The organism is Azospirillum sp. OGB3 (assembly GCF_014192915.1).
GTDB lineage: Bacteria > Pseudomonadota > Alphaproteobacteria > Azospirillales > Azospirillaceae > Azospirillum.
In genome coordinates, this window is the sequence record NZ_JACHYN010000003.1 from 1 (window position 1) to 57,552 (window position 57,552).

Consider the following 57,552-nt stretch of genomic DNA (forward strand, 5'->3'; position numbering starts at 1 on the left):
ACGCAATTCCTCTGACCACAGCCCCAGCAGGTCCTCGACCGCGACACCGGACATGGCGACCTCCCAAAGCCTGTTCAACAGACGGAGGGCTGTCCCATCGCAACTGTAATGCTAGGGAAGGGGGCAACGTCACGCCCTCACCAGAACACCGGCCGGTCGCGGAACGCCTTCCACAGCCCCGGCAGCGCCTTGCGGCGCTTGTCGGCCTGTTTGGCGAGCCAGCGGGCGGTTGCTTCGGCGGCGGGCCGCTGCTCCGGCCGGTCCGCCGACGGGCCGCGCAGAAGATCGCCGGCCACCGCGGCGTCGTGCTCGGCGTCCAGCGCTGACAACAGGGCGTCGAGCGCGGCGATGAAGGGCACCGTCGCGGTCTCGGCGTAGAGGCCGCGGAAGAACTCCGCCGTGTGGCGCAGCTTGCGCAGGCGGCGGCGCAACCGGTCGCGCGTCGCGGCGTCGGCGCCGTCCAGGTCGCGGCCCGCCTTCAGCACCCCCGCCTTCAACACCTTGGCGTGCTGGGCGGCCAGCCAGGGGCCGGACAGCTCGGCCATCGGGCTGTCGAGCTGGGCGCGGACCTCCGGAGCGGCGCCGGACTGCCACGCCCCGTCCTCCAGCCAGGCGCCGAGCGCCAGGATCAGCCCGGTGCAGCGCGGCGACTGGATCGCCTCCACCGCGGCCAGCGCGGGCGCCCGCCGGGCCTCCCGCACCGCGGCGGTCAGCGCGGCGATTGCGTCGGCGGGGGCCTTCCCCGTCGCCGCGAAGGGCGCGATCCCATGGGACAGCAGCACGTCCCAATCGCGCGCCGGGCCGAGCTGGCGGGAGAACCAGCGGATGTCGTTTCCGGCGCGGCAGGCGCCCGGCACCCCGGCCAGAGGGCGGAACAGGCGGATGGCGGTGCGCAGGCGGCGCAGCGCGACGCGCATCTGGTGCAGCCCCTCCACGTCGCCGCCGGCCAGCGCGCAGGCCTCGTTGGCGAGCAGCAGGCGCAACCCGTGCCGCACGATGTGGCGATAGGCCTCGGCCACCGTGGTGACCGGGGTCAGGCCCAGCGGCTCCGGCAGGACGGGGGCGGGCAGGCGCCCGGTGACGAGGCGGTCGCCGATCTCCGCCTTGCTTTCGGTCCCGATGCGAACCGGCACGCGGCGCTGGAGCGCCAGCGCGAGGTCGAACAGCCGGCCGATGCGGCCCGACTTCAGCTCAAGCTCCACTTCGCTGATGCGGGCGCAGGCGTTCCCGGCGGTGATCTGGCCCTCGTCCACCGCCACCTCGATGGAGGTCAGGGCGTCCGGGCGGACGAGCAGGGTGGTGCGCCGGAACTCCGTCGTGAACTGCGGAACCAGCGCCGCCCGCGCGTCCTCCGGCACCAGGGCGGCGACACCCTCGGCGTCGAGGGGTGTCATGTCGGGGGCGGCCGTGGGGATGGCCCAGTCCCATTTCTTGCGGATGGCCACCGCGGCCGAATCGCCGGGGGTGGCGGCGTTGATCGTCTTCAGCGTCTGCACGAAGCGGTCGCCGTCCTGGCGCACCCGCAGGGCGACGCCCCCCAGGAACAGGCGGCGGTCCGGCGTGTCGTAATAGACGGTGCGCAGGTCGCGGACGGCCGGCGCGCCCTCCGCCTTTTCCTTCAGGGCGGGCAGATCCGCAACGCGGGACAGATCGCGCGGGTCGAGATGGAGCTTCATCTCCACCTCGCGCACGGCGGACACCGCCGTGGGTGCACCCGGAGGCGCATTGTTCTGGGGCGCGGAAGACACGGGGGCGACTCCTGCTCGGTTCCGGGCCTGCTCGGTTCGGAGTTGAAATACCCCATTTGGGAAAAGGGCGTTAAGAGAGTTTCCGCGGCAGGATGAAATCGGCCAGCCGTCCCGCCCCGCTGTCCAGGTCGGCCCAGCGGGCCGCTTCGAACAGAAGGACGGCGCAGGCGCCGGTGGGGAACTTCTCCGCCAGCGCCGCGCGGTCCCGTTCCGCGCCGCTGCCGGTCAGGTCGCGGGCGAGGTCGTGGAGGTCCGGGTTGTGGGCGACCAGCATCAGCGACGACACGGACTCGGGCGCGTCGCGCAACCGTTCCAGAAGAACCCCGGCGCCGCACAGGTAAAGGCCGCGCTCGCGCTCGACGGGGATGTCCGGCGCATCCATCACCTCCAGCAGGCGGTCGGCGGTGTCCGCCGCACGCCGGGCGGTGGAGGACAGCACCAGCCCGATGCGCGCGCCGCGCTCTTTCAGTTCGTGCCCGACCAGCCGGGCCGCCTTCTTTCCCCGCGGCGCCAGCGGGCGGTCGTGATCGTCCAGGGAAGGATCGTCCCACGCGGACTTGCCGTGGCGCATGAGATACAGAGTCTTCATCGAGGCTGTCCCTTCCTGTCCGGATCGCGGCCCGGCGGGATGCGCTGGGGGTGCGACTGTTTTCGCAGCGGTATTATCGTGACGGCAGTATTATGCTGTCTGACCCAAAACCGTAACGTAGTTGGGGTAGGTTGCTTGGCCCGTCGACCGCGGCGGGTCGGTCCGGACCGACCGGACTGTAGCGGCACCACCCATCACGCAAAAGCCCGAGGCTGCTGTGACCGAACTTCAGGACTTGGAAGCGACCTGCATCGAAGCGGACGCACCGGAACGCTTCATCAACCGCGAACTGTCGTGGCTGGCCTTCAACCAGCGCGTCCTGGATGAGGCGTCCAACCCGAATCACCCGCTGCTGGAGCGGTTGAGGTTCCTGTCGATCTCATCCAGCAACCTCGATGAATTCTACATGGTCCGCGTTGCCGGCCTGAAGGGGCAGGTGGCCGCGGGGGTGAAGACCCCCAGCGCCGAGAACCTGACCCCGGCCCAGCAGCTCACCGCCGTGAACCAGCGCATCGTCGAGCTGATGAACGCGCAGCAGACCATGTGGCGCAGCCTGAAGCAGGACCTGCGCGAGGCCGGCATCATGGTGGTCGGCTCCGAGGACCTGACCGAGGGGGAGAAGGACTGGCTGGAGGCCAAGTTCCTCGACGACATCTTCCCCATCCTGACGCCCATCGCCGTGGACCCGGCACACCCCTTCCCCTTCCTGCCCAACCTGGGCTTCTCGTTGGCGCTGCAACTGCATGAGCCGGTGAAGGGACGGCATCTCGACGCGCTGGTCCCGCTGCCGGCGCAGCTCGACCGCTTCATCCGCCTGCCGGGGTCGGAGATCCGCTTCATCCAGCTGGAAAAGCTGGTGATGCTGTTCATCGACCGCCTGTTCCCGCCGTTCCAGGTCAAGGCGCACGGCGTCTTCCGCGTCCTGCGCGACAGCGAGATGGAGATCGAGGAGGAGGCGGAGGATCTGGTCCGCACCTTCGAAAGCGCGCTGAAGCGCCGCCGCCGCGGCAGCGTCATCCGGCTGGCCACCGACGCCGGCATGGCCGCCGACCTGCGCGAGTTCCTGCGCCACGAGCTGCGCGTGTCGAACGACGACGTGTTCATCCTGGACGGGCTGATCGGCTTGTCGGACACCCGCCAGCTCATCGTCGACGAGCGGCCCGATCTGGTCTTCCGCCCCTTCAACGCCCGCTTCCCGGAGCGCATCCGCGACTTCGGCGGCGACTGCTTCGCGGCCATCCGCGACAAGGACATCGTTGTCCACCACCCGTACGAGAGCTTCGACGTGGTGGTGCAGTTCATCCGGCAGGCGGCGCGCGACCCGCAGGTGGTCGCCATCAAGCAGACGCTCTACCGCACCAGCAAGGACAGCCCGATCGTCGCCGCGCTGATCGAGGCGGCGGAGGCCGGCAAGTCGGTGACCGCCCTGGTCGAGCTGAAGGCCCGCTTCGACGAGGAGGCCAACATCCGCTGGGCGCGCGACCTGGAGCGCGCGGGCGCCCAGGTCGTCTACGGCTTCGTCGACCTGAAGACGCACGCCAAGGTGTCGCTGGTGGTGCGGCGCGAGAACAAGGCGCTGCGCAGCTACGTGCATTTCGGGACGGGCAACTACCACCCGATCACCGCGAAGGTCTACACCGACCTGTCCTTCTTCACCTGCGACCCGGCGCTCTGCCACGACGCGGCGGTGATGTTCAACTACATGACCGGCTACGCCACGCCGAAGCTGCTGGAGAAGATCGCCATCGCCCCGATCACGCTGCGCCAGAAGCTGGGCCAGCTGATCGACGCGGAGGTCGCCAACGCCGCCGCCGGCAAGCCCGCCCACATCTGGGTGAAGTTGAACTCGCTGGTCGATTCGGAGATCATCGACCGGCTTTACAAGGCGTCGCAGAAGGGCGTGCAGATCGACATGGTGATCCGCGGCATCTGCTGCCTGCGTCCCGGCGTCAAGGGCCTGTCGGAGAACATCCGGGTGCGCAGCATCGTCGGGCGCTTCCTGGAGCACGGGCGCGTCATCTGCTTCGCCAACGGCCACGCGCTGCCCAGCCCGCAGGCCAAGGTCTACATCTCCTCCGCCGACTGGATGACGCGCAACCTGGACCGCCGCATCGAGACGCTGGTGCCCATCGAGAACCCGACGGTGCACGAGCAGGTGCTGGACCAGATCATGGTCGCCAACCTGAAGGACGAGGCGAACACCTGGAAACTCGGCCCCGATGGCGTTTATCATCGCGTGGAGGCTGGTCCGGACGCGTTCAGCGCCCATAACTATTTCATGACGAACCCCAGCCTGTCGGGCCGCGGCAGCGCGCTCAGCAGCAAAAAGACGCCGCCGCGGTTGAAGCTGCGTACGGTCATCTGATTGAGGACATCGGTTGCTTATGACGCCGGCGCAGGAACATACGGTCGCTACCAAGGCTGTCGAAAAGGGCGAGCGGATCGCCGTGATCGACATCGGGTCCAACTCGATCCGGCTTGTCGTCTATGACGCTCTGAAGCGGTCGCCCCTGCCGGTCTTCAACGAGAAGGTCCTGTGCGGGCTCGGCCGCGGGGTGGAGAAGACCGGCTGCCTGAACCCCGACGGCGTGATCCAGGGCCTGGAAGCGCTGGAACGCTTCGCCCTTCTGGTCGCGGGCATGCGCGTCGGGCGGCTGGACGTCATCGCCACGGCGGCGGTGCGCGACGCCACGGACGGCGCGGCCTTCATCCAACGGGTGAAGGACCGCACCGGTCTCGATGTCAGCGTCATCAGCGGCGAGGAGGAGGCGCGGCTGTCCGCCATGGGCGTGCTGTCCGGCACCCCCGCCGCCGACGGGCTGGTCGGCGACCTCGGCGGCGGCAGCCTGGAACTGGTACGGCTGGAGCGCGGCGTGATCGGCGAGCATCTGACGATGCCGCTGGGGCCGTTGCGCCTGATGGAGCTGAACCCCGCCAAGCCGAACGGGCTGGTCCGCGCCATCGACCAGCATCTGGAGAAGCTGGACTGGCTGGCCCAGATGCGCGGCAAGCCCTTCTTCCCGGTGGGCGGCGGCTGGCGGGCCCTGGCCAAACTGCACATGGAGCATGTGAAGCACCCGCTGCACATCATCCATCACTACACGGTGCCCTTCGCCGAGGCGCGGGACTTCGCCGCGTTGATCGCCAAGCAGAGCCGGTCCTCGCTGGAGAAGATGTCCGGCTCGCGCCGGCGGATCGACACGCTGCCCTACGCGGCGCTGGTGTTCGAGCGGCTGCTTCGGATGGTCCAGCCGTCCAGCGTGGTGTTCTCGGCCTTCGGGTTGCGGGAAGGGCATCTGTACGCGCTGCTCGATCCCGAGGCGCAGCGGCAGGACCCGCTGATCGCCGCGGTGGAGGATTGGGCGCAGCGCTTCGTCCGCATCGGCGATCCGGCCCTTCTGGTGTCCTGGACCGGCAACCTCTTCGCCGGGGAGGACGACGCGGCCCTGCGGCTGCGGCAAGCCGCCTGCCTGCTCAGCGACGTGGGCTGGGCCGAGCATCCCGATTACCGGGCGGAGCACGCCTGCCTGCGCATCCTGCGCTATCCCTTCCCCGGCATCGACCATGACGAGCGGGCCTTCCTGGCGCTGGCCGTCTACGCCCGTTACGCCGGTTCCATCGACGGTCCGGGCACGCCCAACGCGGTCACCGCGGGGCCGCGGTCGCTGCTCAGCGACGCCCAGGCGCGCAAGGCGCTGGTTCTGGGGCTGGCGCTGCGGCTGGCCCACACGCTGACCGGTGGGGCCACCGCGTTGCTGCAGCGCACGGCTCTGAAGGTGTCAGGGGAGCGGCTGGTGCTGACCCTGCCGGACGATTTCAGCGTGCCGGCCGGCGAGACGGTGCAGCGGCGCCTGGACGCGCTGGCGAAGGCGCTGAACCGCAAGGGCGAGATCGTGCCGCCGGCCCGGCCGCAGGCGGCGGAGTAGGAACGCAGGGCGGCGGAGGAGCGGCCGCCCTCACGCCACCTTGGCGTGGGCGATGGCTTCGCGGACGCTGACGCCCTTGCGCAGGATGTTGTCCACGGCGCGGCCCTGCACCATCGTGATGCCGACCTTCTGGGCGTAGACGAGGCTCGACACGCTGTCGCAGCGCGCCAGGATGAACTTGCAGCGGTCCTGCTCCTGGATGCGCTCGATGAAATACTTCTCGAAGGTCGGGTCCATCTCCAGCATGTCGTTGGACCAGAAGATCTTCGCGTAATCGGCGTTCAAATATTCCAGGTCGAAGTTCGTCACCCAGAAGGGGTTCAGCCCGTCCACCGCGATCTGGTAACGGCGGTCCTGGGCGAATTCGACCACCTCGTTGAACAGGGACAGATTCTCGATCAGGTCGCCCTTGGAGATCTCAAGCACCACCTGCCCGCGGAAATCGACGGGAAGCCGCTCGTCGAACTTCACGAAGCCGGTGGAGATGACCGTGGACAGGTTGATGTTGATGCCGATGCGCCGGCCCCGCATGAAGCTGAGCCCGTGGTTCAGCGCCCGCAGCACCGACTGGTCGAGGTTGGCGGTGAAGTAGTTGAACAGCCACTTGTTGGCCGTGATGTCGTAGTCCGGGCAGAGCCGCTCCTGAAGCAGCTTGATGGAGATGTAGAGTTCGAAATAGGCCATGTCCTCGTCGGCGTTGCGGCCGATGTTGGCGATGGCCTGATTGAACAGGAAGGGCGACAGGTCGAACATCTGCATGGAGCGTTCGAGCTTGGCCATCTCCTCCAGCGTGATCGGGGGCTTCGTCTCGTTGGAGTGGTCGCCGGTCTCGTTGGCCTGCAATTCCTCGATGAAACGGATGACGTTGATGAAGTTCAACGCCAGTTCCATGATCGAGTAGAGCGAGAATTCCTTGTAGGGGTTCGCCCCGGTCAGGGTCGTCTTGGCCAGGAAGATCTGCTCCACCTTCTGGCAGACGTCGGTGACGCCGGTCAGCTTCAGCCCCTTGTAGAGGATGATGACATCGCCGTTGGAAATGTTGAAGGACTGGAGATAAGAGGCCTTGCTCGCCAACTCCTGGATGATCGTGCGGACGATCATCTGGCTCGACGGGTCCTTGTCCCGCAGCAGCGACAGATGCATGTGGATCAGCCGCATGCCCTGCAATTCGGACTTCGCGGAGCGGAGGAGATTCAGCAGCTTGTCATTGTCGAATTCGGGCTTCTGGTCCTTCGCGGCGGCAACGGCAGCCTGCTTCTCCGTGGTGGAGAGGCGGACGCGGTCGCGTCCCATGGGTGGTTTGCCGCCGAACCTGCTCATACGCGAAATCCCCCGGGTGTGCGCATAGGGCTTGTGCGCACCTTAAAGGCGAGAATTCCCCCGCGAACCACACCACGCCGCCACACGGCATGGATACGGAGCCCGTGACTTATTAGCCCTTAGTTTTTTTAACAATGCCTTAAAGCGCTGTTAATTGCGATGAATTGTTTCATAATTTTGGCTAAACGTCGCGAAGCTCCCCGAACCTGTAACGTCCCGGGCCGACTCTTGCGCCATTCTGGAACGATTCTGGATAGGGCCGATTACGACCCCTCTCCAGTGCCGGCCGGAACGATGCGGACACGGCGGTCGAGCACCGCCAAACCGATGCGACCATGCTTCAGCGCCAGCGCGTCCTCGCCGAACAATTCCCGGCGCCAACCCTGCATCGCAGGCACGTGGGCCTCGTCGTCCGCGGCGATGGCCTCCAGATCGGCGGCCGACGCGATCAACTTGGACGCCACGTTGTTCTCTTCGCACTTCATCTTCAGAAGCACGCGCAGAAGCTCAACGATCGGTTGCAATCCGGGCGGCGGCTCCTCGCGCGGCTCGACGCGCGGCAGCTCGGACTCCGGCAGGTCCAGCCCCTTCTGGACGCAGGCCAGCACCTCGGCGCCCTGGCGGCCTTCGGCGAAGCCGCGGCCCATGCCGCGCGTGCGGGCGAGGTCGTCCACGCTGGTCGGGGCGTGGGCGGCGATCTCCAGCAGCGCCTCGTCGCGCAGCACGCGCGAGCGGGGCAGGTCGCGGCGCTGCGCCTCGCGCTCCCGCCACGCCGCCAGCTCCTTCAGCACGGCCATGAAGCGCGGCTTGTTGGTCCGCACCTTCAGCCGCAGCCAGGAGCTGTCCGGGTCCACCTGATAGGTGGCCGGATCGGTCAGGACGGCCATCTCCTCTTCCAGCCAATGGGCGCGGCCGGAGCGGACGAGGCGGCGCTTCAGCTTCTCGTAGGCCGGGCGGAGGTGGATCACGTCGGACAGGGCGTAGGTCAGCTGCCGCTCGGTCAGCGGGCGCTGCGACCAGTCGGTGAAGCGGCTGGACTTGTCGATGCGCGCCCCGGCCAGCTTGGTGACCAGCGTCTCGTACCCCACGCTCTCGCCGAAGCCGCAGACCATCGCCGCGACCTGGGTGTCGAACAGCGGGTGGGGGATCTGGCCGGACAGGTGCCAGAAGATCTCCACGTCCTGCCGGGCGGCGTGGAACACCTTGAGGATGGCCGGGTCCACCATCACGCGGAACAGCGGCGCAAGGTCGATGCCTTCGGCCAGCGGGTCGATGGCGACCGCGCCGTTCGGCCCGCCGACCTGCACGAGGCAGAGCTGCGGCCAATAGGTCTTCTCGCGCAGGAATTCGGTGTCGACGGTGATGTACTCCGCCCCGGCCAGCGAGCGGCAGAAGGCGTCAAGGTCTTCGGTGGTCGTGATCAGTGTCATAGCCGCTTCATACACGAGCGCGCGACCGCGCGAAAGCTCGCCCTTCGGCAACTCTCCCAGCGTGCAGCGGACGCGGATGGCGACTTGACATTCCCGCGCTGTCGGTGTGGTGTGTCGGGCCGCCTTTCCGCGCAGGATTCCGACCTTTTCCAAGGTGTTTCGACCCATGCACCCCTACCGCACGCACACCTGCGGCCAGCTTCGCGAAGAGAACGCCGGTCAGATTGTCCGCCTGTCGGGCTGGATCAACCGCAAGCGCGACCATGGACAGCTGCTGTTCATCGACCTGCGCGACCATTACGGCCTGACGCAGTGCGTGGTCGACACCTCCAACCCGGCCTTCCAGGCGGCGGAACGGCTGAAGCTGGAATCGGTCATCACCGTGACCGGCAAGGTCGTGAAGCGCACGGCGGAGACGATCAACGACCGCCTGCCGACCGGCCGCATCGAGGTGCAGATCGCCGAGCTGTCGGTGCAGGGCGAGGCGGAGCAGATCCCGCTGCAGGTCAACCAGGACACCGACGCCGGCGAGGACGTGCGCCTGCGCTACCGCTTCCTCGACCTGCGCCGCGAGCGCATCCACGAGAACATCCTGCTGCGCTCGCGCGTCATCGCGTCGGCGCGCCGCCGCATGATCGACCAGGGCTTCACCGAGTTCCAGACGCCGATCCTGACCGCCTCCTCGCCGGAGGGCGCGCGCGACTATCTGGTGCCGAGCCGCAACCATCCGGGCAAGTTCTACGCGCTGCCCCAGGCGCCGCAGCAGTTCAAGCAGCTGCTGATGGTCGCCGGGTTCGACCGCTACTTCCAGATCGCCCCCTGCTTCCGCGACGAGGACGCCCGCGCCGACCGCAGCCCGGGCGAGTTCTACCAGCTCGACTTCGAGATGTCCTTCGTCACCCAGGAGGACGTGTTCGCCGCCATCGAGCCGGTGCTGCACGGCATCTTCGACGAGTTCGGCGGCTTCCGCCGCGAGACGCCGCCGGCCATCGACAAGCCGCCCTTCCGCCGCATCTCCTTCGCGGAGTCGATGCTGAAGTACGGCAACGACAAGCCGGACCTGCGCAACCCGCTGGAAATCACCGACGTCACCGCCGTCTTCAAGCGCGACGACGTGGAATTCCGCGCCTTCAAGCAGACGCTGGAGAAGGGCGGCGTGGTCCGCGCCATTCGCGCCCCGAAGGTGTCCGACAAGCCGCGCAGCTTCTTCGACAAGCTGAACGACTGGGCGCGCGGCCTCGGCGCCCCGGGACTCGGCTACATCATCTTCGAGGCGGCGGGCGGCAAGGGCCCGATCGCCAAGTTCGTGCCGGAGGCCGCCCAGGCGGAGCTGCGCACGGCGGCGGGCGTGGAGGACGGCGACGCGGTCTTCTTCGTCTGCGACCAGCCCGGCCCGGCGGCCAAGCTGGCCGGCTTCGCTCGCACGAAGATCGGCGAGGAGCTGGACCTGATCGAGAAGAACGCCTTCCGCTTCTGCTGGATCGTCGACTTCCCGATGTACGAGCTGGATGAGGAGACCAACAAGGTCATCTTCAGCCACAACCCTTTCTCCATGCCGCAGGGCGGCCTGGAGGCGCTGAACACGATGAACCCGCTGGACATCAAGGCGTACCAGTACGACATCGTCTGCAACGGCGTGGAGCTGTCGTCGGGCGCCATCCGGAACCATCTGCCGGAGCTGATGTACAAGGCGTTCGAGATCGCCGGCTACCCGCCGGAGGAGCTGGAAGCCCGCTTCGGCGGCATGCTCAGCGCGTTCAAGCTGGGCGCCCCGCCGCACGGCGGCTCGGCCCCGGGCATCGACCGCATCGTGATGCTGCTGGCCGACGAGCCGAACATCCGCGAGGTCATCGCCTTCCCGCTGAACCAGCGCGCGGAAGACCTGCTGATGCAGGCCCCGGCCCCGGTGGATCAGGCGCGCCTGCGCGAACTGCACCTGAAGCTGGACCTGCCGAAGCCGAAGGTCGCCGCCGAGACGCCGAAGGCGGCCACCTGACGGTCCGGGGTCGTCCCTCCCTTCCCGCCCCGGCGGGGAGGGAAGGGCGCCAATAAGAAAGCCCCCCGACCGCGAGGCCGGGGGGCTTTCCTTTGCTTCGGATCGGACAGGCGTCAGGCCGCGACGTTGCCGGCGGGGGCCGATCCGACCATGCGGTAATAGTTGGAATCGACCAGGACGAGGCAGCTCAGCGTCTTCGCATCGCCTTCGTCCTCCGTGCTGACCACGCGGGCATGCGGGATGCCGAACAGGGTCACGGTCTCCCGCACGCGCCAGGACCGCCCGTTGGTCGCGCCAACGGTCTGGAACACCTGTCCCACCAAAACCTGCTTTTTGGCCATAGGAAAACCCTCATCCTGCTATCGGTGCGCGACACGAATCCGCGGCGGTGTGGCCGCGCACCATGCACAGTTTAGGCCAGTTTCCTCAGGATATGGCAAATTGAATTGTAACGATTTGCGCCAAAGGCTGTGACCTTTTCGCCCGGCCGTCAGCAACCCGACTTCGGCAGGGCTTCCACCTTCTCCAGGATGGCGTTCACGGTGAAATCGCCATAATCGATCTGCATGGACTCGGCGACGCCATTCTGCAGCAGGCGCAGGCTCATCTCATACTCGGGCTGGGCGGAATCGCTCTTCAGCGGGAAGAAGGCCATGCGAACCGGCCACGCCTTCTTGCCCTTCAGCAGCGGGTCGGCGCCGTCCTCCTTGATCGCCGCCGCGGCGCCGATGACCGTGGACACCTCGGTCGCCCCTTCGGAGTCGGCGCCGTCGAAGACGACCCGGTTGAAGAAGGTCTCGCCGGCGCTGGCATGGTCGAGCACCGCCAGGGTGTGGGCGGTCGGGAACATGGTGTTGGGCGGCAACTCCATGTCCTGGGGTTCCGGCTTGGAGAAGGCGGCGGAGCCGGTGCCGTCCTTGGCCAGCCGTGCGTCGCCGCGCACCTCCTCGTCCTCCTCCCCGTTGATCAGCTTGCGGACGTTGAAGCGGTAGCGCTGCCCGTCCTTGGCTTCCCACGTCGTGTAGTTGGTGGTCATCGCCATCTCGTCGCCCTCGGCGTAGACGAAGCGCAGCTGGAAGCGCTGCTCCGTCGTCCAGCCGTCGCAGGCGTCGGCCCATTCGAAGAGCATGCGGCCCCGCACGTCGCTGACCTTGGAACTGTTGCGGGCGGACAGCAGCGACATCTTGTAGACGGCGCGGTGCGGCAGGATGTTCGCCGCGGCACCGGCCGCCGCCCCGACTGCGTTGGCGGGTGCCGCCTGGGCTGGGCCGGCTGCGGGAAGGGCGGTCAGCGACACCAGGAACGCGCCGAAGGTCGCGCAAAGGGCGAGGCGGGCGGCGGAGCGGCGGTTCTGCAAAGCGACATCCACAGGTGATTGGCAGCGTCGGATGGATTATGGGTGTTTCGGCGTCGGAGCGGAAGGCCCGACCCCCCGAATAAACGGAAGGCTGAGGACAGATTCATGCGCAGCGACATCCCCGCATCACGGCCCGTCCTCCTGGTGACCCGGCGCCTGCCAGAGGCGGTTGAGGCCCGCGCCGCGCGTGATTTCGACGCCCGGCTGAACCCTCAGGACCGCGCTTTGTCCGGCGCCGACATCGCCGCCCTGGCGGCGGAGACCGGCGCCGAGGGCGTCCTCTGCACCGCCGGGGACCGGATGGACGCCGCCGCCGTCGCGGCCCTGCCCGAGGGCGTGCAGATCCTCGCCACCTTCTCGGTCGGCACCGACCACATCGACCTCGACGCGGCCAAGGCCCGCGGCCTGATCGTCACCAACACCCCCGACGTGCTGACCGATGCGACCGCCGACATTGCGCTTCTGCTGATGCTCGGCGCGGCGCGGCGCGCCTCGGAGGGTGAGCGGATGATCCGTGCCGGCGCCTGGACGGGATGGACGCCGACCCAGCTTCTCGGCACCCATCTGGGCGCAAAGCGGCTGGGCATCGTCGGCATGGGCCGAATCGGGCAGGCGGTGGCGCAGCGGGCGCGCGCCTTCGGCATGACCATCCATTACTCCAACCGGCGCCGCCTGCCTCCCGACCAGGAGGCCGGGGCGGTCTACCACGCCGATCCCGAGGCGATGCTGGCGGTGTGCGACGTGCTGTCGCTGCATTTCCCGGCGACCCCGGAGACTACCCATTGGCTGAACGCGGCGCGCATCGAGCGCCTGCCGCCGGGAGCCATCGTCGTCAACACCGCCCGCGGCTCCGTCGTCGATGACGAGGCCCTGATCGCCGCGCTGGCCTCCGGACGGCTGGCCGCCGCCGGGCTGGACGTCTTCGAGAACGAGCCGAACCTGCACTCCGGCTATCGCAGGCTGGAGAACGCCTTCCTGCTGCCCCACCTGGGCAGCGCTACGGTGGAAACCCGCAACGCCATGGGTTTCAGGGCGCTGGACAATCTTGACGCCGTGTTCGCCGGGGCGGTGCCGCAGGACCGCGTGGTGTGACGTCGTCTCACCCCGGCCTGTCGGGATCCGGGCAGGCATCCTGTTGTTCGAAAACCGTTCGAAACAGAAAATAAATCAAAAATAGATAAAATTTTCCGTAATCGGCCGCTCTCCAGGCAATTTCTGCCGGGAGGCGGCCATCCCCGGCAAAACCTGCCGGGACGAAAGGCCTGGTCTTCGCGAAATCCGCATATGGCACAAGGCTTGCTTTAAAATCGGTGCAGCCAGTGCCGATCATGCGGAGAAAGCCCATGAGCGCCGTCGTGACCACCCAGGATTCGGACGCCATCGCCGCCGAGCATCACGACGGGTTGCCTTTCGACCGCGGGACCCACGACCGGCTGCTGCGGATGCCGCCCTTGCGCGGCCCCCGCATCGCCCATCCTGTGGTGTCCGTGACCATCGAGGCCTCGGCCCTGGAGCGCCAACTCGCCGAAGCCCGAGCGACCATCGCCGAACAGCGTGACCGGATCGCCTATCTGGAAAGCCTGTCCATGACGGACGAGCTGACCGGCCTGCTGAACCGCCGCGGCTTCTTCAGCCATTTCCGGCGCGAGATCGCCGCCGCACGGCGGCAACGCGCCAAGGCGAACGGCAAGGGAGGCGGCGTTCTGGTCATCATCGACCTGGACGGCTTCAAGCGGATCAACGACACCCATGGGCACATGGCCGGTGACGCCTATCTGCGGCAGGTCGCCCGTCTGCTCGTCGGATCGGTCCGCCAGGAGGATGTGGTGGCCCGTCTGGGCGGCGACGAGTTCGCTCTGCTGCTGACCAACACCGATGCGGCTTGTGGGGACCTCCGCGCCCGGCAGATCGCGGCGGCGGCGGGCCGGCGTTGCGTGCGCTGGAACAACGCCGAACTGCCGATCCGTTTCTCCTTCGGGGTGCAGCCTTACGGTGCCGACGACCGGGAGGAGGAGGTGATCCGCCTCGCCGACACCCGGATGTACAGCAACAAGGCCGGGCGCCGCCCGCGCCCTGGGAAGCGCAAGGCCGAAGGCCCGTCCGTTCCGCGTGCGGCGAACCCGCGGGCCACCGCTTGAACCCGGCGCCACCGCCGAACAGCGTGATCGGGCAGCCTGTCGCACCCCCCAGACCGCGCTTGACCGGACGGTTGCTCCCACCGCAGCATCGGCACCCTTCCGTCGCAATGGTGCCCATCCTGAACACGTTTTTGGATCGTCCGAATTCTTCCTCATCGCCGCCCATGGCCGGCCGATCACCCAATTGGGCCGTCGAGGGGATACAGCCGCACGGCGCCCTGCTGGCGTTGCACGGCGATGGCGAGACGATCCTGGCCTGCAGCGCAAACACCGCGGCCTTCCTCGGTCTGGCTCCGGAACGGCTGTTGGGTCGTGGCGTCGGGGTGCTCGAACTTCCAGAGATCGCGGACCTGCTGGCCAGGCTGCGCGCTCTGCCGCCGGAGTTGCGGACGCTGGGTTTGCACGCGTTTGTGACGCCGCCGGGAAGCGGGCCGCTGCCGGCGTTCCTGCACGAGCATGACGGGCGGGCGATCATCGAGGTTGAGAGGTCGCCCGCCGGGGCGGAGCATTGGCCGGCCACAGCGCCGGCGGCCGGCTTCCTGCCGGGCATCGCCGCCTTGCGCGGTGCCGCGGGGCTGGAGGCCATGGCGGCCCACACCGCCCGGGCCATCCGCCGTCTCACCGGGATGGACCGCGTCATCGTCTGCCGGTTCGACGAATCCGGCAACGGGGAGGTGGTGGCGCGGGACGAGGCTCCGGATTGGGGGCACGCCGTCCCGGAACTCCGGCCCGGCGCTGCCCTGCCGGCCAGCGCCTTCGACCGCGGACCGGACGGCAGCCCGCACCTGCGGGTGGTTCTCGATTACGCGGCGGAACCGGTTCCCCTCCTGCACGCCGATCCGTCGCTTCCGGTGCCCGAACTGGCCCACGCGCATCTGCGCAGCCCGCCTCCGGCCCGCCGGGACTTCCTGCGGCGAATGGGAGCCGGGGCGGCCCTGACCGTGCCGATCGTCCAGAGAGGCAGACCGTGGGGGGTGATCTCCGGCCACCGCCGCCTGCCCCAGGGGGTGCCGCCGTCCGTTCGGATGCTGGCCGCCATGGCGGCCGACGCGCTCGGCCTGATGCTGGACTCCGCCGAACGCGCCGTCGAGCGCGAGCGCCGGGCCGCCCGCGCCGCGCGGCAGGCGGAGGCGAACCGCGCCAAGTCCGATTTCCTGACCGGGATGAGCCACGAGCTTCGCACCCCGCTCAACGTCATCATCGGCTATTCGGATTTTCTGCTGCATCCGGGGACCGGTCCGCTGACCGACCGTCAGCGCGACTGCATCGGCAACATCCGCGCCTCCGGCACGCACCTCCTTGAACTCATCAACGACGTGCTGGACCTGTCGAAAATCGAAGCCGGCCACCTCGACCTGAACGACGAGGACGTGGACGTCGCGGTCGTCGTGGGCGAGGTCTACGCCCTTCAGGAGTTGACGCTGGCGTCGGCCGGGCTGACCTTCGACGCGCGGTTCCCCCGTCCGCTGCCGCGCCTGCGCGCGGACCGGCGGCAGTTGCGGCAAATCCTGCTGAACCTGTTGTCCAACGCCGTCAAGTTCACTCCGCCCGGCGGGCGCGTCACCATTGACGTCGCGCGCACGGAGGGTGGCGCAGGGCTGTGCGTCGCCGTGACCGACACCGGGATCGGCATTTCGGAGGAGCATCGTCTCACCGTCCTGGAACCCTTCCGGCAGGTGCCGGGAGAGCGCATCCGCAGCGGCGCCGGAACCGGGTTGGGCTTGCCCATCGTGCGTTCCCTGGTCGAGGCCCATGGGGGGCGGCTGGCCCTGTCCAGCGCGCCGGGGCAGGGCACGCGGATCGAGCTGCATTTCCCACCCGAGCGGGTGATCGCATGATGGAAGTTGTGGAATTTGCAAGACTTCTCGGGAGTCGGCCGGTCGCGGCGAACATTGCTAACGACAATTTAACCGTCGCGGCGGGACAGTGAACGGGATATACCGGTCTTTCCGGGTGTGGTCGCTGCAAGCCGGAGCGCGGGTGGCACGACGCTCGCGGAACCGAACAGCCCCAAGAAGGCGCCGATGGACGACCGAACCGTGAAGCGTGTCCTGATCGTCGAGGACAACGAGCTGAACATGAAGCTCTTCCACGATCTGCTGGAAGCGCACGGCTACGCGACGCTTCAGACCCGCAACGGGATGGACGCCCTGTCCATCGCACGGGAGCACCGGCCGGACCTGATCCTGATGGACATCCAATTGCCCGAAGTGTCGGGACTGGAGGTCACGCGGTGGATCAAGGACGATCCGGAACTGGCGAGCATTCCGATCATCGCGGTGACCGCCTTCGCGATGAAGGGGGACGAGGAGAAGATCCGCGAGGGCGGCTGCGAGGACTACATCGCCAAGCCGATCTCGGTGACGAAGTTCCTGCAAGCCGTTCAAAAGTTCCTTCGTTAACCTTTTACGGGATCGGTCGCACGTTCCATGTCCGCTCGCGTCCTCGTCGTCGACGATGTTCTTCCGAACGTGAAGCTGCTCGCGGCGAAGCTGACGCGCGAGTATTTCAATGTCATCACCGCCAGCAACGGTCCCGAGGCGCTGGAGGTGGTCCGCCGTGAATCGCCGGACATCGTTCTGCTCGATGTCATGATGCCCGGCATGGACGGGTTCGAGGTGTGCGAGAGGATCCGCTCCGACCCCGCGACCATGCACATCCCGGTGGTGATGGTCACCGCCCTGTCCGACGGCGCCGACCGCGTGCGCGGGCTGGAGGCCGGGGCCGACGACTTCCTGACCAAGCCGGTCAACGACATCGCCCTGTTCGCGCGCGTGCGCTCGCTCGTCCGCCTGAAGATGATGATGGACGAATGGCGGCTGCGCGAGACCACCTCAGGCCAGTTCGGCGTTTTGGAGCCGACCGGCACGCTGCGCAGCGAATCCTTCGAGGGCGCCCGCATCCTGGTGCTGGAGGACTCGCTGCTCGATCTGGCCAAGATTGCCGAAACGCTGCAGCGCGACCATGGCCATGTCATGTCCGCCGGAACCTGCGCCACCGCGCTGGAGCGTGCGCTGGGCGACGATCTGGACCTCGTGGTGATCAGCCTGACGCTGATGAACGAGGACGGTCTGCGACTGTGTTCCCAGCTCCGCTCGCACGAGCGCACGCGGCAGGTGCCGATCCTCCTGATGGTGGACGAGGGCGATCTGAACCGCGTCGCCAAGGGTCTGGAACTGGGCGCCAACGATTACGTCGTCAAGCCGATCGATCGGAACGAGTTGCTGGCCCGCGCCCGCACCCAGATCCGGCGCAAGCGCTATCAGGAGCGGCTGCGCGCGAACTACGAGCAGAGCCTGTCCATGGCCCTGACCGACAGCCTGACGGGCGTTTTCAACCGCCGCTACATCAATGCCCACCTGCCGCGGCTGCTGGAGCGGGCGATCGACAACCACAAGCCGGTGGCGATCCTGCTGTTCGACATCGACCATTTCAAGGTCGTCAACGACAGCTACGGCCACACCGTGGGCGACGAGGTGCTGAAGGAAGTCTCCAGCCGCGCCAGCCGCAACCTGCGCACCTTCGATCTGGTGGCGCGGCTCGGCGGCGAGGAGTTCGTGGTGATCCTGCCGGACACCGACGCCGAGGCGGCGCTGACGGTGGCGGAGCGGCTGCGCACCCGCATCGCCGACACGCTGTTCAAGGTGACCGCCGACGTGGGCGAGATCCCGGTCACGGTGTCCATCGGCGTCGCCGTCGGCGGCCGGCTCGGCGACACCGCCGAAGGGCTGATCCGCCGGGCCGACGAGGCGCTTTACGAGGCCAAGCGCGCCGGGCGCAACCGCAGCATCGCCGACCCCCGCGCCGACGCCCTGCTGGCCCCCTGACGGCCTCCTGGAAGACCAAGGCGTCCCGGAGGGCCATGGCGTTCCGGAAGACCGAAGCGACGCTTGGGAAGGCCGGAGCCATCAGATATCCGGACAAGCAAAAGGCCGCCAAAAGGCGGCCTTTCTGATTCCGGCGTTCCGGGGAAACCTTACTTGATTTTGGCTTCCTTGAACTCGACGTGCTTGCGCGCCACCGGGTCGTACTTGCGGAACGACAGCTTCTCGGTGGTCTTCTTCGGGTTCTTCTTCTTCACGTAGAAGAAGCCGGTGTCAGCCGTGCTCACCAGCTTGATGAGGACGGTGTTCTGCTTCGCCATGATCTCAATCCCGACTAAAAATCCGTGACCCGCCAGCCCGGCGGGGCGGCGTCGTAGCGGGGGAAGATACCTGCTGGAGCCGCGATGTCAAGGGCTAGTAGAGGCGCCAACCCCGCCCTGCAAGGGGTTCAGCGCTCCGCCACCGTGTTGGTGGAGGACAGGGCGACCGCGCGCTGGTAGAGCGCCGGTTCGGCGAGGAGGCGCAGCGCCACCTTCAGGTCCAGTTCCGGTTCATGCTCCTTCCAGGGGCAGGCCTCGCGCAGGCGGGCCAGCGCCTCCTCGTCGTCGGCGGCGCGGGCGCGCCAGCCGGCGAACTGGGTCATCGGGCGCGCCCGGCCGTCGCGCAGATCGGACAGCAACGCGACGGGATCGTCCTGGCCGGTGCGGCTGGTGCAGACCGTCGGCTGCACGCCCTGGCGGTGCAGGGTGTAACCGGCGGGCGTGTAGATGCGGCTCCAGGTCAGGAACAGTTCGCCGTCGTTGGGCAGGCGGGTCACCGTCTGGACGCTGCCCTTGCCGTAGGAGGAGGCGCCGACCACCACCGCGCGGCCCGAGTCCTGGAGCGCCGCCGCCACCACCTCGGCGGAGGAGGCGGAGCGCCCGTCAACCAGAACCACCAGCGGCAAGCCTTCGGCGATGTCGTCGGGACCGGCCTCGAAGCGCTGGCGGCTGTCGGGGTGTCGGCCCTCGGTCGTGATGATCTTGCCCTGGGCGATGAAAAGGTCGGCCACGGCGACCGCCTGGTCGAGCAGGCCGCCGGGGTTGCCGCGCAGGTCGAGCACGAAGCCGCGCAGGCCCTTGCCCATGCTCTGCCGCGTGGCGAGGACGGCGTCGCGCAGGTTGGAGGCGGTGGCGGCGTTGAAGCGGTCCACCTTCAGCACGCCGACCTGATCGGCCACGCTGGCGTTCACCGTGTTCGGGACCACGCGCTCCCGCCGGATGGGGGCGCGGCGCGGCGGGTTGTTGTCGCGCGCCACCGTCAGCAGGACCATGGTCCCGGTCGGGCCGCGCAGGCGGTCGCGCATGTCCGACTCGCTCAGCCGTGCGGTCAGGTCGCCGTCGATGGCGAGGAGCTGGTCGCCGCTGCGGATGCCGGCGCGGTCGGCCGGGCTGCGCGGCAGCACGTTGCGGATCAGGGTGCGGCCGCTCGCCGTCTCCAGCGACAGGCCGATGCCGCCGTAGCCTTCGCGTTGGGCGCGCTCGCTGGTGGCGCGCTGGGTGCCGGTGTAGCGGGAATAGCCGTCGAGATCCGCCATCACGGAGTCGAGGACCACCTGATAGACCCGCTCCGGTACCGCCTGATAAAGGGTGGGGGAATAGAGACGGGCGCGCTCCACCGCCTTGGTGGTCAGGGCGGCCCAGGCGGCGGCGTCGGACAGGGACGGGGCCGCGTACTCCCCGATCAGGCTTCCGGAGACGTACAGACGTACGGTGTTGCCCTGGCGCTCGGCGCGGGCGGTCGGGTCGATGGTCGCGAGCCCTTTCAGCCCGTCCAGCCCGAGGCGGCCGAAATCAACCTGTTGCAGATACACTTCGGCGATCTTGCCGTATGCGACGGCGAAGACCTGCTCGCTGACGAAGGCGGCTTCGGTCGCGGCTTCGGCCGGACGGGGCAGGGTCCCGCCGAGGCTTCCGAGGCCGACGGCGAGCATGGCGGCCGCGAGCGGGACCGGCAGACGCCGGCGCGGCAAAAATCCTCGTTTCCGTATGCCCATGGCGCGCCGTACGCGGCCTCCTTTCCCACAGGCGGACCCGGATGGTTTCCCACCGGATTCGAATGGATAAGGAATAGCACTTCAGAAATGAGGGCCGGCGGGACAAAAGACGGGGGCAAGACTCTTTGTCGCGGAATGTCCCCCACTGTGACTCAGCGGCCACGCTTCCGTTGCTTCTGGGTTGCGCGGCCCGCGAAACGGGCGCTTCGCGGGGGGTGAGCCGGGTGGCCGGATTGCAACGGATGATCGGTTCCCCCAACGGAATCCCCCTCGGCACGGGGCAGGGCGAACAGGGTGCTGCCGGTCAGCGGGTCGGCCTCCATCAGCACCACCTTCACCGCCGCGCCCAGCCGGTAGCTGCGGCCGGTGCGCTGGCCGACCAGGGCGTGGGCGCGCTCGTCATGCTCGTACTGGTCGTCGGGCAGGGTGCTGGCGGGGATCAGCCCGTCGGCCCCGTTCTCGTCCAGCCGGATGAACAGGCCGAAGCGGGTGACCCCGGAAATCCGCCCGGTGAACAGGGCGCCCACGCGGTCGGCCAGGAAGGCGGCGGTGAAGCGGTCGATGGCGTCGCGCTCGGCGGTGGCGGCGCGGCGCTCGGTCATCGAAATGTGCTCGCCGATGTCCGCCAGCCCGGCCATGGCCGCTTCGTCCAGCCCGCCCGGCCCCAACCCGTGCGCGCGGATCAGCGCGCGATGCACGATCAGGTCGGCGTAGCGGCGGATCGGCGAGGTGAAATGGGCGTAACGGTCGAGCGACAGGCCGAAATGGCCGATGTTCTCCGGGCTGTATTCCGCCTGCGACTGGCTGCGCAGGATCACCTCGCTGACCAGTTGGGATTCCGTGGTGCCGGCGGCGCGGTCGAGGATCGCGGTGAAATGGGCCGGGGTCAGCCGCGGCACCCGCGGCAGCGTGTAGCCGATGCCGGTCAGGAACTCGCGCAGCGTCTCCTGCTTGTCGAGCGACGGCTGGTCGTGCACGCGGAACAGGCCGGGCATGCCCGCCCGCTCCAGGCTGTCGGCCGCCGCGACGTTGGCGCAGATCATGAATTCCTCGATCAGCCGGTGGCTGTCGAGGCGCTCGCGCGGCGCGATCTCCGCCACCCGCCCGCGTTCGTCCAACCGGACGCGCCGTTCCGGCAGGTCGAGTTCCAGCGTGCCGCGCCGTTGCCGGGCTGCCCACAGGCGGGCGTAGGCGTCGTAGAGCGGCGTGATGACGCTCTCCAGCAGCGGCGCCGTCGCCTCGTCCGGCGCTCCGTCGCGGGCGGCCTGCACCTGTTCGTAGGTCAGGCGCGCTGCGGAGCGCATCAGACCGCGCACGAAACGGTGCCGCAGAAGCGCGCCGTTGCGGTCGATCCACAGGTGCGCCGCGACGCAGGCGCGGTCCTCCTGCGGGCGCAGCGAGCAGAGGTCGTTGGACAGCGCCTCGGGAAGCATCGGCACGACGCGGTCGGGAAAATAGACGGAGTTGCCGCGCTCATAGGCCGCCCGGTCCAGCGCCGAATTCGGGCGCACGTAGAAGGCCACGTCGGCGATGGCGACCAGCAGATGCCAGCCGCCTTCGTTCGCCGGGTCGGGGTCCGGCTCCGCCCACACCGCGTCGTCGAAGTCGCGGGCGTCGGCGCCGTCGATGGTCACCAGCGGGAAGTCGCGCAGGTCGGTGCGACCGGTCAGGGAGGGCACGGCGGCGTGCGTCGCCTCGCGGATGGCGGCGGGCGGGAAGTCGGTGGGCAGCCCATGGCTGTGGATGGCGATCAGACTGACGGCGCGCGGCTCCGCCGTGTGACCCAGCCGCTCCGCCACGCGGGCCTGCGGCAGGCCCATCCGGGAGGCCGGCAGCAGGTCGGCGAGCACCAGCTCGCCCGGCTCGGCGTCGTTGCGGTTGACCGGCAGGACCAGCAGTTCAGTCTTGTTGCGCTTGTCGGTGGGGACGATTCGCCCGCCGTCCGCCGCGGGGTAATAGACGCCGAGCACGCGCCCCACCGTTCCGTCCAGCCGCCGGATGGTGCGCGCCTCGTACAGCCGGTCGTTGACGCGGCTGAGCTTCGCCAGCACCCGGTCGCCCGCCCCCAGCGTGGGGTGGCCCTTCCTCTCCGGCATCAGGAAGATGCGCGGCGGGTTGCCCTCGCCGGTCCAGGTGACCGGTCGCGCGGTGACCTCGCCGTCCGCATCGGTGCCGGTCACCTCCAGCACGGCGACCTCCGGCAGCGACTGCGGCGGGGCGACGCGCTTGTTGCGCCCGCGCTCCACGGCGCCGTCGGCTTCCAACTCCTTCAGCAGATCCTTCAGCTTCTCGCGGTCGTCGCTGCCCGACAGCTTGAAGGCGCGCGCGATCTCGCGCTTGCCGACCGGAGTCGCGCTGCTGCGGATGAAGGAGAGGACCGTGTCCTTATCGGGAAAGCTGCCGGAGCGGCGGGAGGTGTCGGTCAAGGGAATCCGTGCCGTGGAGAGTGGATCGTTTAAGTAAGCCCTGGGCGCCGCGAATCCAACCGCCACGCCATGGCTCCGCCACAAAGACGCGCCAGAACCGTGCCGGGCGTGGCGGGGGCGCATTCATGAGGACGCTGTGGAAGGTGGTGCTGCTGGCGTTGGCCGTCCTGGCGATGGTGGCCGGGACCTACCTGCTGGCCGCCGCGATCCTGACCCGCCATGCGGTGGATGGGCGGCCGGCAGCGCGGGAGGGCGTGGAGGTTTTTGTCTGCACCAACGGAATCCACACCGATCTGGTGCTTCCCGCCGTCACGAGCGCCGTGGACTGGACCATCGACCTGCCGGACGGCGACTTTCCCGGTGCCGCCCCTTGGGCGAGCCATCGCTCCTTCGGCTGGGGCGACCGCGCCTTTTATCTGGAAACCCGCCAATGGTCGGACCTGCGGCTGTCGACGGCGCTGTCCGCCCTGTTCGGCCGCGGGCCGTCGGTGATGCACGTCCACGCGCTGCATCGCCCGGCGGGCAGCCCGGACTGTGGGGTGATCGTCCTGGGTGACGGGCAGTACCGCGCCCTGGCGGCCTTTGTGAGCGGCAGCTTCCGCCGCGACGGAGAGGGGCGGGTGATGCCCCTGCCGGGCAGCGGCTATGGCGCGGCCGACCTCTTCTACGAGGCGGTCGGCCATTACAGCCCGGTCGAGACCTGCAACGAATGGACCGGCAAGGCCCTGCGCGCTGCCGGGGTGACCGTGGGCGCCTGGACGCCGTTCGAGGGCGGCGTCATGCGCTGGGTGCGGTAGGTGAGTGTGGCTGTTGTCCCCTCTCCCCAGAGGGGAGAGGGTTAAGGCGGCGCTGCCGATTCTTCCTGAGTGGGAATCAAGCCCGCTTGCGGGCGGCGGGCTTGTCCTCGCCGGCGTCGGTCTTGTCGGCCTCGGCGGAGTCGGCCTTCTTGGCAGACGCCTTCTTCGGAGCGGCCTTCTTCGCCTCGTCCTTCTTGGCCGGTTCCTTCTTGGCGGGGGTCGCCTTGGCCTTGGCCGCCTTCGCGGCCTTGGCGGGCGCCTCGGCGCCGTCCGCGGCCGCCGGTTCGGCGTCCTTCGGGGCCTTGCCCTTCTTGGCGGCGTCCTTGGCGGCCTTGGCCTCCAGAAGCTCCAGCGCCTGCTCCAGCGTCACGCTGTCCGCTTCCGTGCCCTTGGGGATCGAGGCGTAGACGGAGCCGTGCTTGACGTAGGGACCGAAGCGGCCGGACCCGGTGGTGACCGGCTTGCCGGTCTTCGGGTGGTCGCCCAGCGTCTTGGCGGGGGCCGACGCCTTCTTGGCGGCGCCGGCCAGCAGGTCGACCGCGCGGTTGATGCCGATGGTCAGCACATCGTCGTCCGGCGTCAGCGACTTGTAGACGCTGCCGTGCTTCAGGTAGGGGCCGAATCGGCCGATGCCGGCGCTGATGTCCTCGCCCGTCTCCGGGTGGTTGCCGATGCTGCGCGGCAGAGCCAGCAGCTTCAGCGCGGTGTCGAGATCCACGTCGGCGGCGGCCATGCCCTTGGGCAGGGAGACGCGCTTGGGCTTCGGCGCCTCGACCTTGACCTTCTTCTTGCCCTTGGTCTTCTTGCCGTCGGCGGGGGCCTCCTCCACCACGGCCTCGGCCGGGGCGGCGGCCACCGGGGGCGGCCCGAGCTGGATGTAGGCGCCGTAGGGGCCGCGCCGCACGGTCACCGGCAGGCTGGTCTCCGGGTCGGTGCCCAGCTCGCGCGGGCCTTCCTGCGCCTCGCCGTTCTCGTCGTTGGCGACGGCGAGCGGGCGGGTGTAGCGGCAGTCCGGGTAGCGCGAGCAGCCGATGAAGGCGCCCATCTTGCCCAGTTTCAGCCCCAGCCGGCCCTGGCTGCACACCGGGCAGACGCGCGGGTCGTGGCCCGGCGTGTCGCTGTTGGCGTTGGTCGGGAAGAAGTGCGGCCCCAGCTCCTCGTCCAGCGTGGTCAGAACCTGGGTGATGGTCAGGTCCTTGGTCCCGTCCACCGCGACGTGGAAGGCGCGCCAGAAGTCGCGCAGCACGGTCTTCCAGTCGATCCGCCCGTCGGAGATCTCGTCGAGCTTGTTCTCCAGGTCGGCCGTGAAGTTGTACTCGACGTACCGGTTGAAGAAGTTCTTCAGGAAGGCGGTGACCAGACGGCCGCGGTCTTCCGGAATGAAGCGCCGCTTGTCCAGCCGCACGTAGTTGCGGTCCTGGAGCACCTGGAGGATGGAGGCGTAGGTGGACGGGCGGCCGATGCCCAGCTCTTCCAGCTTCTTGACCAGGCTCGCCTCGGTGTAGCGGGGAGGCGGCTGGGTGAAATGCTGTTCCGGGCTGATGTCGCCGCGGGCGAGGGCGTCGCCTTGCTCCATGGCCGGCAGGCGGCGCTCCTGGTCGTCGTCGGCGGCGCCGTCGTCGCGGTCCTCCTGATAGACCTTGAGGAAGCCGTCGAACACGACGACCGAGCCGGTGGCGCGCAGCACGACGTCCTTGGACGGCGAGGCGATGTCCACCGCCACCTGATCCAGCACCGCGCTTTCCATCTGGCTGGCCAGCGTGCGCTTCCAGATCAGCTCGTAGAGCCGCAGTTCGTCGCCTTCCAGATAGGACGCGACCTCCTCCGGGCGGCGGAACAGGTCGGTCGGGCGGATGGCCTCGTGCGCTTCCTGGGCGTTCTTAGCGGCGGTCTTGTAGACGCGCGGCTGCGCCGGGACGTAGCGCTCGCCCCAATGGGAGCCGATCAGGTTGCGGGCGCCCTCGATGGCCTCCTGCGACAGGCTGACGCCGTCGGTTCGCATGTAGGTGATCAGGCCGACCGTCTCGCCGCCGATGTCCACGCCCTCATACAGCCGCTGCGCGGTGCGCATGGTGCGGGTGGCGCCGAAGCCCAGCTTGCGCGAGGCCTCCTGCTGCAGGGTCGAGGTGGTGAAGGGCGGCGACGGGTTGCGGCGGCTCTGCTTGCGCTCGACCGTCGCGACCGAGAAGGCCTGCGGGCTGATGCGCGCCACCGCGGCTTCCGCAGCCTCGCGGGCGGGCAGGGCGAACTTGTCGAGCCGCTTGCCGTCAAGCTGGGTGAGCTGGGCCGTGAAGGAGGCGCCGCCCGGCGTGGCGAAGCCCACCTCGATGGTCCAGTATTCCTGCGGCTTGAAGACCTCGATCTCCGATTCGCGCTCGCAGATCAGGCGCAGCGCCACCGACTGCACGCGACCCGCCGAGCGCGAGCCCGGCAGCTTGCGCCACAGCACCGGCGACAGGGTGAAGCCCACCAAGTAATCAAGGGCGCGGCGGGCCAGATAGGCGTCCACCAGTTCCCGCGAGACGTCGCGCGGGGCCTCCAGCGCGGCCTGGACGGCGGTCTTGGTGATCTCGTTGAAGGTGATGCGCTGCACCTTGGAGTCGTCGATCAGCCGCTTTTCGCGCAGCAGCTCCGACAAATGCCAGGCGATGGCTTCCCCTTCGCGATCCGGGTCGGTTGCGAGATAGACGCGTTCCGCCCCTTTGACCGCCTTGGCGATCTCGTCGATGTGGCGCTTGGAGCGGTCGCCCAACTCCCAGTCCATGGCGAAGTCCTCATCCGGACGCACCGATCCGTCGCGCGCCGGAAGGTCGCGGACATGGCCGAAGCTGGCGACCACGGTGTAGTCCGAGCCAAGGTATTTGTTGATGGTTTTCGCCTTGGCCGGCGATTCGACGATGACGACGTTGCTGCCCGGCAAGAGTCCGCGCCCCTGAAAGTGCCTATCCCATACACCGGCGGTGCGGATCGGGATCAGATCAGGTTCACCTGATTCCCAGGCTGGCGCTGGACACGGCCCGCAAGCTCAAGTTCCAGCACCACGGTCAACACCACCGGAGCGGACAATTGGCACCCGCGGACGAGTTCGTCAATGGCAACCGGCGTATGGCCGAGGTTTTCCAGGATGACCGCGCGCGCCGATTCAAGGTCCGCCTCGGATGGAACGGCGGGGCGGGGGGCGGCGAACAGGTCCCCCTGGCGTTCCCGTACGGCGGGGGGCGACAGGCTGTCCAGCGCCTTCAAGACATCATCCACCCCTTCCACCAAGGCCGCCCCCTGACGCAGAAGATTGTTGGTGCCGTGGCAGCGCGGGTCGAGCGGAGAGCCTGGAACGGCCATCACCTCCCGCCCCTGCTCCAGCGCCATGCGCGCGGTGATGAGGGAGCCGGAGCGCAGCGCCGCCTCCACCACCAGCACACCCAGCGACAGGCCGGAGATCAGCCGGTTGCGGCGCGGGAAATGGCGGGCCTGCGGCGTGGTGCCGACCGGGCTTTCCGCCAGGATCACGCCCTGCTGCACTATGTCGCGGTAGAGCCTCTCGTTCTCCGGCGGGTAGACGACGTCGGCGCCACCCGCCACCACCGCCGCGGTTCCGCTGCCGAGCGCCCCGGCATGGGCCGCCGTGTCGATCCCGCGCGCCAATCCGGAAACGACCAGCAGCCCGGCCTCGCCCAGTTCGCGTGCCAGCCGTTCGGCGAATTTCTTGCCGTTCATCGAAGCGTTGCGCGCCCCGACCAGAGCCACCGCGCGCCGTTGCAGCAGATGCGGGTGACCGAGGACCGACACCACCGGTGGCGCGTCGTCCAGCGCCGCCATGGCTTCCGGATAGTCGGGCTCGCAGGAGCAGAGGAGGCGGGCGCCGATGCGGTCGTTGGCGGCCAGTTCGCGGTCGATGTCCACCTTTGGCGCGATGCGCAGCGGCTTGGTCCGCCCGCCGCGCTTTGCGAGGTCGGGCAGCGCCTCCAGCGCGGCGCCGGCGCTGCCGAACCGTTCCAGCAGGCGGTGGAAGGTGATCGGCCCGACATTCTCCGTCCGGATCAGGCGGAGCCAGTCGAACCGCTCGGCGGCGGACAGGGTATGGCGCGGTTGAATCATGAACCACGTCATACAACCGGCAACGGGGCGTGATCAACACGCAAACGTGTGCGGCGGTGCTCTTCTCAGGGACCCGGCATGGCGGTTATTTGCGCCAGAAGCCGAAAAGTCCCTTCTTCTTCGGCGGAGCCTCCGGTTTGGCTTCCGGCTCCGGCTCCGGCTCCAGCTCGTCGTCGAAGGAAAAGGGGTCATCCTCGGCGTCGGCCTTCGCGGTTCCGGCCGGCTCGGTTTCGGCCTTGGGCTCGTCCGGATCGTCGTCCGTGTCGAAAGAGAACGGGTCCTCGTCCGGCACCGCATCCGTTCTGGCGGGGGCGTCCTCGGTCGTCTCCTCCGTTTCGTCATCGTCGAAGCTGAAGAGGTCGCCGTCATCGTCGGAGTTGCCGGCCAAGTCGGTCGCTTCGGCCGTTTCGTCTTCGGTCTTCTCCTCCGCGTCGTCGGTGTCGAAGCTGAAGGGATCGCTGCCGTCCTCGTCCTCGTCCTCGTCATCATCGAAGTTGAAGGCGTTGGCGTCACCGCCGCCCGCATCGTCGTCCTTGGCCTCGTCATCATCATCGAAGCTGAAGGCGGAGAAATCCGAGGACTCTTCCTCCTCATCCTCGTCGCCACCGCCGAGGGCCGTGGCGGCAACGGCGACCGCGCTCGCCGCGCCCTGGCCACGGCGCATCTCCGCCTTGAATCGCTCAAGCTCCTCGCGGAAGCGGTCCTCGGCCTCGCTCCAGCGCTGGCGCTCCTGGTCGAGGGTGGCGAGCAGTTCATTCTCCCGCGCGCGGGCGGCGGAGCGTTCCGTGTCGAGCGCCTGGATCAGTTCCTCTTGGCGTTGGAGAAGCGACTCGTGCCGCGTCTCCATCGCGTCGATGACCTCGCGCACATACTGTTCGAAGGCACGGAACTGGAGCGCCAGAACGTCCTCGTCGGCGCTGGCCGCCGCCGCCTTCGCGGCCTTGGTCGCCTTGGTTGTCCGCGTCCCGCCGGGTGCCGGTGGCGGCGGGGAAGGCGCGGCGGCGGGAGGCGTGCGCGTCCCGCTCGGGGTGGCGCCGTCCCCCCCCAGCCAGCGCGACACCAGGATGTAGGAGACCTGAAGCTCCTCGGCGATGCGGCGGTAGCTCCAGCCCTGGGCACGCAGCCGTTCGGCCATGCGTTGGCGGTCCGGTTCCTCGCTGGGTGTTGCCGGGCGCGTGGGCAGGGAGGATGTCGGGCCGATCCCCTCCGTGGGGGTCGCGACGACGATCACATCCTTCAGTTTCTGGTCGGCCATCGGGTCTCCGCCGTCCTGCGCGCAGGGCGTTCCTCACCGCGATGTTGGCCGCTTTCGGGCCGCGCTGTCGATCCGGGACGGGTCCCGGTTGAAGCAGTCTGGATGGGAAACCCGCCGGACCGGGCCAATTCGCGCCGTTCCGGTCAGGTCAGTTCCTGCCGGTCAGGTCAGTTCCTGGATGTGCTCGACATAGCCGGAGAGGGCGGCGATGCCCTGCTCGGTCAGCTCGATGAAGACGCGGCGCCCATCCTTCTCATCGGCGATCCGGCGCACCAGACCGCGGTCGTGCAGTTCGGTGATCCGCCGCAGCGCGGTGGTCTGGGCAACGCCGGAGGCCATGCACAGCGACGACACGGAAATTCGCCGCCCGCGCAGATGGTTCGCCATCAGGTCCAGCAGCATGTCCCAGCAGGGGTCTTCGAACAGCCCCTTCGGGAAATATTTGTCGCGGGCGACGCGGTTCTGCTGGAGCGTTCTCAGGACAGCCAGACGCCGGTTCTCTCCCGTTGCGGCGGGGCTGGGGGGCTGAACGGCTGGAGCGGGAACCGGAACCGGAGGGGCCAGCGTCGGCTGGCCTTCGCGCAGAGCCTTCACCGCTTCGATGAGCGCGAGGCCATGACGGTAGGCGTCTTCCAGCGCCCCATGCAACGCGCCGTTGCCGGCGGGTGCGGACGGGGCGGGGGCGGGCAGCGTGGCCGCCGCCTGCTGGGCGGCCAAAGCGCGGGCGAGCGCGCCGTGGAGTTGGCTGCCGTCCTGCGGGTCGCTGACGAAATCCGCCGCGCGCAGATGCATGGCGCGGACGACATCCGCCGCCGTGGCGTCGGGTGCGACGACGATGACCTGAAGATGCCGCCGCACGCTCTTGCGCATCCGTTCGACCAGGGCCAATCCGTCGAAATGGGGCAGGGCTAATTCCACCGCCACGATGCCGATGCTGCCGTCGGCCTCCAGCGTGTCGAGCGCCGCGATGGGATCGTGCGTCACATGGATGCGGTGGCCGTTGCGTTCGAAGGCGTCGTGCATGCCGATGCCCAGCGCGCGATCCGCGCAGGCGATCAGGATGGACGTCGCCGAAACATGAAGGCCGGCGCTGGTCGGGACCGGGCGCACCGGCCATGCCAAGGGTCGCTCCAACTCGATCCGCATCGAAGCCCTTCCCCCCGTTGGGTGCATGGAATGCTGTGCTTAAGGATTACCACGCAAAGCAAACCATCATGGATGCAATCATGGTCCAAAATAGAGCGATCGAAAAATGTCTCAAAATTCCGCAAAATTTCGATGGATTAGGCGGAAGGGCATAAATCCAAGGTTTGGCTCCGTCGCCTATTCTTGGATTGGTAAGTAAAATTCAATGAAATGCCCTTCCCGGTTGCGGTGCGGTGGGCGAATGTGCGCGCCCGGCGGGGTCGGGCCGGAGCGGAGCCATGTCGCCGGGGTCTTCTCCAGACTGGACCCGTCTTGGAAACGGCGGCGCGCGCGATGCGCGTAAGGTTGCCGCATCCCTTGCCGGCACCGGACCCATGCGCCTCACCCTGACGACCAAGATCATATTGCTGCTCCAGGTGGCGCTCTGCTTCGCGCTGCTTTCCACCGCCGCGCTCTCCTACCTGAAGATGGAGCGCATGGTGGAGGACACCGTGGCCTCCCGCTTCACCGTCGCTCTGCGCGGGCTGGCCGGGGAGGTGGAGGGCGCCGTCAGCCTCGGCGTGTCGATCACGGCCCTGCGCAATCTCGACGCGCTGATCCAGCGCGCGATGGCGCGGGACGACCGCATCACCGGTCTGGTCCTGTTCACCGATACCGGCGAGGTGCTGGCGGCGGCAGGGCGCGGCGGTCCGGTCGGGACGATTCCCGCCGGCTGGAAGGCGGCCTTCGCGCGGGACGGCAAGTCCGACCGGGTGGCGGCCATCGCCGACGGCGACAGCCAGGCGCTTCTGCTCGGCATCCGCAACGCCTTCGGCGGTGTCGCCGGCGGCGTCGCCCTGACCTATTCGCTGGGCGAGGTGCAGGCGGGCATCCGCGGCACCATTCCGGACCTGCTGCTGTCCGGCGGCATCAATCTGCTGACCGGACTGCTGGTCACCATGATCGCGGTCTGGCTGCTGCTGCGTCCGATCCAGCGGCGGCTGCGCGAGATGACCGCCAGCATCAACATGCTGGGCATGGGCGAGCCGCCCAACCTGACTCCGGAGCTGGCGGCCTTCGCCCCCGGCCTGAAGGATTTCGCCGACCGCATCCTGGAACAGCAGCAGCGCGGCGCGGAGGAGGACCATCCCCGGCCCGCCGGTCCGGCGGCGGAGCCCGCGCGCCCGGCGGGAGTCACGCGCCCGGCGGGAGTCACGCCATGAAGCTGTCCTTCATCCGCCGCCTGAACTGGATGCTGACGGGCGTTGTGTCCGTCCTGATGCTGGTCAGCCTCGCCGTCCAGACCAACCACGTCAACACGCTGTTCCGACCGCTGATCGAGCCGGAGCTGGCCCGCAAGGCCGAGGTCGTCGGCTCCTATGTGGTGGCGCAGATCGACCGCGCGGTGGCGCTCGGCTTCGAGCTGGACAAGCTGGTCGGGGTGGACGAGCTGCTGTCCGACGCGCTGGCCGCCAACCCGGACGTCAAGTATCTGGCGCTGGAGATCGGCGGTCGCCTCCACGCCTTTTCCGGGACTGAGGAGGCGCGGTCCGGGAACCGTCTGACCGTCGCCGACGCCCCGCCGGAGGGCGAGTCCCCGCAATTCCTCGACACCGTCCTGCCGCTGGAGGGGAACGGGGAGGCGCGGCTGCATGTCGGCGTCGATTCCGGCTATGTCCGCTCGGCCATGAACGAGGTGGTGTTCGACCTCGGCTCCGTGCTGATCGTCGCCATCCTGCTCAACATCGAGATTCTGCTGCTGGTCGTCGGCTCCTCCGTCGCCGCGCCGCTGCGCCGGGTGACGGCGGTGATGAAGCAGGCCGCCGACGGGCATCTCGGCGTGCGCGTCGCCCTGCGCAACCGCGACGAGGTGGGCGAGCTGTCGCGCGCCGTCGACTGGGCGCTGGACAGCGTGCAGCACAAGGCCGACATGACCGCCTCCGAGCAGGCGATGACCAAGATCGGCATGATGCAGCGGGTGGTGGAGCTGCGCTTCGCCATCTTCATCTTCTCCCTGGCGGAGGAGCTGACCCGCACCTTCCTGTCCGTCTACATCAAGCAGCTGTTCGAGCCGGTGCCCGGCCTGTCGATGGAAATGGTCATCGGCGCGCCGATCGCCCTGTTCATGCTGCTCTGGGCGGTCAGCCAGCCGATCGCCGGCAGCGTGTCGGAACGGCGGGGGCGGCGGGCCGTGTTCCTCGGCGGGGCGCTGCTCTCCTTTGTCGGTCTGGTCGGTTCCGGCCTCGCCACCGACCTCATCCAGCTCATCGTCGCGCGCTGCCTGACCGCCGTCGGTTACGCCAGCGTCTTCATCTCGGCCCAGGGCTTCGTCATCGACGCCACCGACCCCAAGCAGCGCGCCCAGGCCATCGCCATGTACGCCGGCGGCATCCTCAGCGCCGGCGTCTGCGGCCCGGCCATCGGCGGGGTGATCGCCGGGCAGGTGGGCTTCCGCACGACCTTCCTGATCTCCGCCGGGCTGGCGCTGCTGGCCGCCTTCATGGCGTGGCAGGTGCTGCCGCGGGTGCGTGCGGCCCAGGCGAAATCCAGCCGCGGCCTGCGTCTGGCCGACGCCGTGCTGTGCCTGCGCAACCCGCGCTTCGTCGGGCTGGCCGTCTTCAGCGCGGTCCCGGCCAAGCTGGGGCTGACGGCGCTTCTGTTCTTCCTGCTGCCGCTGGCGCTGGACGACCAGGGCGTCAGCCAGTCCTGGATCGGGCGCGTCCTGCTGCTCTACTGGCTGCTGATGATCGTGGTGTCGCCGATGGCCGCGAAGCTGTCGGACCGTTCGGGCCAGCGCATCGGCTTCCTGGTGGCGGGCGGGCTGACCGCCGCCGGGGCGGCGTATGTGCTGTCGATGCCGGGTTCGCTCGGCACGGCGCTGGCCGGGGTCGCCCTGCTGGGGGTGGCGCACGCCATGCTCGGCGCGCCACAGCTCGCCATGCTCGCCGATGTCTGCGTGAAGGAGAGGGCGGCGCTGGGCGAGACCACGGTGATCGGCATGTTCCGCCTGATCGAGCGGCTGGGCTCCGTCGTCGCCCCCTTCCTGGCCGGACTGTTCCTGGCCCACTACGGCTATGCCGGGGCGCTGAAGGGCATCGGCGCGGTGCTGGCGGCCTGCGTCGCCGTGCAGCTTCTGCTGAGCGCCCTGTTCCGTCCGCGTCCGCCCGCCGATTTCCCGCAGAGGACCCCCGCATGAGCCTGTCCCGCCGCACCGTCCTGACGGGAGCCCTGACTGCCGGAACGCTGGCTGCCGGCGGCGTTCCAGCCTTTGCGCAGCCATCCTTCGGCCCGACGGCCCGGACCTTCACCGCCGCCAAACCGGCGCGCATCGTCGTGCTGACCCCGCGCAAGGATGTCGGCGACGTGCTGGGCCTGCGCGACTTCATCGCGTCGAGCGGCCTGACCGCCACGGTGGAGGTGCGCGAGGTGCCGCAGGCTTCCGCCATGCCGGCGCTGCTGCCGGAGATCCGGGCGTCCAAGCCCGATCTGGTGGTGACGGTCTTCACCCCGCTGACGCTGGGAGCGGTCGGGCGCTACGACGATCCGGACCCGTCGCGCTTCCTGACCGACGTGCCGGTGGTCTTCACCTCGGTCACCGACCCGGTGGCCTCGCGGGTCGTGCGCGCGCTCGACCGTCCGGGGCGCGCGGTCACCGGCACGCGGCACATCGCGCCGGCCGCGGTGCAGATGAAGACGATGCTGTCCTACCGGCGCTGGAAGAAGATCGCCGCGGTCTACAACCCGGCCGAGGACAACATGGTCGTCGCCGTGCGCGACCTGAAGGAGGAGGCCGCCCGCCAGGGGGTCGAGATCCACGACGCCGCGCTGCCGCGCGACGCCTCCGGCGCGCCGGTGGCCGCCGCCATCCCCGACCTGATCGCCGACGCGGCGCGCGCCGGGGCGGAGCTGGTCTACATCGGGCCGGACACGCTGGTCGCCTCCAACAACAACGCCGTGGTGGCCGAGCAGGCGCTGGCCCACCGGCTGGCCACCTTCTGCTCCACCGAGCTGCCAATCCGCCGGGCCAACCTGCTGATGGGGCTGGTCAGCCCGGCGGTCAACGTCGGGCGCTTCGCCGGGCTGAAGGCGGTGGAGATCCTGACCGGGGCCAAGCCCGCCGACACCATTCCGGTGGAGACGCTGAACCGCTTCTCCCTGCTGCTGCGCATCGGGGCAGCCAAGCAACTGGACCTCTATCCGCCGATGCGCCTGCTCAACATCGCCGAAATCGTCCAGGACGCCTGACATGACGGTCCTCTTATCCCCCGAACAGACGGTCCACACGGGCATGCTGCGCGTCCGGCGCGGCCAGCCGGTCTGCGTTCCCTACCGCATCCGCTTCCTCGGTCCTGCCGACCTGTCGGCGCTGGAGGCGTTCCGCGGCTACATCTTCGGGCAGTTGCCGGACATCGACGCCTATTTCCCCGAGACGCCGGAGTTCGCCGGTCTGCATCTGGGCGAGCGCGGCGTGACGCTGGGGCTGGAGGCCGAGGGGCGGTTGATCGGCTGCGCCATCCTGGGCCTGCCGCAGCCGGGCATGCCGGCCTTCGTGGACGACCTGCCGGACGGGCGCCCCGCCGTCACCGCCACCGCCCACATGGCGAGCTGCATGGTCCACCCGGACTTCCGCGGCAACGGGCTGCAACGGCTGATGGTGACGCTGCGCACGCTCCACGCGCTCGGGGCCGGGCGCCCGCACCTGTTCTCGCGCGTCGCCCTGTCCAACCCGCGAAGCCTGTCGAATCTGCTGGCCGGCGGCTTCCTGGTGCGGCGGGTGCTGGTCATGCACGCCAGCGGCCGGCTGCGCTACCTGCTGCACCGCGACCTGGGGGCGGCGCCGCCCGCCTGGGTGCCGGGCAGCGAGCGCGTCTTCGCCGTGCCGGAGCTGGAGGAGCAGAGGGCGGTGATCGAGGCCGGCTGGATCGGGCGTTCGGTGGAGCTGGACGGTCCCGTGCCGCTGGTCACCTACGCGCGCCCGGTGGAGGCGGTGCCGGCCGTACCCCAGGATGCCGCGCTGGAGGTCACGCCATGAGCGCTCCGCTCAAGACGGCGGTCGTTGTCGACCCCTATTCCACCGGCATCCTTTTGGCGCCGCGCCTGCGCGCGCGGGGCTACGACGTGGTCGCGGTGCAGAGCCGCCCGGACCTGGCCCCGTCGCTGCTGCGCAGTTACCAGCCCGACGATTTCGCGGCGCACATCCTCCATGACGGCGACCTCGACGCGCTGGCGAGGACGCTGCGCCCGCTGGCACCGGCCTTCATCCTGCCGGGCAACGAGTCCGCGGTGGAGTTGACCGACGCGCTGGGCGCCGTCCTGGGCACGCCGGGCAACAGCCCGAAGCTGACCGCCGCGCGCCGCAACAAGTTCATGATGATCGAGCGGCTGGCCGCCGCCGGCCTGCTGACCGCCCGCCAGACCATGGCGACCGGCGCCGCGGAGGCGGTGGAATGGGCGGCGCAGGCGGGCTGGCCCGTGGTGGCGAAGCCGATGGCCAGCGCCTCCACCGACCATGTCTATTTCTGCGACACCCCCGCGCAGCTCCGCGCCGCCGTGGACGCCATCCTGGGCAGCCGCGATTTCTGCGGCTCGGCCAACGAGCGGGTGCTGGTGCAGACCTACCTCGACGGCCTCGAATACGTCGTCAACACGGTCAGCCGCGGCGGGCGCCACTACGTCTGCGACGTGCTGCTGTCGGCCAAGCGGGCGCTGAACGGGTCGCCCTTTGTCTACGACTATTACCGGCTTCTGCCGCCGGAGGAGCCGGTGGCTCAGGCGCTGATGGCCTACATCCGCCGGGTGCTCGACGCGCTGGAGATCACCGACGGCGCCGGCCATGCCGAGGTGCGGATGACCGCGCGCGGCCCCGCCCTGGTCGAGATCGCGGCGCGCGCCATGGGACCGGCGGGCTCCACCACCGGCATCGCGGCGGGCACCGGGCACGATCAGGTCGATCTGCTGGTCGACGCCTTCGACGGCGCGGCGGCGGTCGGGCCGCGGCTCGACGGCCATTACCGGTTCCTGGCCGACGCGATGGTCCTCTATCTGCCGGTGCTGGTGTCGGGCCGGGTGGAGGCGCTGCCGGATCTCTCCATTCTGGACGGGATGGCGAGCGTGCGCGGCTACGCCCTGGTGCCGCGGGTTGGGGACGAGGTGGTGCCGACGCTCGATCTGACCCAGGTGCTCGCGAAGATCTATCTGGCCCATCCGGACCGCGCCGTTTTCGAGCGCGACTGGGCCGCCATCCGCTCCCTGGAGGACCGCCTCCAGCCGACCGTCGCGTAGCGTCGGAACGGACGGGCGGCGATGGCGCATGTCCCCTATGAGCAGCGCTGGGCCGCGGCGCGCAAGCGCTTCGAGGCCGCGACCGCGAAGCATCGGCCGAAGGACGCCAAGGCGGTCGCCGCCGCGCTGAACGGAGACGCCGCGCTGGTCAGGGCGCTGAAGGCCGGCGACGCCGTCCACCGCGCCGGCACCGCCGGTGACGAGGCCGTGAAGGATCTCGTTGCCGCGGGGAAGGATGCCGTGAAGGCGCGCAAGGCCTATCTGGCCGCGCTCGGCAAGGCGCTGGATGAGGATATGGCCGGCCGCGGTGACAAGGCCGCGGCGGCGGCCTGCGAGCGAGCGATGAAGGCGCTCGCCAAGGACCTCGCCGATCTGGAAGCCGCCATCGGCGCGGACGCCGACCGCTTCAGGGCGCAGGCGGCTCAGGCCGAGAAGGACGCCGCCTCGGCGGACCGGGCGCAGAAGCGGTGGGAGGCGAACATCAACGGTGCGCTCGCCCGCGCCGCCGCCGGGGTCGCCAAGGTGCGCGCCAAGCCGACTCCGGACACCTACAACGAGCTGTTCCCGGCGCTGGCCCGCGATCTCGCCACCCAACTCGCCGCGGCGAAGGCGCTGGACGGGCTGCGCGCCGATCCGGACTTCTACCGCCGGAAGCTCGCTCCCTGGGCCGGGCAGAGTGGCGACGGGCCGCCGATGCGTGTGCCGCCTGACTACACCGCCCGCCAGATCACCGACCTCATCAAGGAGTTCGCCACGGTCTGCAAGGGCGTGGTGCAACTGGTCGGCGGCCGCTGAGAGAAGAAGGGACAGAAAGGGAAGCCGCCGTTTTGGACCCAATCGACCCCCGGTAGGGGCGGGAGAGGAGCAATCGCCGATTCCGGGGGTCGTCCCCGCCTCCTACCATGCGGACCGATAGGGTGAATGCTTGGTTAAGCGGAGGAGCTGAGACATGGGTGGTCCCCTGAAGCGCATCGACATCCCGGACATCCTGACCCAGAAGGACTGGGACAAGAAGAAGGGCGCCATCGCCAAGATCGCCGGCAAGACCGGCATCGGCGACGCGATGAAGGCGGTGGACAAGGCGCACGGCGCCATCGACTGGAAGAAGCTGAGCGTGTCGGTGAACGCTCCCAGCAACGCGACGCTGGACGACCTCGACTCGCTGCTGGACGAGGCGCGGGCGGAGTACAAGCGCTCGGTCGAGCCGCTGCGCACCCAGCTCCAGAAGCTGCGCGATCTGGCCGAGGCGACGGCGAAGAAGTTCAAGTCGAACAAGCTGATTCCGAAGGATTCCGCAGCCCACGCGGAGAAGGTGGCCAAGGCCGCCGACCAGCTCTTCGTCGCCTTCAACCAGTCCTCGCTTGGGGACAAGATCGTCGATGACTACGAGGGCATGAAGGACGCCATCGAGAAGGCGGACAAGGTGCGCGCCAAGGGGCGGGAGATCCTTGAGAAATACATGCTGTCCCTGGCGAAGAAGCTGAAGACCGCGAAGACGGTGGGCGATTACCAGGACCTGTGGAAGGAGGACATTCGCGGCGTCGGCACCCAGCTGCCGAAGATGCCCGAACTGAAGGCCTTCCTGAAGGATTGGCGCAACATCTCCTCCCAGGACGGCATCCCGGAGACCGACGAGGATGTGAAGAGCCGTTGCAAGGAGGTGATGGCCGTCCTGGCCCGCATGGACAAGCAGATGAAGGCCATGGCCTGACCGCGGTCAGCACAACCGCCGATCAGGTGCACGGTATGGAAGCGTCCGGAAGTTCGCCTGTGTCCAGGCGGTTCCGGGCGCTTTGCCTATTAGCGATCGCTGTTAAAATCGCCGCGTTCGGCGGTCAACGCCAAGTATGGGTTGCATCGTCGATTGGAAGGTTAAAGCCATAATTTCTATAGGATTTACGAATGATGAAGCTTGTCGCGAATTTCTGAGTCGTTGTTGCGTCGATGGCTGATTATACTTCGCCGCATGGCCGGTTCTGGGTTCATGGGGTTTCGGCTTTAAATGGCTGAGTGCATCGGTATTTCCGCAACAATCGTTTTGCGATACCACTCATGATGGGATTGGCTCGGCGTCTGTCGACCTGCGGGTCGGGCCGCGGCCTGTGCCATGCGCCTGTCGAAGGAACTGTGCCCCGGTGCTTCTGCCGCCTGCCGTCATGCCGTCCGTAACCGCCAACTTCGCGCGTGTCGCCCGACGGCTGGGCGCGGTTCTGCTCCTCGCGTTTCTTTGCACCGCTCCGGCCCTGGGCACCGTCCTGCCGCAGGCGGAGCGCGGCGTGCTCGACCTGCGGGGCTGGTACGCCGACCTCGACGGGCCGGTGTCGCTGGACGGCGAGTGGCTGGTGTCCTGGGACCGTCTGGCCGGAGAGGAAAGCCTGAACCCGTTGCCGGAACCGGACGGCCGCCTCTGGACGCCCTTCACCCTGCCGGCGATCTGGAACGGAACCGAGCGGCCGGACGGCCGGGAGATGGGCGGGTTTGGCGCCGCCACCTTCCGCCTGACGATTCTGCTGCCGCCCGGCATGCCGCCGCTGACGCTGAAGATGCCGCCGGTCAACTCGGCCATGCGGGTGTGGGCGGACGGCCGGTCGGTCGCCGCCGCGGGGGTGCCAGCCCTGGCCGCCGCGCAGGAGCAACCGTCCTCCGTTTCCCGCTTCGTCACGCTGCATGGTGGGCAGCGGGTCATCGAACTGGCGGTCGAGGTGTCCAACCACTTCCATTTCGAAGGCGGCATCGGGCGCACGATCTATCTCGACGCCAACGGCGGGCTGTCGCGGCTGTGGCAGCGGCAGCTGATGACCAACGCCGGGGCGCTGATGTCGCTGTCGCTGATGGCGCTGTTCATCGGCGCCTTCCTGCGCCGGCGCCTCTCGGCGGCCCCTCTGTTCCTGGTCATGCTGCTGGCGGCCTGCGCCATGCGTCTGATCTGCACCAGCGAACTGCTGCGCGTTTTTTTCCCCGGCGTGTCGGAGGTGTGGGCCTACCGGCTGGAATATCTGCCGATCTACCTGTTCTACCCGATCTACTTCCATCTGCTGCGCGAGCTGTTTCCGGGATGCCTGCACCGCGCGGTGGGGCGCGCCATGATGGCGGTCGCGGTGCCGGGCGTGTTCCTGGTGCTGGTCACCGAACCGGCGCAGTTCACCCGGTTGCGCGACGTGGCGAGCCTGCTGCTGGTGCTGTCGGCCCTGTATTTCGCGTGGCGGCTCGCCGTGGCCGCCCTGCGCCGCCATTCCGGCGCGATTCTGCTGGGGGCGGGGGCGCTGGCCTTCCTGGGATCGGTGGTGCACGACGCGTTGATGTACGCCCATTTCTACGAGAGCATCGACCTCGTGCCCTACGGCGCGCTGCTGTTCCTGTTCAGCCACGCGCTGGTGCTGGGGCGGCGGGTGGAGACGGCCTTCCTCAACGAACGCCGGCTGTCGCAGGAACTGGCCGCCCTCAACGAGGGGCTGGAGCGCCAGATCGCCGAGCGCACCCGCGCCCTGTCGGACAAGTCCGCCACGCTGGAGCGCTTCCTTGCCAACCTCAGCCACGAGGTCCGGACGCCGCTGAACGCCATCCTGGGCATGGTGCGGGTGATCCGCCGCGAGGGGCCGACCGACCAGCTGGACGAGCGGCTGCGCGTCGCGGACGGGGCGGGGCGGCATCTCGTCTCCATGCTCGACACCATCCTCGACCTGTCGCGGCTGGAGGCGGGACGGATGGAACTGCATCCTCAACCCACCGACGTGGTCGCTCTGGTGGAGGACGCCGCGGCGCTGATGCGCGCGGGCGCCGAGGACAAAGGCCTTGGCCTGTCCCTGACGATCAGTGGGCTGGGGGTGGCACGCTTTTGGATCGATCCATTGCGCCTGCGCCAGATCGTTCTGAACCTGTTGAGCAACGCCGTGAAGTTCACCGAACGCGGCGGGGTTGAGGTGTCGCTGACCGCCAAGCCGGCGCCGGCGGGCGCGGCAAGCGGGACGGTCGTCCTGCACCTGACCGTGGCGGACAGCGGGCCCGGCGTGCCGCGGGCGGCGCAGGCCATCATTTTCGAGCCCTTCCATCGTTTGGAGGGAAGCCGGCTGGAGGGCAACCGCCGGGACGGCGCCGGGCTGGGTCTCGCCATTGTCGACGGACTCGTTCGGTTGATGGGCGGCGCCGTCTGCCTGGAGGGGCGGCCGGGCGGCGGCTCCCTCTTCACGGTTTCGCTGCCGACCCGCGCGCTGCCGCTCGCCGATCCGTTGCCGGACCGCGCCGCTCCCATGCCCATGCCGGGCAGCCTGGACATCCTGGTGGTGGAGGATGCCCCGGAGAACCAAGCCATCTTGCGCGAGTATCTGGCCCCCGGCGGTCATCGCGCCGTATATGTGGAGAGCGGTGAGGAGGCCCTGGCGGTGCTGGCCACCAGGATCGTGGACGTCGTCCTGCTCGACATGCGGCTGCCGGGGATCGACGGGGTGGAGGTGACGCGGCGCATCCGCGCGCTGTCCGACGCGGAGCGGGCGCTGGTTCCGGTGATCGCCGTGACCGCCAACAGTTCGCCGGAGGACCGGGCGGACTATCTGGACGCCGGCGTGGACGAGGTGGTGGCGAAGCCGGTGGACCCCGATGCGCTCCAGGACGCGCTCGCCCGCCACGCTCCGTCCGGCTCGTGCGCGCCCGCACCATCTTTCGCGGTTCAACGGTCGACGGTCGCAGGCGGGCCGATCGCAGGCGGGCCAATCGCAGGTGGATTATCCAGCGCCGATCGCGCGCGGCTGATGGAACGCTTCGCCCAGGCCTGCCGGGATGTGCTGGAGGTTCTCGATGACGCGGACTCACCGCCCCGGCGTGTCGTCGACGCGGCTCATCGCATGAAGGGCAGCGGCGGCACCTATGGCTTTCCGGAGGTGAGCGCCGCGGCGCGGGCGCTGGAGCGGACGGCGCAGGCCGTCGAAAGCGGAAGCGGGGGGGCCGCTTCCATGCAAGGGGACGCGGCGGCGCTTCGGGACCGGCTCCACGCCGCCCTGCGCGCCATCGAAACGGGGGAGGCGGGGCTGACATGACGGCGACGAGCGTTGACGCCACGGCGGTTGGTGCGGCGGTTGGTGCGGCGGGAACGGCGGCGGGCAAGACATCATGAGCGTCGGATCGGAACTGGTTGGACGGACCGTGCTGGTGGTCGAGGATTCTCCCGAAACGCAGGATCTGATCGCCACCTATCTGGAGCATCAGGGGCTGCGGGTGCTGCGGGCCGCGAACGGGGCGGAACTGACGGAGCGTATCGCGCAGGACCGGCCGGACCTTGTGCTGCTGGACATCAACCTGCCGGATTGCGACGGGCTGGCCCTGGCCGAGCGGCTGCGGCTGGGGGAAGCCGTTCCGCTGATCTTCGTGACCGGTCGCGACAGCCCGACCGACCGCATCGCCGGCCTGTCCCATGGTGGCGACTATGTGACCAAGCCGGTCGACCTGCTGGAACTGCTGATCCGCATCCGCAACCTGTTGCGCCGCTCCAGCGCGTCCGCCGCTGCGCCGGCGCCCGCCGAAAGTGCCGCGGTCGCGGCGCCCGACGCGCCGCTGACTTTTCGGGGATGGCGCCTGGATCTGGTGCGCCGGGCGCTGTTCCGTCCCGACGGCTCCTACCTCGCCCTGACGACGGGGGAGTTCAACATCCTGGCGGCGCTCGCGGCGATGCGACCCAATCCGGTCAGCCGCGAGTATCTGCTGGACGTGATCAGCAACCGCGATCCGCGCTCCATCAGCGAGCACACGGTGGACACGCTGATCACCCGGCTGCGCCGCAAGATGCGGTTGGAGGACGGCGCACCCTCGCCGATCGTCACCGTCCGTGGGGTTGGATATGCATTGGAATCCGACGAATCTTGACGATAATGATTAATATGCAATAATAAACCGCACGTTACTCCGACTGAAAAGTATCAACCGCCGTTGATACGCGTTCGAACGGGGTAATGCTATACATCACCCAACGAATGATTGACGGTTCCAAGCGGGTACCTGGAGGAGGCGGAACGTTCCGCCGCATCGGGTCGCCGCGCCGGGCCTGACACCGCCGCCGGCCAACCGGCGCGCGATCTGATGCGGGTGAGAGCGGCATGCAACGGTCCCTGGTTTCGCGTTCGGCGGAGCGTATCGCGCTGGCTGGTCAAACGGCGGCGGATTACTCGGCACCGAGTTATTCAGCGGCGGCGCCTTCCATTCTGATCATCGGCAACGACAGCGCGGCCATCGCCGGCATCCGCGAGTGCGCCTTGCGGCTCGGCCACCGGGTGCAGGACACGCGCGACGTCATCTCGGCGCTTGGCCTGCTCGACGTGGACCGCAGCGTCGGCGTCGTCTTCGTGGATGGCGGCTCGCCCTGGTTCGACGGTCTGGCGCTGATGGAGCGGCTGCACCGCACCCACCGCGGCCTCGCCTGCATTCTCTTCGCCCGCAACCCGGAGGCGGACGACGTGGTGCGCGCCCTGCGTCTGGAGGCCGCCGACGTGGTGACCGACCCGGAGGACGAGACGCAGATCGAGCGCGCGCTGGCCCGTGTCCTCGACGGCGGGGAGGGGAGCGCGTCGTCCGCGCCGGACCTTCCTCCGGTGTCGATGGGCAATCATGACGACGCGCTGGAGCAGGCCTACCGCCATGGGCTGGCGCTGGTCGAGACGGTGCGCGCCTTGCGCGGTGAGGCCGCGGCGGCCCGCGTGATGCCCTTCGTCGCGGCCCACCGCGCGGCCGCCGCTCCTGCAACGTCTCACACCGCCATCACGCCCGCGGCTCAATCCGTTTGCGAGCCGATGCCGGACGGCGGTGCGCCGGACAGCCTGGGCATCCTGACGGCGATCCGGCGCAAGCGCGCCGCCCGCGAGAAGTTCTTTCCCAAGGGGCTGTTCGAGGACCCCTGCTGGGACATGCTGCTCGACCTGATGATCAATCATCTCCAGGGACGGCGGATTTCGGTGTCGTCGCTGTGCATCGCGTCCGGCGTGGCCCAGACCACGGCGCTGCGCCGCATCACCGACCTGCACGAGCGCGGGCTGGTCCGGCGGATCGCCGACGACAAGGATGGTCGCCGCGTCTTCATCGAGCTGACCGAAGAGGGCGTCGCCGCCATGGAGCGTTACGTGGAGACGGTTGGCCCGCTGGGCTGACCGTCCGCCGCTCCGGCCTCCGCCTGACGGGAGCAGTCCGGCCAGGGGCAGGCGCAGGAGGGGAAACGGCATTCGTCGCCGTTCACGTCGCTGGCCTGCACGGCGATCTTGTAGCGCAGGCCGTGGGCCGACGGCGTGTCGATCAGGCCGCAGGCCTCGTAGACCTCGACATTGACGCGGGCCGATTGCAGGGCAACCCGGGCGATCTGTTTGGGATCCTTCATCATCGGCGTCTCGGCCTCGCTTCCGCTGCGTCGTCGGTCCTTTCAACGCATGTTCGGCGCCATTGTGCCAGGGCGTATCGGAAGGACTTCCTTTGGCGCGTCCGCGGCCCCCTTATGGTGTGCGCCACATCGACCGATAGGCCTGCTCCAGCGACCGGGCGAAGGCCGGCGCGTCGCACAAAGGTGATTGGCGCACGCGCTCCCGCAACCCGGCGCGCAGCGCGGCCAGGAACTCCGGGTCACCGACCAGCGCGGCGGTCTTGGCCACGTAGTCATCCGGGCTGTCCGCCACCAGCCGGTCGGCGAGGCCGAGCGTTTCCAGGAAGCTGACCCCGATCCGTCCCGCCCACCGGTCGCCGCGCAGGGTCACCACCGGCACACCCATCCACAGGCTTTCGGCCGTCGTCGTGCCGCCGCCGAAGGGGGTGGGGGACAGCGCGAGGTCGATGCGGTTGTGGCTGGCGAAATAGTCCGCCCGCGGCGTTTTCCCTTCCATGCGCAGGCGGTTCGGCGCAATGCCGTGCGCGGCGAACTGATCGCGCAGGGTCTGGCGCACGCCGTAATCGCCGAATTCCCGCGATTTCAGCAGCAGGCGGGCTTGCGGCAGCGCCGTCAGGACCTGCGCCCACAGCGCGACAGTCGGTCGGGAGATCTTGGCCCGGTTGTGGAAGGCGCCGAGCGTGACCGGCCCGCCGTCGAGCATGGGAAGCGGCCCGACCGGCACATCCTCCGCCGGCGGGGTGAAGCATAGATAGCTGTCAGGCAGGCGCCAGACCTTCTCGGTGAAGAAGCGCTCCTCGTCCGGCGGCAGGACATGGCGGTCGGCGATGATCCAGTCCATGGCCGGCAGGCCGGTCGTCCCGAAATAGCCGAGCCAGCTCGCCTGGATGGGCGCGGGCCGCCGGGCGAACAGGGTGAGGCGGTTGTTTCCCGTATGGCCGGAGAGATCGACGAGGATGTCGATGCCGTCCCGGCGGATCAGGTCGGCCACCGCCGCGTCGTCCATGCCGACGATCGGCCGCCATCCGTCGGCGGCGGCGCGAAGGCTCTCCGTCACGTCGTCGGTCCGGCCGTTGTTGGCGTAGCCGAAGGCGGTGACCGCCTTGCGGTCGTGCGCCCTCAGCACGCTTTCCAGGAAGTAGCCGACCGGATGGCTGTTGAAGTCGCTGGAGACGTAGCCGATGCGCAGCGGGCGGGGCTGGTCGTGGCGGACGACCGGAGCGGCGACCGGGAGTCCGCCGCCGCATCGTTCGGCCCACTCGCGGGCGGCGGCGAGGAAGTCGGCGTTTCCGCACTCCGGCAGGTAGTGCTGGGCCATCAGGACGTTGCTGTGCGCCATCGGGAAATCCGGACGGTGCGTCAGCGCCGAGCGGTAGGCGGCCATGGCCTGGTTCAGATGCCCTTGCCCCTTCAGGACGTTGCCGAGGTTGGACCAGCCCAGGGCGAAATCGGGCCGGAAGGTCAGGGCGACGCGGTGGGCCGCCGCCGCTTCGCCCAGCCGGTCCTGCAAGTCCAGGGCGTAGCCGAGGTTGCCATGGGACTCGGCGTTGGTCGGCGCCGCCTGGATGGCGTCGGTGAAGGCGGCGATGGCGGCGTCGGTCTGCCCGACCTCCAGGAACAGGGAGCCGAGGTTGTTCAACGCCTCCGCGAAGCCGGGCTGGAGCGCGATGGCCTGACGGAAAGCGGCGACGGCTTCGTTGGGCCGGCGCTGTTGGCGGAACAGGTTGCCCAGCCGGAAATGGATGTCCGCCCGGTCCGGGCCGAGGCGCAGCGCCGCCATCAGGGCGTCCAGCGCCTCGTCCGTGCGGCCGGCATCGAGCAGGGCGGAGCCGAGATTCAGATGGTATTCCAGCGCCTCGCGGATGGACAGGGCGGTGCGGATGCTGGCGATGCCGGCCTCATGGTCTCCGCGTTCGGACAGCAGCACGCCCAGCAGGTGCCAGGCGTCGGGATTGCGCGGCTCGCGCTTCAGGATCTGGCGGTATGCCCGCTCCGCCTCGTCGCCGCGGCCGTCGTTGTGCAGGGTCAGGACATCGGTGAGCGAGGGCCGGGTGCTGCGGCTGTCCGTCATGGAGCGTCCATTGTGGGGGCGGGCATCGCGGGGAAGGGCGGTGCAACTCGGGGAAGAGTAGACCGCCCGGCCGGGTCACGTCCATGAGGGAAGGGCGGGTTCTCAGCGGAACAGGCCGGGGACGATCCGGACCATGATTCCCGAACGGGACGCCACCAGGATGGCGTCCGACCCGGCGCGGACCCAATGATGGCCGCGCGGCGGCCGATGGAGGTGATACGCGGTGGGCGTGGCGATGACGTGGCGCCGCGACGCATAGGCGGCGGGCAGACGGTCGCCGGGCTTCCAGTGCCGCGCCGCTCGGTGGACCGGCGGGGGCGGGCGATGGGCTTCCGGGCGGTGCACATTGGGGTTGCGATGGGCCCGCTCGATCCGCGGCGGTTCGCGGTGATCCGGTCCCCAGCCGGCGGCGGAGGCGTCCCGTGTGCCCAGTCCGACCAGCACGGTGGCGGCGGTCAAGGCGGTGGTCATGGCGGCGATCAGGATGCGCGACATGGGGGTGTCCCTCTTCTCGTCAGGCCGGGATCGTGATCCCGATGCCCCTGATGCTGCACGCGCCCTGTTGCCGGCGTGTGTCCGGCGGCCCCCTGTTTGGTAACGGACTGTTACGGCAAAGCTCTGCCCCTCTTCAGCCCAGTTCGAAGGTCGTCACCCCGAACAGGCGCGCGGTGTCGATGATTGGGGCTGGACCCAGATACATGCGGGCGGTTTCGAATTGCGGGGTCAGGCCCAGCTCCTCCGCCAGCAGGACGGCCTCGCGGTTGACCTCCGGAACGTCCAGGAAAATCGGACCATCGCCCGCCGTGGCGGCGAGCGCGAGCGCCAGATCGCGCGCCGTACCGCGGTCGGCGGCGTAGAGCGGGCCGATCTTGCTGCCGGTGTGGCAGGGGCGGATCACCCCGAAGCCGCGCAACGCCCCGTCGACCACGGCGGCCAACGCGGAGGCGCCGGGCAGCGTGATCCAGTTGGACAGGAAGCCGGCGCGCGGCGCCGGGAACAGCGCGCGGTCCCAGTCCAGCAGCCGGTCGAAGGGCACCGTCCGCGCGTCCAGCAGCGAAGCGGCGGAGGAGGTCCCGGCGGGCGGAGCCCCACCGTAGCGGATGTTGCGATAAGCGAGCGCGAAGCCGGACTTGCGGTAATTGTCCTGCTGCGCCACCACCCCGTCGAGCCCGACGGTGCAACCCTCCAGATGCCTCAGCCCGGCTTGCCAGAGGTCCCAGCCGAGGCCGCGCCCGCGCATCCCGGGCCGCACGATGTAGAAGCCGAGGAAGCCGAAGTTGTCGGGATAGCGGACGACGGAGAGGCAGGCCGCCGGTTCGCCGTCCAGTTCTCCGATCAGGAATCCTTCGGGGTCCACGGCGTGGAAGGCCCCGGCGTCGTGCAAGCCGGGGTTCCAGCCCTCCGCCCGCGCCCAGTCCACGGCCAGATCCAGCTCGGCCCGGCTCATCACGCGCACGCGGTAGCCTTCCATGGAGTCCCTCCGGTTCAGGGCTGCGGGGCGGGGGCGAAGCGCGCCATGTCCCCGGCGTAGGGTTTGGGCAGGGGGAAAGCGTAACCGCCGGTCTTGCCGGTGCGCAAGCCCAGCACGGCCAGCCCCTCCACCAGCTTCACCGCGACGGTGACGCCGTCCACCACCGGCACGCCCATCTCGGCGGTCAGGGCGCGCGCCAGATCGGCCATGCCGGCGCAGCCCAGAACGACGCTCTCCGCCCCGTCTTCCGCGATGGCCTGGCGGATGGTGTCGCGCACCCGCTCCACGGCGCCCGACGCCGGGTCCTCCAGCGCCAGCACCGGCACGCCGGCGGCGCGCACCCGGCAGCGCCCGGCCACGCCGTAGCGCTCCGCCAGATGCTCCAGCGCCGGGACGGAGCGCGGCATGGTGGTGACCACGCTGAACCGCCCGCCGAGCAGGGTGGCGGTCTTCATCGCCGCCTCGCAGATGCCGACCACCGGGACGGCGGACAGGCAGCGCGCAGCGTCCAGCCCGACGTCGTCGAAGCAGGCGATCACCACGCCGTCGATACCCGGCGCGGCGCGCCCGTGGGCGGCGATCACCTCCAGCAGGCCGGGGACGGCGAGCGCCTCGTCGTAATAGCCCTCGATGCTGGCGGGCCCTATGGCCGGGTTGGCGGCGACGATCTCTGTCCCCGGCGCGGCGACGGCGCGGGCGGCGGCCCCGGCCTTCTCGGTCATCGAGGCGGTGGTGTTCGGGTTGACGACCAGGATGCGCATGGCTGGCTCTTTGCGTTTCAAGCGGCGCCGCCGGTCCGCCGCAGCCGGCGGCGGCGCAGGATCATCACCCCGGCGAGGAACAGGCCGATGACGGTGAAGGAGAACAGCGTCGTCAGCGTGCCCAGCGCGTAGAGCACCGGGGTCGTGACGTTGGTGGTCATGCCGTAGATCTCCAGCGGCAGGGTGTTGAAGGACCCCGCGGTCATCAGCGTGCGCGCGAATTCGTCGTAGGACAGGGTAAAGCCGAACAGCCCGACGCCGATCAGGCTGGGCAGCAGGATGGGCAGCACGACATGGCGCACCGTCTGCCAGGGCGTGGCGCCGAGGTCGCGCGCCGCCTCCTCGTAGGCCGGGTTGAAGCGGTTGAAGATGGCGAAGACGATCAGCAGGCCGAAGGGCAGCGTCCAGGTCAGGTGCGCGCCGAGCGCCGAGCCGTACCAGGTCGGCTCGATGCCCAGGATGTTGAACAGCAGGCCGATGCCCAGGCTGACCAGGATCGACGGCACGATCAGGCTCGCCACCGCCAGATAGAACAGCGCCCCGCTACCCAGGAAGCGGCGGCGGAAGGCGAAGCCGGCGAGCAGCGAGAACAGCACCGTCAGCACCATCACCGTCAGCCCCAGCGCGATGGAGCGGCGGAAGGAGCCGCCGAAATCGCCGACCGCCTGCTGCTCGAACAGGTTCCTGAACCAGTGGAGGGAGACGCCGTTCATCGGAAAGGTCAACCCACCCTCCGGCCCCTGGAAGGACAGGATGGTGATGGTGGCGATCGGCCCGTAGAGGAACAGGACGAACAGCCCGAAGAAGGCGGCGAGCAGGTAGAAGGACAGGCTGCGCCGGGTGCCGGTGCCGGTCATCGCTTACAGCTCCTTGCGGATGTCGACGATGCGCAGCATCGCCACGACCATGATGAGGACGACGGCCAGCAGCACGACCGCGTTCGCGGCGGCGGCGGGGTACTGGAGCAGCGAGATCTCGTTGGCGATCATCAGCCCGATCGAGGCGCTCTGCCCGCCGCTCATCAGGCGGACGGTGATGAAGTCGCCCATCACCAGCGTGACCACGAAGATGGAGCCGATGGCGATGCCCGGTTTGGCCAGCGGCAGGATGACGTTCCACACCACCTGCGCCGCGCTGGCGCCGCCGTCGCGCGCCGCCTCGACCAGGGCGCGGTCGATGCGCATCATCGAATTGAAGATCGGCACCACCATGAACAGCGCGTAGAGGTGCACGAAGGCCAGCACCACCGCGAAGTCGGAGAACAGCAGGAACTCCAGCGGCTGGTCGATCAGCCCGGCGGAGATCAGCCCGGAATTCAGCAGCCCGTTGCGCCCGAGGAAGGGAATCCACGAGATCATGCGGATGATGTTGGAGGTCCAGAAGGGGATCGTGCAGACCAGGAACAGCACCATCTGCCACGTCGTGGACTGGACGTGGAAGGCCAGGAAATAGGCCACCGTGAAGCCGATCAGCAGGGTGATGACCCAGGTCAGCGCCGCGAACTTCACCGTGTTCAGGTAGGTCTTCCAGGTGACCGGCGAGGTCAGCAGCTCCTCGTAGTTGGTCAGCACGAAATCCGGGTAGATGCGGATGCTGTCATAGTCCCAGAAGCTGACCGCGACGATGGTCAGGATAGGGACCAGCAGGAAGACCAGCAGCGTCAGCGCCAGCGGCCCGGCCTGGAGGTAGGGGACGGCCCGGCGCAGCATGGAACGGCGCACCCCGCCGCTCCGCGGTGCCGCGGACGCGCTGGACGCTTCGGATGGGACGGCGGAGGCGGTCATGGCGGAGGGGTCCGGTGCCGTGGGGGAGTGCGTGGTGTGGGAGAGTCTTGCCCCCACCCTGACCCTCCCCCGCTTCGCAGGGGAGGGGAAATCGGCCCTCCCCTGCGGGAGCGGGGGAGGGAGGGACCCGCGAAGCGGGAGGGTGGGGGCAAGCCGGCCGAGGTTACGCCGCGACGAACTCGTTCCACTTGCGGACCATGTAGCGGTCCTCGTCCATCACCGCGTTCCAGCAGGCCACGCGACCCATGCGGTCCTGGAACGACCCGCCGTCGCGCACCGCGCCGGCCTTCTCCATCACCTTGCCTTCGGGGCTGAGGATGTCGGTCTTGGCCGGCTGGCCCTCCATCCAGAAGGCCCACTCGTCCGGCGACATGTGCTCCTTCGCGGTGTCGAGCACGGCGGAGTAATAGCCCTGGCGGTTCAGATAGGCGCCGACCCAGCCAGACAGGTACCAGTTGATATATTCATAGGCGGCTTCCAGCTCCAGCCCGCTCAGATGCTTGGCGATGCCGAGGCCGCCGCCCCAGGCGCGGTAGCCTTCCTTCAGCGGCTGGTAGACGCACTGGATGCCCTTGGCGCGCACGGCGGCCACGGCCGGCGACCACATCGACTGGATGATGACCTCGCCCGACGACATCAGGTTGACGCTCTCGTCGAAGGTCTTCCAGAAGGCACGGAACTGGCCGGCCTTCTTGGCGTCGGTCATGATCTTGAGGGTCTTGTCGATCTCCTCCTTGGTCATGTTGCCCTTGTCGCCGTACTTCACCTCGCCCATGGCCTCGCAGACCATGGCGGCGTCCATGATGCCGATGGAGGGGATGTTGATGATCGACGCCTTGCCCTTGAAGGCCGGATCGAGCAGGTCCTTCCAGCTGCTGATCGGGCGGCCGACCAGATCGGGGCGGATGCCCAGCGTGTCGGCGTTGTAGATGGTCGGGATCAGCGTCATCCACTGGGTGGCCGACTTGGCGAACTTGATGCTGTCCTTGCCTTCCACGAAGCCGACGGTGTGCGGGGCGGTGCCCTGGGCGACGGCGCTCTCCGGGGTCAGCTTGCCGTTGACGAAGATCGGGACGATCTTGTCGAAGTTCTTGATCTTGGAAACGTCCATCGGCTGCATCACGCCGGCCGGGAAGACCTTCTTGCAGATCCAGTATTCGATGTCGGCGATGTCGTAGGACTTCGGCTGGGTCACCGCGCGCTGGGCCACCGCGTCGCTGTCGAGCGCGGTCATCTGCAGCGTGAAGCCGAGATCCTCCTTCACCTTGTCGGCGACGGCGTTCAGATTCGACACGCCGGTGCCGAACTGGCGCAACGTGACGTTCTTGATGTTCTGCGCCCAGATGGTGGGGAAGCCGGTGATCGCCCCCGACCCGATGGCGACACCCGCGGCGGCGGCGGTGCCCTTCAGCAGCGTGCGGCGGCTGACGCCTTTGGTGGTGCCGCCCGTGGTGGTCCCGGCGGAAAGGGGCGAGCCGGTGCGCGTCTCGGTCATGCTCTGTGCCTCCAGTGTGGTCGGTCGTTTTGGGGATTGGTCGGGAAATCAGGCAACCAGGGGATGGACGTCGCGCGCCTTCCAGCCCGCGGTCACGCGGTCGCCGACGGCGAGCGGGGCGTCGTAGAAGCGGGATTCGTCCAGCACCACGGCGAAGTCCTCGGCACCCGGCACGTCGAGCGTCAGGTGCACGGATGCGCCGTGATACTCCAGCGCGCGGACGGTGCCTTCCAGCTGATGGTCCGTCCCCTCGGGTTGGCCGAGCAGGATGCGGTCGGCCCGCACGGCCCGGCGGCCGGCGGCGTCCTCCACCACGTTGTGGCCGCCGATGAAGCGGGCGACGAAGGCGGTGCGCGGCTGGTTGAAGACTTCGCGCGGCGGGCCGGCCTGCTCGATCCGCCCCTGGTTCATCACCACGACAAGGTCGGCGAGCGCCATCGCCTCGGTCTGGCTGTGGGTGACGTGGACGAAGGTGATGCCAAGCTCGGTGTGCAGACGCTTCAACTCCTCGCGCATGCGGATGCGCAGGAAGGGGTCGAGCGCCGACAGCGGCTCGTCGAGCAGGAGCACGCCCGGCCGGGTGATCAGCGCACGGGCCAGCGCCACACGCTGCTGCTGGCCTCCGGAGAGCTGTGCGGGCAGCCGGTCCGCGTACTGGGACATGTGGACGAGATCCAGCATCTCCCGCGCGCGGCGGCGCCGCTCCTCCTTCGCGACACCCTTCATTTTCAGGCTGAAGGCGACGTTGTCGGTGCAGTCGAGGTGGGGGAACAGGGCGTAGCTCTGGAACATCATGGCGGTGCCGCGGCGGGCCGGCGGCTCCCCGTTCACCACCGTGTCGCCGATCAGCAGGTCGCCGTCGGAGATGTCCTCGTGCCCGGCGATCATGCGCAGTGTGGAGGTCTTTCCGCAGCCACTTGGGCCGAGCAGGCAGCAATAGGCGCCGGCGGCGATGCGCAGGTCGATGCCGTCCACCGCGACGGTGGAGCCGTAGAACTTGCGCAGCTTCACCAGTTCGACGGTTGATCCAGCGGCGGCAGATCCGGCAGTCATGACCTTCTCCGATTTTGTGCACAATCCGCAGGGCCCGCTGCGGCTGTCGGGTATGTCCGCAAGTTCCATGCCAGCGTGTGAATGGCGGAGTTTCGCGGCTTTCCAGCGGTGAAAATCAGCGATTGGTCAGGATTTCGGCGCTGTGGCGCGAAATTGTGCATGGGTGGACTGTGCCCGATGCATGGGCAGGGCGCGGCGACCGCGTTTGTCCGCTGGTCCGTTTTGTGCACAATCCGCGGCGAAGGTTTGAACAGCAGTTATGCCATCATGAAAACTGTCCTGAGCGCCCCTCGCCGCGCCGTCCGCGGGCGGGGGGAGGGGGCGGAGGCCCGCATCGTCCGCAGCATCGGCGAGGCCATCGCCGACCGCCGGCTGCCGCCCGGCACCAAGCTGGCGGAGGAGAGCCTGGCCGAGGTGTTCGGCGTCAGCCGGGAACGGGTGCGCAAGGTGCTGCTTTTGCTGGCGCAGCGGCGTGTGGTGACGCTGATCCCCAACCGGGGCGCCTTCGTCGCCAAGCCCACCGCGCGGGAGGCGCGCGAGGTGTTCGAGGCCCGGCGGGTGATCGAACGCGCCGTGGTGGAGGCGCTGGAGCGTGAACCACGCCCGCTGCCGGACGAGATGTCGGCGAAGCTGCGCGTCCATCTGGCGCGGGAGGAGGAGGCCGACCGCGTTGGGGACCGCATGGCGCTGATCCGCCTGTCGGGTCAGTTCCACCAGCTGCTGGCCGACTTCGCCGGGAACGCCACGCTGGCCGGCATCCTGGCCGACCTGATCGACCGCTCCAGCCTCGCCATCGCGGCGTTCGAGCGGCGGTCCTCGCACTCCTGTTCCGCCACCGAGCACCGGCGCTTCGTCGAGGCGCTGGAGTCCGGTCCGCCCGGGGCGGCGATGCGGCTGATGATGGAGCATCTCGACGAGGTGGAGCGGCAACTCGACCTCGACGCGCGGTCGGACGGCGCGGTCGATCTGAAATCCGTTTTCGCAGATCGGCCGGCGGACCGGACGGAAGAGCCTGTCCGAACGGCCGGAGGATAGCCCGGCCCTATCGACCGCATAGGGACAAAGGGCTGCTTCCGATGGGTTCGGCTCGCTATTATGCTGCCCGCCGCGACATCGAGGTGACCGACATCATGCAGCCCATTTCCAAGCCCGCCGACCACCCGCCGGTTCCCGCGCGCCGCGTCGGTGTGCTTCTGATGAATCTCGGAACGCCGGAGGCGACCGACTACTGGTCGATGCGCCGCTATCTGAAGGAGTTCCTGTCGGACCCCCGCGTGATCGAGGTGCCGAAGGCGGTGTGGTGGCCGGTGCTGAACGGCATCATCCTGACCGTGCGTCCGGGCAAGAGTGGCCATGCCTACAAAAGCATCTGGAACGAGGAGCGCAACGAAAGCCCGCTGAAGACCGTCACCCGCGCCCAGGCGGAGGGCGTCGCGGCGGCGCTGGCGGCGCGGCACGGCGACAGCGTGGTGGTGGACTGGGCCATGCGCTACGGCCAGCCGGCGGTCGGCCCGGCGATCCAGCGGCTGAAGGACCAGGGCTGCGACCGCATTCTGCTGTTCCCGCTCTACCCGCAATATTCGGCGACGACGACGGCCACGGCCAACGACCAAGCCTTCCGCCAGCTGATGACCATGCGCTGGCAGCCGGCGGTGCGCACCGTCCCCGCCTATCACGACGAGCCGGGCTACATCGAGGCGCTGGCCCGCTCGGTGGTTCGGCACATCGCGGCGCTGGACCACACGCCGGACGTCCTGCTGGCGAGCTTCCACGGCCTGCCGAAGGTCTATCTCGACCGCGGCGATCCCTACCACTGCTTCTGCGTGAAGACCGCGCGCCTGCTGGCCGAGCGGCTGGGCTGGGAGCCGGGGCGGGTGCAGTACAGCTTCCAGTCGCGCTTCGGCAAGGCGGAGTGGCTGAAACCCTACACCGACAAGACGGTCGAGGAGCTGGCCCGCGCCGGCAAGACCAGGATCGCGGTGATCGCGCCGGGCTTCTCCGCCGATTGCGTGGAAACGCTGGAGGAGATCCAGTTCCAGGTGAAGGACGCCTTCATGGCGGCCGGCGGCGAACGCTTCACCTACATTCCTTGCCTGAACGACCATCCTGACCATGTCATCTTCCTGGCCGACCTTGTGGAGCGCGAGCTGGGCGGCTGGGTGGACGGCGCCGGGGCGCGGGCGGCGCGCGACGCGGAGGACCACGTCACGGCGTGACCCCCTTCTCCAAAATGGAGGGCCGCACAGGCGGAAAGGGTGGGTTGCCGGGGCGGCCCGGCTTCCCCATGCTGGCGGACGGACAGATTGGACGATGGTTGGGAGGATGCGGGGGATGCGGCGTGTGGTTCGGGCGGTGGCCGCCCTGGCGCTGGGAGCGCTGCTGACGGCGGGGAGCGCCGCGGCGGCGGACAAGGTCCGTGTCGGATCGAAGCTGGACGCCGAAAGCGGCCTGCTCGGCACGATGATCCTGCAGGTGCTGGAGGCCAACGGCATTCCGGTCGAGAACAAGATCCAGCTCGGCCCCACCCGGATCGTGCGCAGCGCCCTGCTGGCCGGAGAGATCGACGTCTATCCGGAATACACGGGCAACGGCGCCTTCTTCTTCAACCTCGACAGCGATCCGGCCTGGAAGAACGCCGCCGCCGGCTACGAGACGGTGAAGCAGCTCGACCGGGACAAACACAACATCGTCTGGCTGACCCCGGCCCCGGCGAACAACACCTGGGCCATCGCGCTGCGCCGCGACGTGGCGGCGCCCAACAACCTCGCCACCATGGAGGACTTCGCCCGCTGGGTCGGCGCCGGCGGCACGGCGAAGCTCGCCGCCTCGGCGGAGTTCGTGGAAAGCCCGGCGGCGCTGCCCTCCTTCCAGAAATCCTACGGCTTCACGCTGAAGCCCGACCAGATCCTGGTGCTGGCCGGCGGCGACACGGCGGCGACCATCCGCGCGGCGGCGGAGGGCACGTCCGGCGTCAACACCGCCATGGTCTACGGCACGGACGGCGCCATCGCCGCGCTGGACCTCGTGGTCATGAAGGACACCAAGAGCGCGCAGATGGTCTACGCCCCGGCCCCGACCATCCGCGACGGCGTGTTGGACGCTTACCCGAAGATTCGCGACCTGCTGGACCCGGTCTTCAAGTCCCTGGATACCGAGACCCTGCGCGGGCTGAACGCCAAGATCTCTGTGGAGGGGCAGGACCCGCGGGCGGTCGCCACGACGTATTTGAAGTCGAAAGGCTTCCTGAACTGACGGCCTGAACTGACGGGATGACCGGCGTCCGTCCGATCCACAACCGCGTCGCCCTGCTGCTCGCCGCCATGATCGTGGCGGCGGCGCTGGCTCTGCCGTTCCTTGGCTTTGCGCCGAACCGGCTGCTGTCGGGAAAGGCCATCGCGTTGAGCGCGGTGGCGGGCGCCGGGTGGAGCGGGGCGGCGCTGCTGCCGGTCGCCCTGCTGCTGGCCGTGCCGTTCCTGCGGGTGGGCCGGGCGGCGCATCTCCTGTATGTCGGGGCGGGGGTGCTGGCGGCGGCGGGGCTGGTCTGGCTGGCTGGACAGCACGCCGCGCTGCTCGCCGCGACGGCCAGCCCGGCGGCGCGGACCTCCTTTGGGGCGGGATTCTGGGTGATGGAGGCCGCCGCCCTGCTCGCCGTTCTGGACGGGGTGCGGCGGCTGGGGCTGGGTCCTGCCGGGCGGGTCGCCGTGGGCGCTCTGACGGCGGCGCTGATCGGCGGGCAGTTCGCCGCCGGGCATCTCGACCAGCTCTCGATCATGAAGGAATACGCCAACCAGCGCGACGTCTTCGCCGGGGCCGTGCTGCGCCACGCCGCGCTGGTCGCTGCGGCCCTGGTGCCGACCCTGCTGATCGGCGTGCCGCTGGGCGTCGCGGCGCAGCGCTCCGCCGCCGTGGGGCGGCTGGTCTTTCCGGTGCTGAACGTCGTGCAGACGATCCCGTCCATCGCTCTGTTCGGGCTGCTGCTGGCCCCGCTGTCGGCGCTGGCCGCGGCCTTTCCGGGGCTGGGCATCGGCGGGGTCGGACCGGTGCCGGCGGTGATCGCGCTGACGCTCTATTCGCTGCTGCCCATCGCGCGCAACACCGCGGCGGGGTTGGCCGGCGTGCCGGAGCCGGTGCGGGAGGCGGCGCGCGGCATCGGCATGACGCCGCGCCAGATCTTCTGGCGGGTCGAGGCGCCGCTGGCCCTGCCGGTGTTCCTGGCCGGGCTGCGCATCACGCTGGTCCAGGCGGTCGGGCTGGCCGCGGTGGCGGCGCTGATCGGCGCCGGCGGGCTGGGAGCCATCATGTTCCAGGGGCTGTTCGCCAACGCGCTGGACCTCGTGCTGCTGGGGGCGGTGCCGGTGATCCTGCTGGCCGTCGCCGCCGACGCGGCGCTGAAGCTGGCCTCGGCGCTGGCGCTGTCGCGACTCGGGAGGACGGCGGCGTGATCGCCTTCGAGGGAGTGACCAAACGGTTCGGCGCCTGGACCGCCGTGGACAGCCTGTCGTTGACCGTGGCGGCCGGGGAGTTCCGCGTGCTGATCGGGCCGTCCGGCTCCGGCAAGTCCACGGTGCTGCGGATGATGAACCGGTTGATCGCACCGGACGCCGGGACCATCCGGGTTGAGGGCGAGGACATCGCCCGCCTGAAGCCGGAAACGCTGCGCCGCCGCATGGGCTACGTGATTCAGAACATCGGGCTGTTCCCGCACTGGACGGTGGAGCGCAACATCGCCGCCGTGCCGGACCTGCTCGGCTGGCCCAAGGCGCGGGTGCGCGACCGGGTGACGGAACTGCTCGCCCTGCTGAATCTCGACCCGGAACGCTACCGCGGCGCCTACCCGCACGAGCTGTCCGGCGGCCAGCAGCAGCGCGTCGGCGTCGCCCGCGCGCTGGCGGCGGAGCCGCAGATCCTGCTGATGGACGAGCCGTTCAGCGCGCTCGACCCGATCACCCGCGGCGCCTTGCAGGCGGAGATGGCGGGGATCCACAAGGCGACCGGAACCACCGTCGTCTTCGTCACCCACGACATGGACGAGGCGCTGGCGCTGGCCAGCCGGATCGCCGTGCTGGACCGCGGGCGGCTGGTGCAGAGCGGCACGCCGCTCGACATCCTGACCGACCCCGCCGACGACCGGGTGCGCGATCTGGTGGGGCGCGAGGATTGGGGGCTCAAGCGGCTGGCCGTGGAGACGGTGGCGGAGCGGCTGCGCCCCGGCGAGACGGCGCC

Annotated in this window: 47 protein-coding genes (1 of these 47 only partly in view); 24 read left to right on the top strand and 23 right to left on the bottom strand. The window is 69.1% G+C overall.

The genetic code is table 11. The annotated features are described in order from the left end of the window. Nucleotides 1-137: 137 nt before the first annotated feature. Nucleotides 138-1,748 (bottom strand): CYTH and CHAD domain-containing protein, encoded by a 1,611-nt coding sequence (locus FHW79_RS07450; RefSeq protein ID WP_183178333.1) that lies wholly within the window; start codon nucleotides 1,746-1,748, stop codon nucleotides 138-140. Between the two features lie 70 nt (nucleotides 1,749-1,818). Beyond that, complete coding sequence (locus tag FHW79_RS07455; RefSeq protein WP_183178334.1) at nucleotides 1,819-2,337, bottom strand: histidine phosphatase family protein; 519 nt, start codon at nucleotides 2,335-2,337, stop codon at nucleotides 1,819-1,821. A gap of 217 nt (nucleotides 2,338-2,554) precedes the next feature. Between FHW79_RS07455 and FHW79_RS07460 the strand changes: the two genes are divergently transcribed. Both FHW79_RS07460 and FHW79_RS07465 read left to right on the top strand, forming a co-directional pair. Then, nucleotides 2,555-4,702 carry an RNA degradosome polyphosphate kinase gene (locus tag FHW79_RS07460; protein WP_183178335.1) on the top strand — a complete coding sequence of 716 codons (2,148 nt, stop codon included), beginning with the start codon at nucleotides 2,555-2,557 and terminating at the stop codon, nucleotides 4,700-4,702. A 19-nt stretch (nucleotides 4,703-4,721) separates the two neighbouring features. Next, entirely contained in the window at nucleotides 4,722-6,263 is a 1,542-nt protein-coding gene (locus FHW79_RS07465) for a Ppx/GppA family phosphatase (protein ID WP_183178336.1), read from the top strand. 30 nt (nucleotides 6,264-6,293) lie between these two features. Here the strand turns inward: FHW79_RS07465 and FHW79_RS07470 are convergent, their stop codons facing one another. After that, nucleotides 6,294-7,583, bottom strand: a complete 1,290-nt coding sequence (locus FHW79_RS07470; protein ID WP_183178337.1) for a hypothetical protein — start codon at nucleotides 7,581-7,583, stop codon at nucleotides 6,294-6,296. Nucleotides 7,584-7,846: 263 nt separating this feature from the next. Next, nucleotides 7,847-9,013 carry a ribonuclease D gene (rnd, locus tag FHW79_RS07475; RefSeq protein WP_183178338.1) on the bottom strand — a complete coding sequence of 389 codons (1,167 nt, stop codon included), beginning with the start codon at nucleotides 9,011-9,013 and terminating at the stop codon, nucleotides 7,847-7,849. A 166-nt stretch (nucleotides 9,014-9,179) separates the two neighbouring features. Here rnd and aspS point away from each other — a divergent pair, with 166 nt between their 5' ends. After that, a complete protein-coding gene (gene aspS, locus FHW79_RS07480; protein WP_183178339.1) occupies nucleotides 9,180-11,009 on the top strand; it encodes an aspartate--tRNA ligase in 1,830 nt (609 codons plus the stop codon). A gap of 113 nt (nucleotides 11,010-11,122) precedes the next feature. Here the strand turns inward: aspS and FHW79_RS07485 are convergent, their stop codons facing one another. Further along, nucleotides 11,123-11,320 (bottom strand): hypothetical protein, encoded by a 198-nt coding sequence (locus FHW79_RS07485; RefSeq protein ID WP_348984075.1) that lies wholly within the window; start codon nucleotides 11,318-11,320, stop codon nucleotides 11,123-11,125. 179 nt (nucleotides 11,321-11,499) lie between these two features. After that, entirely contained in the window at nucleotides 11,500-12,366 is an 867-nt protein-coding gene (locus tag FHW79_RS07490; protein WP_211108164.1) for a cell envelope integrity EipB family protein, read from the bottom strand. A gap of 105 nt (nucleotides 12,367-12,471) precedes the next feature. Here FHW79_RS07490 and FHW79_RS07495 point away from each other — a divergent pair, with 105 nt between their 5' ends. Continuing rightward, a complete protein-coding gene (locus tag FHW79_RS07495; protein WP_183178342.1) occupies nucleotides 12,472-13,458 on the top strand; it encodes a D-glycerate dehydrogenase in 987 nt (328 codons plus the stop codon). A 7-nt stretch (nucleotides 13,459-13,465) separates the two neighbouring features. Here the strand turns inward: FHW79_RS07495 and FHW79_RS07500 are convergent, their stop codons facing one another. Then, a complete protein-coding gene (locus FHW79_RS07500; protein ID WP_183178343.1) occupies nucleotides 13,466-13,711 on the bottom strand; it encodes a hypothetical protein in 246 nt (81 codons plus the stop codon). On the opposite strand from FHW79_RS07500, the gene FHW79_RS07505 reads away from it, so the two are divergent. The 4 genes from FHW79_RS07505 (at nucleotide 13,710) to FHW79_RS07520 (ending at nucleotide 18,331) form a co-directional block, all read left to right on the top strand. Next, on the top strand, nucleotides 13,710-14,504 hold the full coding sequence (locus tag FHW79_RS07505) for a GGDEF domain-containing protein (protein ID WP_183178344.1): 795 nt from the start codon (nucleotides 13,710-13,712) through the stop codon (nucleotides 14,502-14,504). The two genes, FHW79_RS07500 and FHW79_RS07505, sit on opposite strands and share 2 nt — an antisense overlap. A gap of 164 nt (nucleotides 14,505-14,668) precedes the next feature. Next, on the top strand, nucleotides 14,669-16,342 hold the full coding sequence (locus FHW79_RS07510; protein WP_247884223.1) for an ATP-binding protein: 1,674 nt from the start codon (nucleotides 14,669-14,671) through the stop codon (nucleotides 16,340-16,342). 186 nt (nucleotides 16,343-16,528) lie between these two features. After that, nucleotides 16,529-16,906: a response regulator gene (locus tag FHW79_RS07515; protein ID WP_137140681.1), complete on the top strand. Its 378-nt coding sequence runs from the start codon at nucleotides 16,529-16,531 to the stop codon at nucleotides 16,904-16,906. Nucleotides 16,907-16,933: 27 nt separating this feature from the next. After that, a complete protein-coding gene (locus FHW79_RS07520; protein ID WP_183178345.1) occupies nucleotides 16,934-18,331 on the top strand; it encodes a PleD family two-component system response regulator in 1,398 nt (465 codons plus the stop codon). Nucleotides 18,332-18,480: 149 nt separating this feature from the next. On the opposite strand, the gene rpmG is transcribed toward FHW79_RS07520, so the two are convergent. The 3 genes from rpmG to rnr all read right to left on the bottom strand — a co-directional run bounded on the left by rpmG (nucleotide 18,481) and on the right by rnr (nucleotide 22,789). After that, nucleotides 18,481-18,648 (bottom strand): 50S ribosomal protein L33, encoded by a 168-nt coding sequence (gene rpmG / locus FHW79_RS07525; protein ID WP_012974790.1) that lies wholly within the window; start codon nucleotides 18,646-18,648, stop codon nucleotides 18,481-18,483. 128 nt (nucleotides 18,649-18,776) lie between these two features. Further along, nucleotides 18,777-20,339: a S41 family peptidase gene (locus FHW79_RS07530; protein WP_247884224.1), complete on the bottom strand. Its 1,563-nt coding sequence runs from the start codon at nucleotides 20,337-20,339 to the stop codon at nucleotides 18,777-18,779. 176 nt (nucleotides 20,340-20,515) lie between these two features. Further along, nucleotides 20,516-22,789, bottom strand: coding sequence for a ribonuclease R (rnr, locus tag FHW79_RS07535; RefSeq protein ID WP_183178346.1), 2,274 nt, complete (start codon nucleotides 22,787-22,789; stop codon nucleotides 20,516-20,518). Nucleotides 22,790-22,914: 125 nt separating this feature from the next. Here rnr and FHW79_RS07540 point away from each other — a divergent pair, with 125 nt between their 5' ends. After that, a complete protein-coding gene (locus FHW79_RS07540) occupies nucleotides 22,915-23,586 on the top strand; it encodes a TIGR02117 family protein (protein ID WP_183178347.1) in 672 nt (223 codons plus the stop codon). A gap of 76 nt (nucleotides 23,587-23,662) precedes the next feature. On the opposite strand, the gene topA is transcribed toward FHW79_RS07540, so the two are convergent. From topA to FHW79_RS07560, 4 genes are all read right to left on the bottom strand, one after another. Then, entirely contained in the window at nucleotides 23,663-26,506 is a 2,844-nt protein-coding gene (gene topA / locus FHW79_RS07545) for a type I DNA topoisomerase (RefSeq protein ID WP_183178348.1), read from the bottom strand. Nucleotides 26,507-26,559: 53 nt separating this feature from the next. Further along, nucleotides 26,560-27,681, bottom strand: a complete 1,122-nt coding sequence (gene dprA / locus FHW79_RS07550; protein ID WP_183178349.1) for a DNA-processing protein DprA — start codon at nucleotides 27,679-27,681, stop codon at nucleotides 26,560-26,562. A gap of 85 nt (nucleotides 27,682-27,766) precedes the next feature. Further along, nucleotides 27,767-28,936 (bottom strand): helix-turn-helix domain-containing protein, encoded by a 1,170-nt coding sequence (locus FHW79_RS07555; protein WP_183178350.1) that lies wholly within the window; start codon nucleotides 28,934-28,936, stop codon nucleotides 27,767-27,769. 162 nt (nucleotides 28,937-29,098) lie between these two features. Beyond that, nucleotides 29,099-30,082, bottom strand: a complete 984-nt coding sequence (locus FHW79_RS07560; RefSeq protein WP_183178351.1) for a response regulator transcription factor — start codon at nucleotides 30,080-30,082, stop codon at nucleotides 29,099-29,101. 374 nt (nucleotides 30,083-30,456) lie between these two features. On the opposite strand from FHW79_RS07560, the gene FHW79_RS07565 reads away from it, so the two are divergent. The 10 genes from FHW79_RS07565 to FHW79_RS07610 all read left to right on the top strand — a co-directional run bounded on the left by FHW79_RS07565 (nucleotide 30,457) and on the right by FHW79_RS07610 (nucleotide 43,470). Further along, a complete protein-coding gene (locus FHW79_RS07565) occupies nucleotides 30,457-31,284 on the top strand; it encodes a hypothetical protein (RefSeq protein ID WP_183178352.1) in 828 nt (275 codons plus the stop codon). Continuing rightward, nucleotides 31,281-33,257 (top strand): MFS transporter, encoded by a 1,977-nt coding sequence (locus FHW79_RS07570; RefSeq protein ID WP_183178353.1) that lies wholly within the window; start codon nucleotides 31,281-31,283, stop codon nucleotides 33,255-33,257. Before FHW79_RS07565 ends, FHW79_RS07570 begins: the two co-directional genes overlap by 4 nt. Then, entirely contained in the window at nucleotides 33,254-34,306 is a 1,053-nt protein-coding gene (locus tag FHW79_RS07575; RefSeq protein ID WP_183178354.1) for an ABC transporter substrate binding protein, read from the top strand. The genes FHW79_RS07570 and FHW79_RS07575 overlap by 4 nt, the downstream gene beginning before the upstream one ends. Before the next feature lies 1 nt (nucleotide 34,307). After that, entirely contained in the window at nucleotides 34,308-35,093 is a 786-nt protein-coding gene (locus FHW79_RS07580) for a GNAT family N-acetyltransferase (RefSeq protein WP_183178355.1), read from the top strand. After that, complete coding sequence (locus FHW79_RS07585) at nucleotides 35,090-36,343, top strand: ATP-grasp domain-containing protein (RefSeq protein ID WP_183178356.1); 1,254 nt, start codon at nucleotides 35,090-35,092, stop codon at nucleotides 36,341-36,343. Before FHW79_RS07580 ends, FHW79_RS07585 begins: the two co-directional genes overlap by 4 nt. Before the next feature lie 21 nt (nucleotides 36,344-36,364). Next, the gene (locus FHW79_RS07590) at nucleotides 36,365-37,138 is read left to right on the top strand and encodes a hypothetical protein (protein WP_183178357.1); all 774 of its coding nucleotides are present in this window, start codon (nucleotides 36,365-36,367) and stop codon (nucleotides 37,136-37,138) included. A gap of 154 nt (nucleotides 37,139-37,292) precedes the next feature. Beyond that, nucleotides 37,293-38,054: a hypothetical protein gene (locus tag FHW79_RS07595; RefSeq protein WP_183178358.1), complete on the top strand. Its 762-nt coding sequence runs from the start codon at nucleotides 37,293-37,295 to the stop codon at nucleotides 38,052-38,054. A 424-nt stretch (nucleotides 38,055-38,478) separates the two neighbouring features. Further along, complete coding sequence (locus FHW79_RS07600; RefSeq protein WP_183178359.1) at nucleotides 38,479-41,373, top strand: response regulator; 2,895 nt, start codon at nucleotides 38,479-38,481, stop codon at nucleotides 41,371-41,373. A 73-nt stretch (nucleotides 41,374-41,446) separates the two neighbouring features. Then, nucleotides 41,447-42,196 carry a response regulator transcription factor gene (locus tag FHW79_RS07605; RefSeq protein ID WP_183178360.1) on the top strand — a complete coding sequence of 250 codons (750 nt, stop codon included), beginning with the start codon at nucleotides 41,447-41,449 and terminating at the stop codon, nucleotides 42,194-42,196. A 230-nt stretch (nucleotides 42,197-42,426) separates the two neighbouring features. Further along, nucleotides 42,427-43,470 (top strand): response regulator, encoded by a 1,044-nt coding sequence (locus FHW79_RS07610; RefSeq protein WP_183178361.1) that lies wholly within the window; start codon nucleotides 42,427-42,429, stop codon nucleotides 43,468-43,470. Here the strand turns inward: FHW79_RS07610 and FHW79_RS07615 are convergent. From FHW79_RS07615 to FHW79_RS07655, 9 genes are all read right to left on the bottom strand, one after another. Then, nucleotides 43,440-43,694, bottom strand: a complete 255-nt coding sequence (locus FHW79_RS07615) for a hypothetical protein (protein WP_247884225.1) — start codon at nucleotides 43,692-43,694, stop codon at nucleotides 43,440-43,442. The two genes, FHW79_RS07610 and FHW79_RS07615, sit on opposite strands and share 31 nt — an antisense overlap. A gap of 112 nt (nucleotides 43,695-43,806) precedes the next feature. Next, nucleotides 43,807-45,765 carry a glycosyltransferase family 41 protein gene (locus tag FHW79_RS07620; protein WP_183178362.1) on the bottom strand — a complete coding sequence of 653 codons (1,959 nt, stop codon included), beginning with the start codon at nucleotides 45,763-45,765 and terminating at the stop codon, nucleotides 43,807-43,809. A 102-nt stretch (nucleotides 45,766-45,867) separates the two neighbouring features. After that, entirely contained in the window at nucleotides 45,868-46,260 is a 393-nt protein-coding gene (locus FHW79_RS07625) for an RcnB family protein (RefSeq protein WP_183178363.1), read from the bottom strand. Nucleotides 46,261-46,393: 133 nt separating this feature from the next. Continuing rightward, complete coding sequence (locus tag FHW79_RS07630; protein ID WP_183178364.1) at nucleotides 46,394-47,236, bottom strand: GNAT family N-acetyltransferase; 843 nt, start codon at nucleotides 47,234-47,236, stop codon at nucleotides 46,394-46,396. Nucleotides 47,237-47,250: 14 nt separating this feature from the next. Then, on the bottom strand, nucleotides 47,251-47,997 hold the full coding sequence (locus FHW79_RS07635; protein ID WP_183178365.1) for an aspartate/glutamate racemase family protein: 747 nt from the start codon (nucleotides 47,995-47,997) through the stop codon (nucleotides 47,251-47,253). A gap of 17 nt (nucleotides 47,998-48,014) precedes the next feature. After that, a complete protein-coding gene (locus FHW79_RS07640) occupies nucleotides 48,015-48,854 on the bottom strand; it encodes an ABC transporter permease (protein ID WP_183178366.1) in 840 nt (279 codons plus the stop codon). A gap of 3 nt (nucleotides 48,855-48,857) precedes the next feature. Further along, the gene (locus FHW79_RS07645) at nucleotides 48,858-49,781 is read right to left on the bottom strand and encodes an ABC transporter permease (protein ID WP_183178367.1); all 924 of its coding nucleotides are present in this window, start codon (nucleotides 49,779-49,781) and stop codon (nucleotides 48,858-48,860) included. A gap of 163 nt (nucleotides 49,782-49,944) precedes the next feature. Then, nucleotides 49,945-51,276: a PotD/PotF family extracellular solute-binding protein gene (locus FHW79_RS07650; RefSeq protein ID WP_183178368.1), complete on the bottom strand. Its 1,332-nt coding sequence runs from the start codon at nucleotides 51,274-51,276 to the stop codon at nucleotides 49,945-49,947. A 48-nt stretch (nucleotides 51,277-51,324) separates the two neighbouring features. Further along, nucleotides 51,325-52,329 carry an ABC transporter ATP-binding protein gene (locus FHW79_RS07655; RefSeq protein ID WP_183178369.1) on the bottom strand — a complete coding sequence of 335 codons (1,005 nt, stop codon included), beginning with the start codon at nucleotides 52,327-52,329 and terminating at the stop codon, nucleotides 51,325-51,327. 267 nt (nucleotides 52,330-52,596) lie between these two features. On the opposite strand from FHW79_RS07655, the gene FHW79_RS07660 reads away from it, so the two are divergent. The 5 genes from FHW79_RS07660 to FHW79_RS07680 form a co-directional block, all read left to right on the top strand. Then, the gene (locus tag FHW79_RS07660; protein ID WP_247884226.1) at nucleotides 52,597-53,364 is read left to right on the top strand and encodes a GntR family transcriptional regulator; all 768 of its coding nucleotides are present in this window, start codon (nucleotides 52,597-52,599) and stop codon (nucleotides 53,362-53,364) included. Nucleotides 53,365-53,405: 41 nt separating this feature from the next. Further along, nucleotides 53,406-54,545, top strand: a complete 1,140-nt coding sequence (gene hemH / locus FHW79_RS07665; RefSeq protein ID WP_183178370.1) for a ferrochelatase — start codon at nucleotides 53,406-53,408, stop codon at nucleotides 54,543-54,545. 115 nt (nucleotides 54,546-54,660) lie between these two features. Further along, nucleotides 54,661-55,581: an ABC transporter substrate-binding protein gene (locus FHW79_RS07670; protein WP_183178371.1), complete on the top strand. Its 921-nt coding sequence runs from the start codon at nucleotides 54,661-54,663 to the stop codon at nucleotides 55,579-55,581. Nucleotides 55,582-55,598: 17 nt separating this feature from the next. Next, nucleotides 55,599-56,771, top strand: coding sequence for an ABC transporter permease (locus tag FHW79_RS07675; RefSeq protein WP_183178372.1), 1,173 nt, complete (start codon nucleotides 55,599-55,601; stop codon nucleotides 56,769-56,771). After that, a protein-coding gene (locus tag FHW79_RS07680; protein ID WP_183178373.1) for an ABC transporter ATP-binding protein crosses the window boundary here: on the top strand, nucleotides 56,768-57,552 show its 5' portion. The gene runs 154 nt beyond the window's last position; the window shows 785 of its 939 coding nt (coding positions 1-785); its start codon is at nucleotides 56,768-56,770; the stop codon falls past the right edge of the window. The genes FHW79_RS07675 and FHW79_RS07680 overlap by 4 nt, the downstream gene beginning before the upstream one ends.

Bases quoted from the DNA above. Each gene is read 5' to 3' on its own strand.
- FHW79_RS07625 (WP_183178363.1), bottom strand. From the start codon at position 46,260: ATGTCGCGCATCCTGATCGCCGCCATGACCACCGCCTTGACCGCCGCC.
- FHW79_RS07650 (WP_183178368.1), bottom strand. From the start codon at position 51,276: ATGACCGAGACGCGCACCGGCTCGCCCCTTTCCGCCGGGACCACCACG.
- FHW79_RS07620 (WP_183178362.1), bottom strand. From the start codon at position 45,765: ATGACGGACAGCCGCAGCACCCGGCCCTCGCTCACCGATGTCCTGACC.
- FHW79_RS07670 (WP_183178371.1), top strand. From the start codon at position 54,661: ATGCGGCGTGTGGTTCGGGCGGTGGCCGCCCTGGCGCTGGGAGCGCTG.
- FHW79_RS07655 (WP_183178369.1), bottom strand. From the start codon at position 52,329: ATGACTGCCGGATCTGCCGCCGCTGGATCAACCGTCGAACTGGTGAAG.
- FHW79_RS07555 (WP_183178350.1), bottom strand. From the start codon at position 28,936: ATGGCCGACCAGAAACTGAAGGATGTGATCGTCGTCGCGACCCCCACG.
- FHW79_RS07520 (WP_183178345.1), top strand. From the start codon at position 16,934: ATGTCCGCTCGCGTCCTCGTCGTCGACGATGTTCTTCCGAACGTGAAG.
- rnd (WP_183178338.1), bottom strand. From the start codon at position 9,013: ATGACACTGATCACGACCACCGAAGACCTTGACGCCTTCTGCCGCTCG.
- FHW79_RS07675 (WP_183178372.1), top strand. From the start codon at position 55,599: ATGACCGGCGTCCGTCCGATCCACAACCGCGTCGCCCTGCTGCTCGCC.
- FHW79_RS07465 (WP_183178336.1), top strand. From the start codon at position 4,722: ATGACGCCGGCGCAGGAACATACGGTCGCTACCAAGGCTGTCGAAAAG.
- FHW79_RS07505 (WP_183178344.1), top strand. From the start codon at position 13,710: ATGAGCGCCGTCGTGACCACCCAGGATTCGGACGCCATCGCCGCCGAG.
- FHW79_RS07575 (WP_183178354.1), top strand. From the start codon at position 33,254: ATGAGCCTGTCCCGCCGCACCGTCCTGACGGGAGCCCTGACTGCCGGA.
- FHW79_RS07595 (WP_183178358.1), top strand. From the start codon at position 37,293: ATGGGTGGTCCCCTGAAGCGCATCGACATCCCGGACATCCTGACCCAG.
- FHW79_RS07560 (WP_183178351.1), bottom strand. From the start codon at position 30,082: ATGCGGATCGAGTTGGAGCGACCCTTGGCATGGCCGGTGCGCCCGGTC.
- FHW79_RS07605 (WP_183178360.1), top strand. From the start codon at position 41,447: ATGAGCGTCGGATCGGAACTGGTTGGACGGACCGTGCTGGTGGTCGAG.
- FHW79_RS07510 (WP_247884223.1), top strand. From the start codon at position 14,669: ATGGCCGGCCGATCACCCAATTGGGCCGTCGAGGGGATACAGCCGCAC.
- FHW79_RS07615 (WP_247884225.1), bottom strand. From the start codon at position 43,694: ATGAAGGATCCCAAACAGATCGCCCGGGTTGCCCTGCAATCGGCCCGC.
- FHW79_RS07585 (WP_183178356.1), top strand. From the start codon at position 35,090: ATGAGCGCTCCGCTCAAGACGGCGGTCGTTGTCGACCCCTATTCCACC.
- FHW79_RS07610 (WP_183178361.1), top strand. From the start codon at position 42,427: ATGCAACGGTCCCTGGTTTCGCGTTCGGCGGAGCGTATCGCGCTGGCT.
- rpmG (WP_012974790.1), bottom strand. From the start codon at position 18,648: ATGGCGAAGCAGAACACCGTCCTCATCAAGCTGGTGAGCACGGCTGAC.
- FHW79_RS07540 (WP_183178347.1), top strand. From the start codon at position 22,915: ATGAGGACGCTGTGGAAGGTGGTGCTGCTGGCGTTGGCCGTCCTGGCG.
- FHW79_RS07515 (WP_137140681.1), top strand. From the start codon at position 16,529: ATGGACGACCGAACCGTGAAGCGTGTCCTGATCGTCGAGGACAACGAG.
- hemH (WP_183178370.1), top strand. From the start codon at position 53,406: ATGGGTTCGGCTCGCTATTATGCTGCCCGCCGCGACATCGAGGTGACC.
- FHW79_RS07640 (WP_183178366.1), bottom strand. From the start codon at position 48,854: ATGACCGGCACCGGCACCCGGCGCAGCCTGTCCTTCTACCTGCTCGCC.
- FHW79_RS07580 (WP_183178355.1), top strand. From the start codon at position 34,308: ATGACGGTCCTCTTATCCCCCGAACAGACGGTCCACACGGGCATGCTG.
- FHW79_RS07590 (WP_183178357.1), top strand. From the start codon at position 36,365: ATGGCGCATGTCCCCTATGAGCAGCGCTGGGCCGCGGCGCGCAAGCGC.
- FHW79_RS07635 (WP_183178365.1), bottom strand. From the start codon at position 47,997: ATGCGCATCCTGGTCGTCAACCCGAACACCACCGCCTCGATGACCGAG.
- FHW79_RS07500 (WP_183178343.1), bottom strand. From the start codon at position 13,711: ATGGGCTTTCTCCGCATGATCGGCACTGGCTGCACCGATTTTAAAGCA.
- FHW79_RS07455 (WP_183178334.1), bottom strand. From the start codon at position 2,337: ATGAAGACTCTGTATCTCATGCGCCACGGCAAGTCCGCGTGGGACGAT.
- FHW79_RS07630 (WP_183178364.1), bottom strand. From the start codon at position 47,236: ATGGAAGGCTACCGCGTGCGCGTGATGAGCCGGGCCGAGCTGGATCTG.
- dprA (WP_183178349.1), bottom strand. From the start codon at position 27,681: ATGATTCAACCGCGCCATACCCTGTCCGCCGCCGAGCGGTTCGACTGG.
- FHW79_RS07660 (WP_247884226.1), top strand. From the start codon at position 52,597: ATGAAAACTGTCCTGAGCGCCCCTCGCCGCGCCGTCCGCGGGCGGGGG.
- FHW79_RS07645 (WP_183178367.1), bottom strand. From the start codon at position 49,781: ATGACCGCCTCCGCCGTCCCATCCGAAGCGTCCAGCGCGTCCGCGGCA.
- aspS (WP_183178339.1), top strand. From the start codon at position 9,180: ATGCACCCCTACCGCACGCACACCTGCGGCCAGCTTCGCGAAGAGAAC.
- FHW79_RS07570 (WP_183178353.1), top strand. From the start codon at position 31,281: ATGAAGCTGTCCTTCATCCGCCGCCTGAACTGGATGCTGACGGGCGTT.
- FHW79_RS07495 (WP_183178342.1), top strand. From the start codon at position 12,472: ATGCGCAGCGACATCCCCGCATCACGGCCCGTCCTCCTGGTGACCCGG.
- FHW79_RS07470 (WP_183178337.1), bottom strand. From the start codon at position 7,583: ATGAGCAGGTTCGGCGGCAAACCACCCATGGGACGCGACCGCGTCCGC.
- FHW79_RS07565 (WP_183178352.1), top strand. From the start codon at position 30,457: ATGCGCCTCACCCTGACGACCAAGATCATATTGCTGCTCCAGGTGGCG.